This window comes from Mangrovibacter yixingensis (assembly GCF_020523985.1).
Classification (GTDB): domain Bacteria; phylum Pseudomonadota; class Gammaproteobacteria; order Enterobacterales; family Enterobacteriaceae; genus Mangrovibacter; species Mangrovibacter yixingensis.
In genome coordinates, this window is sequence record NZ_JAIVKM010000010.1 from 1 (window position 1) to 57,671 (window position 57,671).

52 protein-coding genes (1 of these 52 running past the window's edge) are annotated in these 57,671 nt (G+C 49.1%); 32 read left to right on the plus strand and 20 right to left on the minus strand.

What is annotated here, in order from left to right; genetic code table 11:
• Positions 1-328 precede the first annotated feature (328 nt).
• From LC084_RS20970 to yieE, 6 genes are all read right to left on the minus strand, one after another.
• Positions 329-1,798, minus strand: a complete 1,470-nt coding sequence (locus LC084_RS20970) for an amino acid permease (RefSeq protein WP_226573726.1) — start codon at positions 1,796-1,798, stop codon at positions 329-331.
• Between the two features lie 172 nt (positions 1,799-1,970).
• Entirely contained in the window at positions 1,971-2,708 is a 738-nt protein-coding gene (locus LC084_RS20975) for an amino acid ABC transporter ATP-binding protein (RefSeq protein ID WP_226573727.1), read from the minus strand.
• Positions 2,689-3,345 (minus strand): amino acid ABC transporter permease, encoded by a 657-nt coding sequence (locus LC084_RS20980; protein ID WP_226573729.1) that lies wholly within the window; start codon positions 3,343-3,345, stop codon positions 2,689-2,691. The genes LC084_RS20975 and LC084_RS20980 overlap by 20 nt, the downstream gene beginning before the upstream one ends.
• Positions 3,342-4,010 (minus strand): amino acid ABC transporter permease, encoded by a 669-nt coding sequence (locus LC084_RS20985; RefSeq protein WP_226573731.1) that lies wholly within the window; start codon positions 4,008-4,010, stop codon positions 3,342-3,344. Before LC084_RS20985 ends, LC084_RS20980 begins: the two co-directional genes overlap by 4 nt.
• 11 nt (positions 4,011-4,021) lie before the next feature.
• Complete coding sequence (locus LC084_RS20990; RefSeq protein WP_226573733.1) at positions 4,022-4,813, minus strand: transporter substrate-binding domain-containing protein; 792 nt, start codon at positions 4,811-4,813, stop codon at positions 4,022-4,024.
• 200 nt (positions 4,814-5,013) lie between these two features.
• Positions 5,014-5,880, minus strand: coding sequence for a DNA-binding transcriptional regulator YeiE (yieE, locus tag LC084_RS20995; RefSeq protein WP_226573735.1), 867 nt, complete (start codon positions 5,878-5,880; stop codon positions 5,014-5,016).
• 117 nt (positions 5,881-5,997) lie between these two features.
• On the opposite strand from yieE, the gene LC084_RS21000 reads away from it, so the two are divergent.
• Both LC084_RS21000 and nfo read left to right on the plus strand, forming a co-directional pair.
• Positions 5,998-7,044: a YeiH family putative sulfate export transporter gene (locus LC084_RS21000; protein ID WP_226573738.1), complete on the plus strand. Its 1,047-nt coding sequence runs from the start codon at positions 5,998-6,000 to the stop codon at positions 7,042-7,044.
• Positions 7,045-7,119: 75 nt separating this feature from the next.
• On the plus strand, positions 7,120-7,977 hold the full coding sequence (nfo, locus tag LC084_RS21005; protein WP_226573740.1) for a deoxyribonuclease IV: 858 nt from the start codon (positions 7,120-7,122) through the stop codon (positions 7,975-7,977).
• A gap of 225 nt (positions 7,978-8,202) precedes the next feature.
• Here the strand turns inward: nfo and fruA are convergent, their stop codons facing one another.
• From fruA to fruB, 3 genes are read right to left on the minus strand one after another with little or no spacing between them, the layout of a single operon-like run.
• Positions 8,203-9,894, minus strand: coding sequence for a PTS fructose transporter subunit IIBC (gene fruA, locus LC084_RS21010; protein ID WP_226573743.1), 1,692 nt, complete (start codon positions 9,892-9,894; stop codon positions 8,203-8,205).
• 18 nt (positions 9,895-9,912) lie between these two features.
• On the minus strand, positions 9,913-10,851 hold the full coding sequence (gene fruK / locus LC084_RS21015; protein WP_226573745.1) for a 1-phosphofructokinase: 939 nt from the start codon (positions 10,849-10,851) through the stop codon (positions 9,913-9,915).
• Positions 10,848-11,981: a fused PTS fructose transporter subunit IIA/HPr protein gene (gene fruB / locus LC084_RS21020; protein ID WP_226573748.1), complete on the minus strand. Its 1,134-nt coding sequence runs from the start codon at positions 11,979-11,981 to the stop codon at positions 10,848-10,850. The genes fruK and fruB overlap by 4 nt, the downstream gene beginning before the upstream one ends.
• Before the next feature lie 402 nt (positions 11,982-12,383).
• Here fruB and setB point away from each other — a divergent pair, with 402 nt between their 5' ends.
• The gene (setB, locus tag LC084_RS21025) at positions 12,384-13,571 is read left to right on the plus strand and encodes a sugar efflux transporter SetB (RefSeq protein WP_226573751.1); all 1,188 of its coding nucleotides are present in this window, start codon (positions 12,384-12,386) and stop codon (positions 13,569-13,571) included.
• A gap of 45 nt (positions 13,572-13,616) precedes the next feature.
• Here setB and LC084_RS21030 read toward each other — a convergent pair whose 3' ends face one another.
• From LC084_RS21030 to LC084_RS21040, 3 genes are all read right to left on the minus strand, one after another.
• A complete protein-coding gene (locus LC084_RS21030) occupies positions 13,617-14,366 on the minus strand; it encodes an aspartyl/asparaginyl beta-hydroxylase domain-containing protein (RefSeq protein WP_226573754.1) in 750 nt (249 codons plus the stop codon).
• 139 nt (positions 14,367-14,505) lie between these two features.
• Positions 14,506-14,865 (minus strand): diacylglycerol kinase, encoded by a 360-nt coding sequence (locus LC084_RS21035; RefSeq protein ID WP_226573757.1) that lies wholly within the window; start codon positions 14,863-14,865, stop codon positions 14,506-14,508.
• Between the two features lie 177 nt (positions 14,866-15,042).
• Positions 15,043-16,176, minus strand: a complete 1,134-nt coding sequence (locus LC084_RS21040; protein ID WP_226573761.1) for an N-acetyltransferase — start codon at positions 16,174-16,176, stop codon at positions 15,043-15,045.
• A gap of 956 nt (positions 16,177-17,132) precedes the next feature.
• On the opposite strand from LC084_RS21040, the gene LC084_RS21045 reads away from it, so the two are divergent.
• From LC084_RS21045 to spt, 4 genes are read left to right on the plus strand one after another with little or no spacing between them, the layout of a single operon-like run.
• On the plus strand, positions 17,133-18,869 hold the full coding sequence (locus LC084_RS21045; RefSeq protein ID WP_226573764.1) for a fatty acyl-AMP ligase: 1,737 nt from the start codon (positions 17,133-17,135) through the stop codon (positions 18,867-18,869).
• Complete coding sequence (locus tag LC084_RS21050) at positions 18,866-19,783, plus strand: NAD-dependent epimerase/dehydratase family protein (RefSeq protein ID WP_226573767.1); 918 nt, start codon at positions 18,866-18,868, stop codon at positions 19,781-19,783. The genes LC084_RS21045 and LC084_RS21050 overlap by 4 nt, the downstream gene beginning before the upstream one ends.
• Before the next feature lie 31 nt (positions 19,784-19,814).
• Positions 19,815-20,075, plus strand: a complete 261-nt coding sequence (locus LC084_RS21055) for an acyl carrier protein (protein ID WP_226573769.1) — start codon at positions 19,815-19,817, stop codon at positions 20,073-20,075.
• The gene (gene spt / locus LC084_RS21060; RefSeq protein ID WP_226573772.1) at positions 20,062-21,234 is read left to right on the plus strand and encodes a serine palmitoyltransferase; all 1,173 of its coding nucleotides are present in this window, start codon (positions 20,062-20,064) and stop codon (positions 21,232-21,234) included. Before LC084_RS21055 ends, spt begins: the two co-directional genes overlap by 14 nt.
• 259 nt (positions 21,235-21,493) lie before the next feature.
• Here the strand turns inward: spt and LC084_RS21065 are convergent, their stop codons facing one another.
• Positions 21,494-22,225, minus strand: coding sequence for a dTMP kinase (locus LC084_RS21065; protein ID WP_226573775.1), 732 nt, complete (start codon positions 22,223-22,225; stop codon positions 21,494-21,496).
• Positions 22,226-22,490: 265 nt separating this feature from the next.
• Here LC084_RS21065 and LC084_RS21070 point away from each other — a divergent pair, with 265 nt between their 5' ends.
• The 7 genes from LC084_RS21070 (at position 22,491) to lptG (ending at position 29,450) form a co-directional block, all read left to right on the plus strand.
• The gene (locus LC084_RS21070) at positions 22,491-23,216 is read left to right on the plus strand and encodes a nucleoside/nucleotide kinase family protein (protein WP_226573777.1); all 726 of its coding nucleotides are present in this window, start codon (positions 22,491-22,493) and stop codon (positions 23,214-23,216) included.
• A 29-nt stretch (positions 23,217-23,245) separates the two neighbouring features.
• On the plus strand, positions 23,246-23,998 hold the full coding sequence (locus LC084_RS21075; protein ID WP_226573780.1) for a nucleoside/nucleotide kinase family protein: 753 nt from the start codon (positions 23,246-23,248) through the stop codon (positions 23,996-23,998).
• Positions 23,999-24,321: 323 nt separating this feature from the next.
• The gene (locus LC084_RS21080) at positions 24,322-25,659 is read left to right on the plus strand and encodes a lipopolysaccharide biosynthesis protein (RefSeq protein WP_226573783.1); all 1,338 of its coding nucleotides are present in this window, start codon (positions 24,322-24,324) and stop codon (positions 25,657-25,659) included.
• Complete coding sequence (locus LC084_RS21085; protein ID WP_226573785.1) at positions 25,656-26,489, plus strand: hypothetical protein; 834 nt, start codon at positions 25,656-25,658, stop codon at positions 26,487-26,489. Before LC084_RS21080 ends, LC084_RS21085 begins: the two co-directional genes overlap by 4 nt.
• A gap of 173 nt (positions 26,490-26,662) precedes the next feature.
• Positions 26,663-27,235, plus strand: a complete 573-nt coding sequence (locus LC084_RS21090; protein ID WP_226573788.1) for a YtfJ family protein — start codon at positions 26,663-26,665, stop codon at positions 27,233-27,235.
• 68 nt (positions 27,236-27,303) lie between these two features.
• Complete coding sequence (gene lptF, locus LC084_RS21095) at positions 27,304-28,374, plus strand: LPS export ABC transporter permease LptF (protein WP_226573791.1); 1,071 nt, start codon at positions 27,304-27,306, stop codon at positions 28,372-28,374.
• A complete protein-coding gene (lptG, locus tag LC084_RS21100) occupies positions 28,371-29,450 on the plus strand; it encodes an LPS export ABC transporter permease LptG (protein ID WP_226573794.1) in 1,080 nt (359 codons plus the stop codon). Before lptF ends, lptG begins: the two co-directional genes overlap by 4 nt.
• A 50-nt stretch (positions 29,451-29,500) precedes the next feature.
• On the opposite strand, the gene LC084_RS21105 is transcribed toward lptG, so the two are convergent.
• On the minus strand, positions 29,501-29,755 hold the full coding sequence (locus LC084_RS21105; RefSeq protein WP_226573898.1) for a YkgJ family cysteine cluster protein: 255 nt from the start codon (positions 29,753-29,755) through the stop codon (positions 29,501-29,503).
• A gap of 183 nt (positions 29,756-29,938) precedes the next feature.
• Here LC084_RS21105 and yeiP point away from each other — a divergent pair, with 183 nt between their 5' ends.
• Positions 29,939-30,511, plus strand: a complete 573-nt coding sequence (yeiP, locus tag LC084_RS21110; protein ID WP_226573795.1) for an elongation factor P-like protein YeiP — start codon at positions 29,939-29,941, stop codon at positions 30,509-30,511.
• A 317-nt stretch (positions 30,512-30,828) separates the two neighbouring features.
• Here yeiP and uxuA read toward each other — a convergent pair whose 3' ends face one another.
• Positions 30,829-32,019: a mannonate dehydratase gene (gene uxuA / locus LC084_RS21115; protein WP_226573797.1), complete on the minus strand. Its 1,191-nt coding sequence runs from the start codon at positions 32,017-32,019 to the stop codon at positions 30,829-30,831.
• 201 nt (positions 32,020-32,220) lie between these two features.
• On the opposite strand from uxuA, the gene LC084_RS21120 reads away from it, so the two are divergent.
• The 9 genes from LC084_RS21120 (at position 32,221) to yejF (ending at position 44,002) form a co-directional block, all read left to right on the plus strand.
• A complete protein-coding gene (locus LC084_RS21120; RefSeq protein ID WP_226573798.1) occupies positions 32,221-33,690 on the plus strand; it encodes a mannitol dehydrogenase family protein in 1,470 nt (489 codons plus the stop codon).
• Positions 33,691-33,879: 189 nt separating this feature from the next.
• Positions 33,880-34,866, plus strand: coding sequence for a CobW family GTP-binding protein (locus LC084_RS21125; RefSeq protein WP_226573800.1), 987 nt, complete (start codon positions 33,880-33,882; stop codon positions 34,864-34,866).
• Positions 34,867-34,907: 41 nt separating this feature from the next.
• A complete protein-coding gene (locus LC084_RS21130; RefSeq protein ID WP_226573802.1) occupies positions 34,908-35,624 on the plus strand; it encodes a phosphatase PAP2 family protein in 717 nt (238 codons plus the stop codon).
• 421 nt (positions 35,625-36,045) lie between these two features.
• Positions 36,046-36,615 (plus strand): bifunctional murein DD-endopeptidase/murein LD-carboxypeptidase, encoded by a 570-nt coding sequence (gene mepS, locus LC084_RS21135; protein ID WP_226573804.1) that lies wholly within the window; start codon positions 36,046-36,048, stop codon positions 36,613-36,615.
• Between the two features lie 152 nt (positions 36,616-36,767).
• Positions 36,768-38,345, plus strand: a complete 1,578-nt coding sequence (locus LC084_RS21140; protein WP_449826310.1) for a cyclic di-GMP phosphodiesterase — start codon at positions 36,768-36,770, stop codon at positions 38,343-38,345.
• Between the two features lie 116 nt (positions 38,346-38,461).
• Positions 38,462-40,270, plus strand: coding sequence for an extracellular solute-binding protein (locus tag LC084_RS21145; protein WP_226573806.1), 1,809 nt, complete (start codon positions 38,462-38,464; stop codon positions 40,268-40,270).
• 12 nt (positions 40,271-40,282) lie between these two features.
• Positions 40,283-41,380: a microcin C ABC transporter permease YejB gene (locus LC084_RS21150; RefSeq protein WP_226573808.1), complete on the plus strand. Its 1,098-nt coding sequence runs from the start codon at positions 40,283-40,285 to the stop codon at positions 41,378-41,380.
• Positions 41,380-42,402, plus strand: coding sequence for a microcin C ABC transporter permease (locus LC084_RS21155; RefSeq protein ID WP_264193597.1), 1,023 nt, complete (start codon positions 41,380-41,382; stop codon positions 42,400-42,402). The genes LC084_RS21150 and LC084_RS21155 overlap by 1 nt, the downstream gene beginning before the upstream one ends.
• A gap of 1 nt (position 42,403) precedes the next feature.
• Positions 42,404-44,002: a microcin C ABC transporter ATP-binding protein YejF gene (gene yejF / locus LC084_RS21160; RefSeq protein WP_226573809.1), complete on the plus strand. Its 1,599-nt coding sequence runs from the start codon at positions 42,404-42,406 to the stop codon at positions 44,000-44,002.
• Here yejF and LC084_RS21165 read toward each other — a convergent pair whose 3' ends face one another.
• The 3 genes from LC084_RS21165 to rsuA form a co-directional block, all read right to left on the minus strand.
• Positions 44,003-44,344: a YejG family protein gene (locus LC084_RS21165; protein ID WP_226573811.1), complete on the minus strand. Its 342-nt coding sequence runs from the start codon at positions 44,342-44,344 to the stop codon at positions 44,003-44,005.
• Between the two features lie 379 nt (positions 44,345-44,723).
• Positions 44,724-45,920, minus strand: a complete 1,197-nt coding sequence (locus tag LC084_RS21170) for a Bcr/CflA family multidrug efflux MFS transporter (RefSeq protein WP_226573813.1) — start codon at positions 45,918-45,920, stop codon at positions 44,724-44,726.
• 16 nt (positions 45,921-45,936) lie between these two features.
• A complete protein-coding gene (gene rsuA / locus LC084_RS21175) occupies positions 45,937-46,644 on the minus strand; it encodes a 16S rRNA pseudouridine(516) synthase RsuA (protein WP_226573815.1) in 708 nt (235 codons plus the stop codon).
• Positions 46,645-46,845: 201 nt separating this feature from the next.
• On the opposite strand from rsuA, the gene LC084_RS21180 reads away from it, so the two are divergent.
• From LC084_RS21180 to hpaI, 8 genes are all read left to right on the plus strand, one after another.
• Positions 46,846-48,606, plus strand: a complete 1,761-nt coding sequence (locus LC084_RS21180; protein ID WP_226573818.1) for a DEAD/DEAH box helicase — start codon at positions 46,846-46,848, stop codon at positions 48,604-48,606.
• A gap of 349 nt (positions 48,607-48,955) precedes the next feature.
• A complete protein-coding gene (gene hpaD, locus LC084_RS21185; protein ID WP_226573820.1) occupies positions 48,956-49,972 on the plus strand; it encodes a 3,4-dihydroxyphenylacetate 2,3-dioxygenase in 1,017 nt (338 codons plus the stop codon).
• 71 nt (positions 49,973-50,043) lie between these two features.
• Positions 50,044-51,282, plus strand: a complete 1,239-nt coding sequence (locus tag LC084_RS21190) for an MFS transporter (RefSeq protein WP_226573822.1) — start codon at positions 50,044-50,046, stop codon at positions 51,280-51,282.
• A gap of 50 nt (positions 51,283-51,332) precedes the next feature.
• Complete coding sequence (locus LC084_RS21195) at positions 51,333-52,622, plus strand: FAD-dependent monooxygenase (protein WP_226573824.1); 1,290 nt, start codon at positions 51,333-51,335, stop codon at positions 52,620-52,622.
• 69 nt (positions 52,623-52,691) lie between these two features.
• Positions 52,692-53,738: an amidohydrolase family protein gene (locus LC084_RS21200; RefSeq protein WP_226573826.1), complete on the plus strand. Its 1,047-nt coding sequence runs from the start codon at positions 52,692-52,694 to the stop codon at positions 53,736-53,738.
• Between the two features lie 75 nt (positions 53,739-53,813).
• Positions 53,814-54,704 (plus strand): fumarylacetoacetate hydrolase family protein, encoded by an 891-nt coding sequence (locus LC084_RS21205; RefSeq protein WP_226573828.1) that lies wholly within the window; start codon positions 53,814-53,816, stop codon positions 54,702-54,704.
• Positions 54,692-55,507 carry a 2-oxo-hept-4-ene-1,7-dioate hydratase gene (gene hpaH, locus LC084_RS21210; RefSeq protein ID WP_226573830.1) on the plus strand — a complete coding sequence of 272 codons (816 nt, stop codon included), beginning with the start codon at positions 54,692-54,694 and terminating at the stop codon, positions 55,505-55,507. Before LC084_RS21205 ends, hpaH begins: the two co-directional genes overlap by 13 nt.
• Before the next feature lie 9 nt (positions 55,508-55,516).
• The gene (hpaI, locus tag LC084_RS21215; RefSeq protein WP_226573832.1) at positions 55,517-56,296 is read left to right on the plus strand and encodes a 4-hydroxy-2-oxoheptanedioate aldolase; all 780 of its coding nucleotides are present in this window, start codon (positions 55,517-55,519) and stop codon (positions 56,294-56,296) included.
• A gap of 47 nt (positions 56,297-56,343) precedes the next feature.
• Here hpaI and LC084_RS21220 read toward each other — a convergent pair whose 3' ends face one another.
• A complete protein-coding gene (locus LC084_RS21220; protein WP_226573835.1) occupies positions 56,344-57,177 on the minus strand; it encodes a DUF2218 domain-containing protein in 834 nt (277 codons plus the stop codon).
• Positions 57,178-57,291: 114 nt separating this feature from the next.
• Positions 57,292-57,671, minus strand: the 3' portion of a protein-coding gene (locus LC084_RS21225; protein ID WP_226573838.1) for a RidA family protein. 1 nt of this gene lie beyond the right edge of the window; the window shows 380 of its 381 coding nt (coding positions 2-381); the start codon is cut by the window's right edge — 2 of its three bases fall inside, at positions 57,670-57,671; it ends in the stop codon at positions 57,292-57,294.

A 57,671-nucleotide genomic window follows, 5' to 3' on the forward strand; every position in this document is an offset into this window, starting at 1 on the left:
AGACAAGGTTATTCCGCCTGGACGGCGGAATAAGGCGAAACGAGGCAGGACGCCGAGTCGAGCCGGCCGCAGGCTGACTGCCCGGAGGTGAACGCAGTGCGCAGCACCGGTTGCCCGCGGAAAACGGGGATTGCAAAGGGGGCGAGCCCCCTTTAGCCCGTTCACCGTCAGTGAAGCAACATTGACCACACACTTCAAGTGAACGGAACAGTCACCATACTGACATCAGTGCAAAGTGAACGGAATGTTCACCAAACTGACATCAGTGCAAAGTGAACAGAACTTTCACCAAACCGGCATCAGCCCAGGTGAACAAAACAATTCCCCATCACTTCTTAACCCTATCCGGAAACTCCATCTCCCCATACTTCACAAACCGCGTCCCCTTCACCAACTTGTAACCCAACCAAATCACCAGGAACAACGGAATGCCAATATAGGTTGCCGCCACACTAACCCAGTCAATTTTATCTTCCAGGAAAGCCTGGTAGTTCTGGCCGAGCGTAATAATCAGGCACAAAACAAATGCAAAAATTGGCCCCAACGGGAAGAAACCAGAACGGTATGGCAAATCATTCAGATTATGGCCCTGATGCACATAGCCACGGCGGAAACGGTAGTGGCTGATGGCAATCCCCAGCCAGGCAATAAAGCCCGTCATCCCGGAGGTGTTCAGCAACCAGAGGTACACGGTTTGGTTACCAAACTTAGAAGTCAGGAAACACAACCCGGCAACCACAGTGGTTGCTACCAGCGCATAGCGAGGAACACCACCTTTAGACAAACGCGCAAAAATGCGAGGTGCTTTACCGTCACAGGCCAGGGTGTAAAGCATACGCGTGGAAGCGTACATCCCGGAGTTACCCGCAGATAACACGGCTGTCAGAATCACCGCATTCATTACTGCTGCCGCAGACAACAAACCAGCATGCTGGAAGACCAGTGTGAACGGACTCACGCTAATGTCAGTTACATCATTACGCAGCAGGCTCGGGTCGGTATAAGGAATTATCAGGCTGATAATCAGAATAGCCAGAATATAGAACAACAAGATACGCCAAAACACCTGGCGCACAGCACGTGGGATATTTTTCGCCGGGTCTTGAGATTCCCCGGCAGCAATACCGATAAGTTCAGTACCCTGGAAGGAGAAGCCCACAATCATGGCCACACCAATCATGGCAGAGAACCCCCCCGCAAAAGGCGCATCGCCAACAGACCAGTTAGCCCAGCCCACAGGCGTAGAACCTTTAAAAATACCGATAATCATCAAAACACCGACAACGATAAACACAATTACCGTTGCGACTTTAATTAACGAGAACCAGTATTCCGCTTCACCAAAACCTTTTACCGAAATGAAGTTGAGCAGGAACATAATGCCCAGGAATAATGCACTCCAGATCCAGCCCGGCGTTCCCGGAAACCAGTAACTCATAACTAACTGAGAGGCCACCAGGTCAACGGCGATAGTCACCGCCCAGTTGTACCAATAGTTCCACCCCAGGGCAAAACCAAAACCTTCTTCTACATAGTTTTGGCCGTAGGTTGCAAACGAACCAGAAACCGGCATGTAGGCAGCCAGTTCCCCAAGGCTGGTCATCAGGAAGTAGACCATCAAACCGATAAGTGCGTAGGAAAGTAATGCTCCACCAGGGCCTGCCTGAGAAATTGTTGCGCCAGAAGCAACAAATAACCCAGTACCAATAGAACCGCCAATTGCGATCATCGTCAGGTGGCGCGCCTTTAATTCGCGTCGTAGTTCAGGCGCTTGTGTTGTGTTTACTTCGGAAACCATAAAAAAATGTTGCCTGTCTTAAAAATGAGGCGCGATTGTAGCAGACCAACATAATAAGAAACGGGACAAAATAGCGGTTATAAGAGACCTTCATAATCCACGCCAGATTATTAGCAAAGGCGAAGATGAAAAGGTCTCTGGTGTGACTAATATGTAAACACGCAGTGTAAAATTAGTTCAATCCACGTACCGAAGCGATAAACTGCTGTAACTCTGGTGTTTCAGGCTGAGAGAAAAATGTCTTGCTGTCACCCTGCTCCCACACCTTACCCTGGTGCATAAATACCACCCGATCACCCACTTCACGTGCAAAATTCATTTCATGAGTGACCAGAATCAGCGTCATTCCTTCGGCCGCCAGTTGCTCCAGCACTTTAAGCACTTCACCAACCAGTTCCGGGTCAAGTGCGGAAGTAATTTCATCACACAGTAATACTTTCGGGTTCATTGCCAGTGCACGGGCAATTGCCACACGCTGTTGCTGACCACCAGACAAATTCGCGGGCAGGTAATCAATACGTTCGCCGAGCCCAACTTTATTGAGCATTTCGATACCCAGCTCACGGCATTCTGCAGCAGATTTTTTCAGCACCCGGCGCGGAGCCAGCATCACATTTTCCAGTGCTGTCATGTGAGGGAACAGATTAAAACTCTGGAACACCATCCCCACCGAACGGCTGATTTCTCGCGCCTGGGATTCACGGTCGGTAATAGTCATACCGCCCAGCTTAATACTGCCATCCTGGTAGCCTTCCAGTCCGTTCATACAACGTAGCAAAGTGCTTTTCCCCGACCCACTGCGGCCGATAATGGAGACAACCTCGCCCATTTCAATATCCAGGCTAACGCCTTTGAGCACGTGGTTATCGCCATAATATTTCTGAACATCATTAATGGTGATGAGCGGCATGGAATTTTTTCTCCAGATAACGGCTATAACGCGACAGCGGATAACACAGCAGGAAATATCCCAGTGCCACCAGCCCGAAGACTTTAAAAGGCGCAAACGTCGCATTATTAAGAATAGTGCCAGCTTTCGTCAGTTCAACGAAGCCGATAATTGAAGCCAGCGCAGTACCTTTAATAACCTGCACCGAGAACCCAACAGTAGGCGCAATGGCGATACGCACAGCCTGAGGGGTGACAACTCGCCATAATGTTTGCCCGAAACTAAGCCCCAGGCAACGGCTTGCCTCCCACTGGCCTTTGGGCAATGAGCGAATACTCCCAAACCAAATATCCAGCAAATAAGCACTGGTAAACAGGGTTAACGCCAATGTTGCTGCTGTCCAGGCACTGACATCAATACCAAACAGCCCCAGCCCGAAGAAAGCCAGAAACAACTGCATTAACAACGGTGTGCCCTGAAACAACGCAACATAGCCAGTTACCAGGCGCTTTGGCCACACCCAGCGGCCCATACGTACCAGCAACAAAGGTAACGTCACCAGCGTGCCACATACAAACGCTATCAATGAAAGCATGATGGTCCAGCGCGCTGCCAACAGCAGGTTGCGGACAATATCCCAGTCAGTGAAATTTGTCACAGGCCGTCACTCCCCAACCATTTACGCCCGGCGACCAACAATACCTGGCGCATTGCCAGTGACAACAGCAGGTAGAGGATCGTGGTTACCACATAAACTTCAAAACTTAAAAATGTACGCGACTGAATCAGGTTTGCCTGGAAAGTCAGCTCTTCATAAGACACTTGCGATACCACGGAAGAACCGAGCATCACAATGACACACTGGCTGACCAGTGCCGGGAACACACGCTTGAGCGAAGGTGGCAAAATCACCCGCAAGAATGTTTGCCCGCGGCTCAGTCCCAGAACCCGCGCAGCTTCCCACTGCCCCTTTGGGGTTACCTGGATACCAGCACGAATAATTTCCGTACTGTAGGCACCAAGGTTAACTATCATGGCTATCAACGCCGCCTGCCCTGCATTCAAACGTAGCCCTAAGCTCGGCAAACCAAATACAATGAAAAACAACTGCACCACAAAAGGCGTATTGCGGATCAACTCAACATATGCGCCCCAAATATGGCTCAGTACACCCGACTTTCCACTGCGCAACGCCGCGCCGGTAACCCCGACAGCAATCCCGCCAAGTGTTGCCCAAAACGTCAGAACGATGGTGGTCCACAGGCCAGCCAATAAGGCTGGCCAGAATGGCAACAAGGCGGCAAAATCGAGCTGCGTTGTCATTCGTTAACTCCTCAGGCACCCAGGTTCGCTGGTAGCGGTGCTTTCATCCATTTTTCTGAAAACTTATTCAGCGTGCCATCTTTGCGTGCCTGGTCAATCAGGCTATTAACTTTATCTTTCAGTGCTGGCTCTTCTTTTTTCATGCCGATATAACAAGGTGAATCTTTCAGCATAAACTTCGCCACTGGCGCATGGCCTGGGTCTTTACGCGCGATGGCTGCCACAACAACGTTTCCAGTTGCCAGGTACTGAACCTGCCCAGATAACCATGCTGAAATAGTGGTGTTGTTGTCTTCGTAACGTTTCACTTGGGCATCTTTCGGAGCAACGTCACTGAGTACCATATCTTCAACAGCACCGCGGGTTACCCCCACGCTTTTACCACTTAGCGCAGCAGCATCTGGCAGTTTGGTATCTTTCGGGCCAAATACACCCAGGAAAAAAGGTGCATAAGCCTTGCTGAAATCGATAACTTTTTCGCGCTCTGCATTTTTACCCAGGCTGGAAATAACCAAATCCACCTTGTCGGTTTGCAGATAAGGCACACGGTTGGCACTACTCACCGGTACCAGTTTCAGCTTCAGTTTCATTGCTGTAGCCAAATAGTGGGCCATATCAATATCGTAGCCCTCAGGTTGCAGGTCCGTACCCACGGAACCAAAAGGAGGAAAATCCTGGGGAACAGCAACACGTAACACACCGCGTTTTTCGATGTCCTGTAATTGATCCGCCATTGCCTGACCAGCCTGCACCACTAACAATACCGCCCCAGCGAGGGACAACAGCCACTTTTTCCGCAACATCACTCACCTCATTCAAAGGATATGAAACAAAAGATTCTTGATATTGTGATTTGCAACTAATGTGCCAACGCAGCGTAAATAAAAAAAGGCCGCTTTTATGCGGCCTGTACTACAGTAAATAAGGGATTATGGTACTTAACAAAGTTTCACTGCATCACAATCACTCACCACAATAGAGCTTGCGCACTATATAGGTGCAATTACTTTCCGCAATATTCCAGAAAACGATTTAATGCACTGGATAAGTGCTTTTGCCGGTGATGGATACGCCACAGTGTTCTTATAAGAGGAGGTAACGGAACGGCAACTCGCGCCAGAGTGCGGTTTTCCAGTTGTTCAGCAATCACCCGCCGGGACAGACAGCTAATCCCCAGCCCATGGCGTACCGCGTGTTTTATTGCTTCAGAATTCCCTAACTCCATTTCAAGGTTGAATTGCGGTAAATGTGCCAGTAGCAAATAATCAACGATTTCCCGGGTACCGGACCCTTTTTCCCGCAGGATCCACGGCGCGGCGGCCAGCATCTCCAGAGTAACCGGCCCCTGGCATAAAGGTGACTGAGGAGCAGAAAAGACAACCAGTTCATCATCAATCCAGGGTTCCGCCACAATATCCGGGCTGTGGCAAGGCCCTTCAATCAGGCCGATATCCACACGGAAATCAGCAATAGCATTAATCACGTCCTGGCTGTTACCCACGCTCATTTCTAGCGGCAGGTTTGGGTGATCTTTGCGGTAACGGGCAATCACTTGAGGCAAAATATAATTACCGATGGTGCTACTGGCATAAACGCGGATGGCACCTTTATCTTCCTGAAACAATTGTTCCACATCGTGCGCCTGGTCTAATAATGACACCACGCGCGGGAACAACAGGCGGCCATGTTCGTTGACCACCAGGCGCTTACCTACGCGGTCAAACAGTTTTACCCCCAACTGCCCTTCCAGATCTGTCAACGCGGCACTTACGGCTGATTGCGATAACGCCAGCATTTGTGATGCCTGTGTTGTGGAACCGCTCTTCAATACTTCCGCAAACACTTCCAGCTGCCGCAATGTGATATGCATGTAGTTTCTCGCCCGCCATCATCTACCAGTTATTTCGATTGGTTATAAATATATAATCAATTTTATTTTTAAGCCAGCCGCCCGTAGGATTCTCCCTATAGAAACTAAGGGGGTGACATGAGCACACTAACTATCAGCCAGCGTAAAAAGCACGGTTTAATGCACTTCATTCCCGGCCTGTTACTGACCGGGGTTATTACAGGATTTGCTCTGTGGGCAGGCAGTTTTCCGCGTGTTGCTGGTGCAGGCCTGAGCGCACTCACGCTGGCTATTCTGGTAGGCATGGTAATTGGTAACACACTCTACCCCACACTGAGTAAACCTTGTGACAGCGGCGTGCTGTTTGCCAAGCAACATCTGCTACGGCTGGGAATAATTTTGTATGGTTTCCGCCTGACATTTACCCAAATTGCCGATGTCGGTGCCAGCGGTATCATTATTGATATTCTGACACTTAGCAGTACCTTTACTATTGCTTGCTGGCTGGGGCAACGTGTGTTTGGCCTGGATAAACACACCTCCTGGTTAATCGGTGCCGGGAGCAGTATTTGTGGCGCAGCCGCGGTATTAGCGACTGAACCGGTAGTTAAAGCAGAAGCCAGCAAAGTCACCGTGGCTGTGGCAACCGTGGTTATCTTTGGTACCCTGGCGATTTTTATCTACCCAATGCTCTACCCACTGCTTCAGCATGTGTTTAACCAAAGCACTTTTGGGATCTACATTGGTTCCACTGTGCATGAAGTTGCCCAGGTTGTTGCCGCGGGCCATGGTGTCAGCCCGGTAACTGAAAATGCGGCAGTCATAACGAAAATGATCCGCGTAATGCTACTGGCACCCTTCCTGTTACTGCTGGCCGCACGGGTTAAGCAACTGGCTCCGGCTGGTGAAGCTCATGGCAAAATCACCATCCCGTGGTTTGCGATTATTTTCATCCTGGTGGCTATTTTTAATAGTTTCCACCTGCTGCCCACTGTGGTAGTTAAATCACTGATAACACTCGATACAATCCTGTTAGCTATGGCAATGGCGGCCCTGGGGCTGACCACCCATGTCAGTGCACTGAAAAAAGCTGGCGTACGCCCACTGTTAATGGCACTGGTATTGTTCTGCTGGCTGATTGTTGGTGGTGGCCTGATTAACGTAGCTGTTCACCACCTGCTCTGAGACAACACCTGCAATCCCTGCGTTAACCCGCTATGATAGAACGCTTGTTAATAGTGGGTTAACCAGGAAAGTAAGATGAAATATGTGGGAGCGCATGTCAGCGCGTCAGGTGGTGTGGAAAATGCGGTTATCAGAGCCAGCGAACTCGATGCCACCGCCTTTGCCTTATTTACCAAGAACCAGCGCCAGTGGCGTGCCGCACCATTAAGCACGGAAACCATCGACAACTTCAAAGCAGCCTGTGAGAAATACCACTTTACTCCGGGGCAAATTTTACCTCACGACAGCTACCTGATTAACCTGGGCCACCCGGTTGAAGAAGCACTGGAAAAATCCCGCAACGCCTTTGTTGATGAGCTGCAACGCTGTGAACAACTGGGCCTGTCATTACTTAACTTCCACCCCGGCAGCCACTTGCTGCAAATTCCTGAAGACAAGTGCCTCACGCGTATTGCGGAATCTATCAATCTGGCGCTAGACGTAACCACAGGTGTGACAGCCGTAATAGAAAATACCGCAGGTCAAGGGAGTAACCTTGGGTTTCGTTTCGAGCACCTGGCCGCCATTATTGATGGCGTAGAAGATAAATCCCGTGTGGGTGTCTGTATTGATACCTGCCATGCTTTTGCGGCGGGCTATGACTTGCGCAGTGAAGAAGCCTGCCAAAAAACCTTTGAAGACTTTGAGCGCATTGTTGGCTTCCAGTATTTACGTGGTATGCATTTGAATGATGCAAAAAGTGAATTTGGCAGCCGGGTAGACCGCCACCACAGCCTGGGTGAAGGTAACATCGGGCATACTGCTTTTAGCTGGATTATGCGTGACCCGCGTTTCGATAATATCCCGTTGATTCTTGAAACCGTGAACCCGGATATCTGGGCAGAGGAAATTGCCTGGCTTAAAGCCCAACAGTATTCTGCAGATGCTGCGTAAAGCGAAGGTAACTGTGCTGGTGTAGCTGTAAATTTGTGTGTTGAGTCTTTTTTGTAGTCTGCTCTGAGCACACAGGTGAAGCCTCTTTATCGTTAAGTTGACCACCTAGCTGAATAAGTTCTGATAAAAAAGCCCCGGCAACATCTGTTGACGGGGCTTTTATTCTTACATCCAAACTGACCGAATTACCCTGGTGTGGCGCCGGTCAACTTGCATTAGCTGTTATCAGGCAGCTTTTTTTACTAACTCATTTTCAGGGCGTTTGATTGCTGCGTAAACCAGGCCAGTCAGCAGGGTACCGGCGATAATCGCCATCAGGTAACCCAGAACTGGGGTAATCGCACCTGGAATAAGCAGTACGAACAAACCACCATGCGGAGCCATCAGCTGTGCACCAATTGCCATAGAGATAGCGCCAGTCAGCGCGCCACCTGCGATACAGCAAGGGATAACACGGAGGGGATCACGGGCCGCAAACGGGATAGCACCTTCACTGATAAAGCACAGGCCAAGTACCAGCGCCGCTTTACCACCTTCCTGCTGCGCTTTATCGAATTTATTGCGCGCAACCAGAGTAGCCAGGCCCATCGCCAGCGGTGGAACCATGCCCGCAGCCATAATTGCCGCCATTGGGCCATAGGTTTGCGTACTGAGCAGACCCACACCGAATGCATAAGCCGCTTTGTTAACCGGCCCACCCATATCGGTACACATCATGCCGCCCAGAATGGCACCCAACAGAATCGCGTTTGCGGTACCCATGGTTTTCAGCCAGTGAGTCAAACCTTCCAGCAGATGAGCTACCGGCGTACCGATGATGTAAATCATCGCCAGGCCAACAATCAGGCTGGAAAACAGCGGAATGATCAGGATTGGCTTCAGGGCTTCCATGCTCGGTGGCAATTTTACTTTCGTGCTGATTGCTCTTGCCACATAACCGGCCAGGAAGCCTGCGATGATCCCGCCAATAAAGCCAGAACCCCCACTGACAGCCAGCATACCGCCGATAAGACCAGGAGTCAGACCCGGACGGTCAGCAATAGAGAACGCAATGTACCCAGCCAGCACTGGCACCATCAACTTGAAGGCTGAATCACCACCAATGTGCATCAAGGCAGCGGCTAAAGTGCCTTCTTGTTTAAACGCCTGGATACCAAACACGAAGGACAGTGCAATCAGCAACCCGCCCGCTACCACCATCGGCAGCATGTAAGATACGCCAGTCAGCAAGTGGCGATATGGCCCGGCAGACTCTTTCTTCGCACTGGATTGAGACGCAGCCTGGGAGCCCGAAGGCTGGTAAGGCGTCGCTTCATTAACTGCTTTATCCAGTTCTGAGGCTGTTTTCTTCAGCGCCAGGCCAGTAGAAGTCCGGTACATCGGTTTGCCAGCAAACTTCGCCAGGTCCACTTCGATATCGGCAGCCACAATCACCAAATCAGCCTGAGCCACTTCTTCTGGTGTAATGGCATTACCGGCACCAACGGAACCGCGGGTTTCAACTTTAACCCACCAGCCACGTTTTTTCGCTTCGGTTTCAATGGCTTCAGCCGCCATAAACGTGTGTGCCACGCCAGTTGGGCAGGCGGTTACCGCCACAACGCGTTTAACACCACCGGCTGCCGGTGCGGCCACAGCCACTGCAGGCGCTGTGTAAACCACAGCTTTTTCCTTTGCTTCGCTCAGGAATAACTCAGGATGCTGTACTGCACGGTCTATGTTGCCTAAAAAGACTTTCTTGCCGTTCAGTGCTGTGTCGGGCTTAACCTCGGTACCAACTACCACAGCCATTTCCGCATCATCGGGATTATCAATAATCTCCAAATTTGCTTTTTTTGCTGCGGCAGCCACCAGGGTTTTCGCAAGGTAGCAACGCGCCTGGCCTAAGCCTGGGTCGATAATCAGCAGCGTTTTCATTATGTGCCTCTCCTGCTGTTAATTTACGGGTTTAAGGTCGACACGCGCCATCATCGCGGCCAACTGGGTACGGTCGGTAATGCCCACATTACTCTGGCTGACAGCCAGTGCAGCCACCGCTGTCGCAAGGCGTAATGTGTGTTCACTGGACTCACGCATCAGCAGGCCATAAATCAACCCACCAACCATTGAATCCCCCGCGCCAACTGTGCTGACAACTTCACAGGCAGGCGGTTTGGCGATCCATTCGCCGGATGCGTTAACCCACAATGCGCCTTCAGCGCCCAGAGAAATCACCACATGGGCAATCCCCTGTTCACGCAACGCATGTGCAGCTTCAATCACATCCTGGAGGGTCGGTAGTGAACGGCCCGCCCAAATTTCCAGCTCACGGCGGTTAGGTTTAACCAACCATGGTGCTGCTTTCAGCCCGGCATTTAATGCTTCACGGCTACTGTCGAAAATAATGCACGGGCATTCACTGCGCAGGCGGGTCATCCAGTCCGTAAAGGCTTCCGGGCTGACGCCAGCAGGCAGGCTGCCACTAACACACACCATATCGAACTGCCCAAGCCAGGTCAGAGAGTCGCTCACGAAGCGTTCCCAGTCAGCCGGAGTCACATCAAAACCGGAGAAGTTCAAATCAGTGACTTCACCGTCTTTCTCTGTCAATTTGACGTTAATTCGTGTACGGCCATTCACTACCTGAAAGCGGTTAGCGATACCGAGTTCACTGAATAATTGTTGAAATCCATCCTGGTTTTCTTTGCCGAGGAACCCCCCGACAGTTACATCAATCCCAAGGTCTTTGAGCACTTTCGCGACGTTGATACCTTTACCCGCAGCGTGCAAACCAGTCGTACGCACGAGGTTAACTTCGCCGCGCTCAATATCTGCGCAGTAACCTACCAGGTCATAAGCCGGGTTGAGAGTAATGGTGGCTACACGTCTGCTCATGCTGCGCCCTCCCCAAGACCTGCGGCAATGGCTTCACCAATGGCTGCCAATGCCTGTTCAGCATCATCCCCTTGAGCGGTGAAACGCAGGCGATGCCCTTGTTTAACCCCCAGTGCAACCACTTTCATCAGGCTACGGCCATTGGCGGGTTTCCCGGAACCATCAAGGTTGGTGACAGTAATGTCGCTGGTAAATTGTTTGATGGTGTTTACCAGCACGGTTCCCGGACGGGCATGCAAACCATGCTCATTACGTACCACAAACTCTGCATTGAGTACGTCTTCAGGTAATGGTGCATCGCTGGTCAGTACCGCCAGTAATGTTGGTGCATCAGCCTTAACCAGGCGGTCTGCTTTTTGGTTGATAAGCAGGTCACTCAGGCGGTTTAACACTTGTAATGGCTGGTCATCAGCAACGGCGACCGTCAGCAATAAACCAACAGGCTGGCCATTTTCTTCAATGCTCTGTGCCGGGCGGGCAACAGCTATGGCACTGGAAAGGTTGCCGTCAGTGCTGTCGTTCAGCCAGATTCCCTGCCCTAAATAAAGCGGTTTGCCAGCAACGGTTTGAGCCACAAAACTGGCATCAGCCGCGCCAACAGCTTTCAGGCGGCCTGCATTCAGTGCCTGTAAAGTTACCAGGTCTGCTGCATTCACATCCAAAGACAGGGTGTCGTTATCCAGTTTCAATACTTCTGCCTGGGTTTCACCCATCAAAATCGCGCGCAACGCTTCGGCGGTTTTGGCATTTTTAAGTTGTTCAGCAACGCTGTCGTCACTTAACACATGAGTCAGTTGGCGTAACAGACCGAGATGTTCATCGGAACTGGCGGCAATACCAATTGCCACATACGCAACCTGATCGTCTCCCCAACGAATCCCTTCCGGAAACTGAAAAACCTGAACACCGGTTTTCAGAACCTGATCACGGGTATCCGTTGTCCCGTGAGGAATAGCGATACCGTTGCCTAAGAACGTGGACGTTTGTTGTTCACGCGCCAGCATACCGTTGAGGTAGCCATCAGCAACATTACCAGCCTGAACCAGTGCTCCAGCCACAAGGCGAATAGCCTCTTCTTTATTTGTGGCTGTCGCACCGGGGTGAATATCGTGGACAGATAGTTGAAACATGAATAATTTCTCCTGCCGAAAGTGAATCGTTTCAGCTATAACTAAAAGAATCGCGCTGCAGGATTTGAATTAAGTCCAAAGTTCAGCGCTGAAACGTTTCAAGGAGTCTGATACTACTGAACGCCTTAAGCAAGTTTTCGGCAAAATCTGATGATTAAAATTAGAGGTTCCGCACATTTCAGCAATTAACATCAGGAAGTTGCTGAACACATCACAATTTTTACCCAAGCCTTCAGCTCAGGTTTCAGCAACAAGGTAAGTATGGGAGCCGCATCCCTGTTTTTGCAGGCGTAAAGCACTTGTTTTTGGGTATTTGTGGCATTCGTCGCAGCCTGTCTGTTTATTATTGCAAAAGGCGCGTAAACTCCGCGGATTTCTTCTCTTCCACCACCAGTGATACCCATGTACAACCAACCCGCAACCACACCACGCCGCGCGTTTGATTTCACTAACAGCGCGTTCTTGATTGTCGCATTCCTTACGGGTATTGCCGGTGCGCTGCAAACACCGACTCTGAGCCTGTTTTTGACCAATGAAGTGCATGCCCGCCCGGCGATGGTAGGTTTCTTTTTCACCGGTAGCGCAGTCATTGGTATTCTGGTCAGCCAGTTTCTGGCAGGCCGTTCAGACAGGCGTGGCGACAGGAAGAATTTAATTATTTTCTGTTGTGTACTGGGTGTGCTGGCATGCCTGTTATTTGCCTGGAATCGTAATTATTTTATTTTGCTGTTTGTCGGGGTGTTTCTTAGCAGCTTTGGCTCTACCGCCAACCCACAAATGTTTGCTCTCGCACGTGAATATGCAGATAAAACGGGCCGGGAAGCAGTGATGTTCAGTTCAGTACTGCGTGCCCAGATTTCACTGGCCTGGGTGATTGGCCCCCCTATCGCTTATGCGTTGTCTGTTGGGTTAGGGTTTGATGTCATGTATTTGTGCGCAGCCGTTGCCTTTGTTGTATGTGGGCTGATGGTGTGGGGTTTTTTACCCTCAATGCACAAACAAACGCCTCATCGTGCCGCCACAGCGCCTTTAGAAGCCCCGCGGCGCAACCGGCGTGATACCCTGCTGTTGTTTATTGCCTGCACCTTAATGTGGGGAACAAACAGCTTGTATATCATTAACATGCCACTGTTTATTGTTGATGAATTGCACCTGCCGGAGAAGATGGCCGGGTTTATGATGGGCACAGCCGCAGGGTTGGAGATCCCTACCATGTTGATTGCTGGTTATTACGCCCGGCGCATGGGAAAGCGTTTTTTGATGCGCATAGCTGTAGTCGCCGGGCTGGTGTTTTATGCAGGCATGCTCACAGTCACTCACCCCTGGGCGTTGCTGGCGCTTCAGTTGCTTAATGCTATTTATATTGGGATCCTGGCGGGTATAGGCATGATCTATTTCCAGGATCTGATGCCCGGCCAGGCAGGTGCAGCCACTACGCTGTACACCAACACCACCCGTGTTGGCTGGATAATTTCAGGCTCTTTTGCCGGGATTATTGCTGAGATTTGGAGTTACCATGCCGGTTTTTGGCTGGCTCTGGCGATGTGTGTGACCACCTGTATTTGCCTTGCCCGAATCAAAGATGTTTAGCCTGCTCGTGTTTTACATCCCGGCTTGTGCTTCATCGGTTACTCGTTAGTGTGTTTTGTTGCGGTTCCAGTTCGCAATATTCTTCAAAGGCTGCTTAATATAAGGGCTGAGTGCGATAAGCCTGAATAGCAGGTTATTCACCAGTGTACCGGTCTTATCCATAGGCCGGTCGACATCCAAAAACAACACAGCCCGCAGCTCATCAGTATCATTGCGTACTTCATGTTCGTAAGAATCATCGAAAATAATAACTTTTCCCTGCTCCCAGTGAAGCTTTTGGTTATCAACACGAATCCACAGATTCTCTCTGTCCTTTGGTACTATCAACCCCAGGTGAACACGAACCACAGCACGGGTTGGCCCCTTATGAGGAACAATGTGGTAGTGCGGTTTTAAAATGGAAAACATGGCCGTACGCATTTTGGGGATAGCGTTGATTGCCTCTGCTGTTCGCGGGCACAGCGCGCAATTGTCATCAATGCGCTTACCATAGACATACAAACCAAAAGTCTTCCAGTTATCCCCTTTGGAAATACGCTGCTGGTCTGGCGATATTTGGTGGAACGACGGGATATCTTCAGGTGACTTCAGCAACTGTTCAAGCTCAGCATGAATTTCAGGCCAGGCAGCCTCCAGCTTATCCACCCAGTCAAATTCACTATTACTGATTTGAGGTGTGGTAGACACCAGGGAGTGGCGTGACTGAAAATTGCCATTCCAGCGCAAAAAACGTTTACCCGCTTTCAGCAACATACGCCGCCAAAAGGGGTACTGCGATGATGAAGACGCAGACATAAAACTATCCATTTACTCCATGAAATCTCTGTTGCCAGTGCCAGTTTATTACCCGGTCTTTGTACAGGCGTTCGTCTGTTTATCACCACAAACCTGGCACACAGAGTTCTTAATACACGAAATTGTGGCTACACCCCGGTTAAAACAACACCACCAGCCAGACGATTACCGTCATCACAACTGTCACCAGTTGCGCGGCACCACCTAAGTCCTTTGCACGTTTTGATAATGGATGAATTTCCAGCGAAATGCGGTCTACTACAGTTTCAATTGCAGTATTAATTAACTCAACTGCAAGCGTAATAAAACAGCATATAATTAATAACAATCGTTCTATTTTTGTTATATTGAGGCAAAATGTAATTATAAGTAACACAATATTAATGACTAGTAATTGCCGGAAAGCATCTTCCGTAAAAACGGCATTAACAATACCGGTCCATGAATTATTAATACTGCTGGTCAGGCGACTGAAACCTGTTTTTTTGGGAATAGGCATTGGTGTTTACTCGGCCAGAACAACGAACAGAGGCAATAGAAATAAAGTTTGCCCCCTGAAACAACTGCAGGCTGCACCTGTATTCAGGCGCGCCCAAGATAACAACAGCAGCAAAAGTATGTTGACCAAAAATATATGCTTAACATTACCGCTCAACAGTATAATGGTCTAATTAGTTTACTCAGACTGGAATTTTTTTTCGTATAATCTGTAACGCTTATACGGCTCAGCACCTATTCGCTCCAGAATAGTGCGCATCCCTGTATTGGATTCCAGAATCCAGGACATTTCCAGCGCATCAATATTTCGTTTTGCAAAAGGGTCACGCAGCGCTTCAATAAGCAACAGCGCAATAATGGGCCCTATTCGGCTGAACTGGTATTCCTGGCGGACCCCCATTAACGGAACCCGTGCTGTACGCACACCACTGACTTTCAGGCGCCATAACAATTTAGCCCAACCAAAGGGTAATAATCGCCCATGTAAGCCAGAGATCGCTTCATTGATATTGGGTAATCCCACAATGAAGGCGCAAGGCACTGAATCCACTTCAGCAATATGAATCATATCGTCAGGCACCAGATATTTAAGCTGGTCGCCCATGGTGGCAAACTCACGTTCCGTAAACGGGACAAATCCCCAATTATTCTGCCAACCCGAGTTGAAGATTTCGCGCAGTACCTGCATTTCTTCCGCGAATTTTTTACGGTTGAGCGGGCGCAAAGTCACTTTTTTACGCACCTGGTCCATTAACCGGGTTAACGAGGGAGAAAAGAAAAGATCAGTACGCTTCATCCAGTACGCAAGTAAATCAATTCCTTGTGAATAACCAAGGCGCTGCAAATGGCTGGCGTAATAAGGCTTACCGTGAGTCATTAATGCTGATGGCGGGGTATCAAACCCATCAATCAGCAAACCACTTTCCTGGTTAATATTCAGGCTGAATGGCCCGGTAATATTGTAAGCACCCTGTGACTTCAGCCACGTTTCAGCAGCACTAAACAGTGCATCAAACACTTCTGTGTCATCAATGGCATCAATCATACCGAAATGGCCGGTATCTGGCCCATACAGCTCACGATGCAGGGAATCTATCTGTGCCGTGATACGCCCAACAACATCTTCACCTTTCTTCGCAATCCATGCCTGCCACATTATATGTTCTGTACCAGGATTTTTCTCTGAGAGATGCTCTTCACGCTCAACAAACAATGGTTCAATCCAATTAGGATCATCACTAAACAGAGTGGAGGGAAACTGTATAAATGCTTTCAGAGCATGCTTGTCCTGAACTTTTTCAACTTGAATCATAAACAACCCTTGCTTTCAGAATCTACTCAAAAAATCACTCTCAAAATGCTTTTATATCAGTTAATTACGGAAATTAACTACTCTGCGTATAACCAACACAGGAAACAGCCAGTCTGTGTTAATTGTTAGTGCCAATAGCAGTAACTCTGGTAAACCGGCAATTTGGTCGTGAACGCGCTACACAGCAAAAGAAAGGCAACACTCTGGCAACAACGCCTGATGCAAAATAGGATTCTTATCCATAAAAATCAACATCTTAAACAAAAATCTGTTGTAAACAGATAAAATGCCAGCAGAAAAATCAGTTACCTCCAGGTAACCCCGCTGCCATTTTCGCTGGAATTATTATTAGGTTAGATTAATCTCAAGCAGCAATTATCTGCGATATCCAGGCAATCCGATCTATATTTCCATAAATTCTCACACTCTCGCTAAACAAATAATGCCATTATTTAAATTTATGGCACTTATTGCAAAAAAATAATTATCCACTTTGGCAAGATTTATCCAAAAACTGCTTTTTTTAGCAGTTAATGCTTTCGGATTCTTCAGGAATAAGATGAATCGTTCATTTTTTTTTAACTTGAGGCATAATGTTTACGGTATGTTAAGTACGAAGGCAATATACCAGATGGCAGGCTATCTGAGTCAGCCTTCATTTTCTCCAGGCTCGTAATATCTGCTTCATCGTTGATGAACTTTTATTGCTGATTGCAAGGCCGCGATCACTTGAGTCTGGTGATTGAAATCACGTGTACAAAATACGTACTCAATCAAGTCAGTTGTAAATCCCACCTTCAGTTAATTCTGGCATGGAGATATTTTGCGGCTGAAGATGCTATTTGTGGAATGAAAATGGTTGAATAAAAATTTTTCAAAAAGTTTTCATAGTAATAATTTCAACTCCTTCACCAGCTGCTGTTATTGGTGATTTTGAATCTATGGCCAATTAGTCTATGTCTGAAACAAGCTCTATTCATTCTCTTCCAATGCGATATGCAGATTTTCCCTCTCTCGTCGAGGCGCTTGATTACGCGGCTCAGGGTGAAACTGGAATGAACTTCTACGACCGCAGGAACCAACTTGTGGCAGTACTGGAGTACCGCACCCTGAAAGAGCGTGCAATGCTGGGAGCCCGCCGCCTGCTGTCACTCAACCTGAAAAGAGGGGATCGTGTCGCACTGATTGCTGAAACCAGCACTGGCTTTGTTGAAGCGTTTTTCGCCTGCCAGTATGCCGGTTTAATTGCAGTGCCGCTGGCTATTCCAATGGGCGTAGGGCAACGCGATTCATACATTGCCAAACTGAAGGGGTTGATCAATAGCTGCAACCCCGCGGCCATTATCAGCAGTGAGGAGTGGATTCCACTGATTAGCGCAGTCACTAGCAATGCACAGCAATTGCATATTCTCAGTGACGATGATTTCCGTGCCTTACCCGCACAAGACCTGGAACTTCACCTCCCACAACCGGATGACATCGCCTATCTGCAATATACATCTGGCAGTACGCGCTTTCCTCGCGGTGTGATTATTACTCACCGGGCAGCGATGTCTAACCTGCATGCGATTAGCCATGATGGTATTAAATTACGTGCGGGTGACCGTTGTGTCTCCTGGCTGCCGTTCTACCATGATATGGGCCTGGTCGGTTTTATGCTGACACCCGTTGCCACTCAGTTATCAGTGGACTATTTGCGCACTCAAGATTTTGCCATGCGCCCACTGCAGTGGTTAAAACTTATCAGTAAAAACCACGGTACAGTCTCTGTTGCACCGCCGTTTGGTTATGACTTGTCTCTGCGCCGTGCCAGTGAAAAAGAACTTGCTGAATTGGATCTCTCCAGCTGGCGTGTAGCCGGGGTGGGTGCAGAACCTATTCCTGCCGAATTACTGAGCCAGTTTGGTGAACACTTCGCCCAGGTTGGCTTCAATAAAAATGCATTTATGCCTTGCTATGGTCTGGCTGAAAATACCCTTGCGGTGAGCTTTTCAGACGCCAATGGCGGTTCACAGGTGAATGAAGTTGACCGCGATATCCTCGAATATGAAGCCAAGGCCGTCGCACCGGGCAAAGATACCCGAGCAGTGTCTGCTTTTGTTAATTGCGGGAAAGCACTTCCCGGCCACGATATCGAAATTCGTAATGAGCTGGGTGTGGTTATGCCAGAACGCCAGGTTGGGCAAATCTATATCTCTGGCCCGAGCCTGATGAACGGCTATTTCCGCGATGCTGCCTCGCAGGAAGAGATTCAGTCTACCGGATGGATGGACACTGGCGATTTAGGCTACATGCTGGATGGCTACCTGTACGTCACCGGGCGGAAAAAAGACCTGATTATTATTCGTGGCCGCAATATTTGGCCGCAGGATATTGAATACGTAGCGGAATCTGAGCCCGAAATCCGTTCTGGTGATTCCATTGCTTTCGTTAATGAAGAGCATGACGAAGGTGCAAAAATTATTTTGCAAGTACAATGCCGCGTCACTTCCGAAGAGCGCCGCGAACAAATTGTGCATTCTTTAACGGCACGTATTCAGAGTGAATTCGGTGTTGCAGTGGATATCGTCTTGCTGCCACCTCACAGCATTCCCAGAACATCTTCCGGGAAACCAGCCCGAGCCGAAGCCAAGAAACGCTACCTGACCGAGGCCATTGAGGCACCGTTACAGTTAGCAGGCTTTGCTCAATGAGCCATACCGTTGCGGTGACAGGGGCGACCGGTTTTATCGGCCGACACATCACCCAAAATTTGCTGGCGCAAGGTTTTACCGTGCGGGCCCTAACCCGGACCGCAGGTAGGCCGCCAGCAACCAGCTTAACCTGGGTTCATGGCGACCTGGACAACCGGGATGCACTGGCGGAATTACTGAATGGCGCAGATTACGTTGTTCACTGTGCAGGCCTGGTTCGCGGGCATAAAGAAGAAACATTTACCCATTGCAACGTGACCGGCAGCCTGCGCCTGATGCAACTGGCCCGGCAAACGAGCAGGTGTAAGCGCTTTCTGTTTTTGTCTTCGCTTGCCGCACGCCACCCAGAGTTATCCTGGTATGCGAATTCAAAATATGTTGCCGAGCAACGTTTAATCGCAATGGCTGCCGCGCATATGTCGCTGGGTATTTTCCGCCCGACAGCCGTCTACGGGCCAGGCGACAAAGAACTGAACCCACTATTTAGCTGGTTATTGCGTGGGCTACTTCCCCGCCTGGGGGGAGCGGAAGCAACACTGTCTTTCCTTCATGTCAGTGATTTAGCTCAGGCGGTGAGCCAGTGGTTACTGGCAGAAAAATCGCAGTCGGATTGTTATGAATTGTGTGATGGGTTAGCTGGGGGTTATACCTGGCAGCGCTTGCAGGAAATTGGAGCCAGGGTGCGTAATGGCCGGGTACGTCTGGTTACCATTCCTTTACCCCTGCTGAAACGCTTTGCGGATATCAGCATTCTTGCCAACCGCCTGGCCCGAAAAGAACCCATGCTGACACACAGCAAATTACGCGAATTAACACATCCAAACTGGTCAGCAAGCAATGAACGCTTATCAGAAGATATTAACTGGTTCCCTAAGATCAGTTTGGAATACGCACTGCGTGAAGGTTTATTTTAATTTTATCGAATAGAGGTATGCCAAGATTTCTATGGTGAATCGCGATGCTGTTATGGAGTACATCCTTTCCTGCTTAAGAGAAACGCTGGAAAACGGACCCGAAGTGAAACCAGATAGCGACCTGGTCAATGATCTTGGTCTGGAGTCTATTCGTGTACTGGATCTGTTAATGAAACTGGAAGATGAATTTGATATTTCCATTCCTATCAACATCTTATTAGACGTCAGAACACCAGAACAGTTATTGAATGCACTCATTCCACATCTGGAGAAAGCACATGGGTCTTTATGATAAGTTTTCTCGCCTGGCTAATGACCGCGAGCAATTCCAGACATCCGGGCTGAACCCGTTTGGCACCTGTATTGATGAAGTTTACTCTGCAACTCAAGGGCGTATTGGCAATCAAAAAATTGTTCTGGCGGGCACTAACAATTACCTTGGGCTGACATTTGACAAGCAAGCTATCGCCGAAGGCCAGGCTGCATTAGCAGCACAAGGTACAGGGACAACCGGTTCCCGGATGGCAAATGGCAGCTATGGCCCCCACCTCACACTGGAACATGAACTGGCAGAATTTTTTGACCGCCCCACTGCCATCGTATTTTCAACCGGGTATACCGCCAACCTTGGTGTCATCAGCACACTGGCGGGCCCTGGTTCAGTGGTATTGATAGATGCCGACAGCCACGCCAGCATTTATGATGCCTGCGCACTTGGCGGAGCGGAGATTATTCGTTTTCGCCATAATGATGCCAAAGACCTGGAACGCCGGATGGTTCGCCTGGGTGACAGAGCCAAAGAGGCATTGATTATTGTTGAAGGCATTTACAGCATGCTGGGTGATGTGGCTCCGTTAGCTGAAATCGCAGATATCAAACGCCGTTATGGCGGTTATCTGCTGGTTGATGAAGCTCACTCTTTTGGGGTGATGGGTGCTACAGGCCGCGGCCTCGCTGAAGAATTGGGCGTGGAAAAAGACGTGGATATCATCATGGGAACGTTCAGCAAAAGTCTGGCATCCATTGGTGGTTTTGCCGTTGGCAATAAAGAAATGGACGTTTTGCGCTATAGCAGCCGCCCTTATATTTTTACCGCCTCACCTTCGCCTTCAAGCATTGCTTCGGTTCGTTCTTCATTACAACGGATTGCACAACACCCAGAACTGCGCGAAAAATTGTGGAGCAACGCCCACCGTCTTTACCATGGCCTGGCTGAATTGGGTTATGAACTTGGGCCAAGAATCAGCCCTGTGGTACCGGTTATGATTGGTTCGAAAGAAGCAGGCCTGCAACTTTGGCGCGACCTGATTACCCATGGTGTTTATGTCAATCTGGTGCTGCCGCCAGCGGCACCGGCAGGTATTACGTTACTGCGTTGTAGTGTGAATGCAGCACACAGCGATGAAGAAATCGATAAGATTATTCAGGCCTTTGCAGAACTGAAAAAATAACCTTAACGTGCTCATATAAATGCTGCCCGCAAATTAATTAAACGGGCAGTATTTATTTTATTACCCCGTACTTATATCAAGCGCCACTGGCAAACCCTGAATAAAAGCACCGGTTAATACAAAACCGGCGTGAGCCACAGATTATTTTAATTTCACCGGAGTTACGCCAGTTTATAATTAGCAAAGTAAAGCACAATGTGCCAGCAAGCTACCGGCACAAAAGCAATGACTTTCATCTTGAGAAAGAAGTAATACCGAATTACTGGGTTACAGCAGGCTCAATATTTTCTGAATAATGGTAGCCATTGCTTTGCATAAATTGTGCTATAGCTGATTCTGCTGCCGCAATCACTTCTTCAATCGGTTTATTAGCATCAATGTTCACGATATCAGCCCCAGAAAAAGTAAGCTGTGGTGTTATCGCAATTTTCTTCGCCAGAGATTCTCTACGGTGATCCGGTTTACGGGCACAGGCCACATCTAAATCCACATTAAGCTTTATTACTAAATCCGGTTTATAGCTTGCCATCCAGTGGAACGCATTACTTTCTTTACCCGCCAACCATTTAACAAAACGGTTACCATTGGTATTCACCGGAAATGACGTACCATCATAGGCGCCGGGGATTTGGTCCTGCGGATAACGGTCTGCCAGGATAATTAACCCCTGACGACGCAGCGCAAGCATGCGCCTGAAACGCCATAACCTGCGCAAAACAAAAGAATAAATCACCAATGCAGGCAATGTATTAACTTCTGATTTCGCTGATTTTATTTTCTTTGTGTTGCTGGCAATTGACTTACCAAAGACCTTACCAATCAGTGGAAGTTGTGAAACAGCGCGCCCTACATTGCCAGCCTGTTTTCCCAGATGGACTCTTACTGACGGGCCATATTTTCTCACATAGACAATAAGGTGTTCGCTAACCGTGGACTTCCCTGAACCATCACTGCCAATTATCGCAATGAGCGGAGAATTTTGTTGATTCATAATAATTCACTCTTTTTAGTCACCAGAGAAATGTACCATTTTGCAGGCAAAAAGTCGCTCAGAGTTGTTATTTCATCAACATTTAATAAATAGAGCGTGCATTACGCAACAAAAAAACAGGAATTAGCACGAATGAATAAGAAAAATAGCAAGAATTGTTAACCAACCTACCTGCAGTATCCATTAGTTGCGGTTATCCTTACATCCTCTTTTCACTCTGTACAAAATCCAATACAATACTGGTTTTATTATTGGATCTATTATTGTGAGTCACAAGATAATCCCTGCCACTCCTCATCCTGCTGTGCGTGTAATAGCAATAACTGGCTGTGATGGCTCAGGGAAATCGACTTTGGCTACCAGCCTTGTCAGCCATCTTTCACAACAAGAACCCGTAGAGTTGATTTATCTTGGCCAATCTTCTGGGCGAATTGGTGAATGGATAAGTGGCCTGCCAATTATTGGTGCTTCCTTCGGGCGTTATTTGCTTAAAAAATCAGATACGGTTCACGAAAAACCTTCCACTCCCCCAGGTAATATCACTTCACTGGTTATTTTTCTGCTTTCTTGCTGGCGGGCGTATAAATTTCGCCGCATGCTGAAAAAAAGCAGGCAAGGAAAACTCCTGGTCACTGACCGTTACCCACAGGCTGAAGTTGCGGGTTTTCGTTTTGATGGTGCTCAGTTAACTAAAACCGTTGGTGGAAACTGCTGGGTGCGTTGGTTGCGCAGCAATGAACAAAAATTATACCAATGGATGGCATCCTACCCACCTTTGCTCCTGATTCGCCTGGATATAGATGAACAAACCGCTTTTTCACGCAAGCCAGATCACAAGCTTTCTGCTTTGCGCGAAAAAATCGCTGTCATTCCAAACCTGGAATTTAATGGTGCCCATATTCTGGAGCTTAATGGCCGTGAACCGGCGAGTAAGATACTGGATGAATCTTTACAGGCTATTCAGATTTCACTTACATCGTCACATCGGTAATTTTTAGCCAACATATTGCGTTAAAACTCATGAAAACAGATAACGAAAATAGCAAACAAACACCGCCTATTACCTGTATCACTGGGCTGGTCGCCGTAGTTGGTAGCGATGGAACAGGAAAATCGACACTCACTAATGATTTAGTGAAAAACCTAAAAAAACACGTTGTTACAGAAAGGCGTTATTTGGGGCTTATTTCTGGCGAAGATGGCGACAAAATAAAACGCCTGCCCGTGATTGGCACCTGGCTTGAGCGACGCCTGGCCGCAAAATCTGATAAAACACAGCGCATGAGCAATAAAGCCCCTGCCCTTTGGGCTGCGCTGATTATGTATGGTTTTTCGTTATGGCGTGCATCTAACCTTAGAAAAGTACAGCAACTGGCGCAAAGTGGTGTACTGGTCATTAGTGACCGCTACCCCCAGGCAGAAATCTCCGGGTTCTATTATGACGGCCCAGGCATTGGCGTAGAACGGGCAACCGGCTGGTTATTAACCCGTTTGGCAGAGCGCGAACGCCGCCTGTACCAGCAAATGGCGTTATTCCGCCCGGAGTTAATCATCCGGCTTGATATTGACGCCGATACTGCTTTTTCACGCAAACCCGACCACAGCTATGAAGAGCTTAAAGATAAAATCGCTAACATGGTAAAACTCGATTACAACGGTTCCCAAATAATCGAGCTTGATGCCCGCGCACCCTACGAAGAAGTGCTTGAAAATGCACTCAATGCGATATATCCCGTGATAGAAAATTCTCATCGACGGGAAATCAATACTTAAGATTTTTACAACAATGAAAGTAGGTTACCCGGCCATTTTTACTTCTGGCTGCACAATAAACAACCTGTAGACAAATAGCATCTATGAATAAAAATGGCTCAGGCATAACAGAGTATTATTGAAAATCTGTATGCCCTGAGACTTACCCGGTAGCACATTTTTACCGGTGCCGAAATGTAACCCTCTTTGTTACAGGCAGTGGCCATATACCTGTGTTCTTCTGGGTATCTGGAATGTCACGCCAGCGGAAAAGTCTGCAAGGCGTGTTTATAGCCTGTACGTTATTACTAACCGGAAGTACCGAGCATGGCTGGTTTTTTATTATGAAGCATTGGTTTTCTGATGGCGCTTTTCGGGCCATTTTGCGTAACGCCGCTTACCTTGGTTCCGGAAGTGTAGTCAGCGCATTACTCGGTTTACTCGCCCTTTCTTGTGCGGGTAAAGGCATGACCCCCGAGCTGTTTGGGGCTTTGGTTGTTATTCAGGCCTACGCAAAAGCTGTCAGTGATTTTATAAAATTTCAGACCTGGCAATTCGTGGTGCAGTTTGGTACCCCGGCACTGGAAAAACAAGATACCCAACGGTTTCGTGACGTTATTTCTTTTTCGTTTGGTCTGGATATTGCCAGCGGTCTTGTCGCTGTTATTGGCGGCATGGCATTGTTGCCTTTCCTTTCTCATGCTTTGGGGCTTGACGGGAAAAACTTTTGGCTCGCAATTTTATATTGCACCTTAATTCCATCAATGACAGCGGCAACACCCACCGGGATTTTACGTGTTTTTGATCGGTTTGATCTGATTGCCATTCAGCAGGCAACAAAACCTTTTTTACAAGCTGCTGGTAGTGTTATCTCCTATTATTACAACTTCGGCTTTACCGGTTTTGTTATTACCTGGTATGCAGCGAATTTGTTTGGTGGCACATTGTTTTGGTGGTTTGCAGCAAAAGAATTACGTTCCAGAAATATTCACAATGCATTAAAACCACAACTTTTCAAGACTGCAAAAAATATAGAAGGTGCCTGGAATTTTGTGTGGACAACCAATTTCGCCCATACAATATGGGCCGCCCGAAATTCGTGCAGTACCGTGTTAGTTGGACTTGTATTGGGGCCTGCACCTGCCGGGCTATTTAAGATTGCCATGACATTCTTTGATGCCACTGGCACACCAGCCAAATTACTGGAAAAAAGTTTCTACCCAGAGATCATGAGGTTAGACCCAAGAACAACCAAACCATGGTTACTGGGCCTGCGTTCAGCATTACTGGCGGGGGGCATTGGCATTGCTGTCGCGCTATTGGTTATTTTGGTTGGCAAACCATTAATTTCATTTGTCTTCGGTTACAAATATTTGGAAGCATATGATTTAATCAAGATTATGCTGGGTGCGATTATTGTTTCTATGGTTGGTTTCCCACAAGAATCCTTGTTATTTATGGCGGGGAAACAACGGGCGTTTCTTATTGCACAAACTATTGCTTCGGGTTCGTATATTGCTCTGTTAGTTGCTATGGCGCATCTATTTGGTGTACAGGGCGCTGCTTTTGCTTATTTTGGTGGGCAATGTCTGGATGTGTTGTTATCACTTATCCCAACATTAAGTGCTTACCGTAATCGTTATTTACTGGGGTTCAATATTCCCAGAGAGAGTAATCAATGACGAATAAAACGTGGGAAAAATTCCCCGAAGACACTGTTGAGTTGTTATTCACAGCAGTAGAAGAAGATGACAACGTTGACGCACACACTCACTTGCCCGGTGTCATTGATTTGCAATGCCCGCACGAAAATATCGCGCAAAACTACGCCTTGTGCCTGCAATTCTGGCGTGATGGCTTTACTCGTGAAGAATTATTAGGGCTGGTAAAAAAATTCATCCAACACCCTGATTTACCTCATGATATACGCATGCGCTACAAATATATCCGCGCACGCTATAAGCATTTACGTTTTGCCCAGCGGCTGTACAGTAAAAAACACCAGTCATTTGGTTTGTTTAATACCACGACGGTAATTCTGGGCCATTTCCAGGATGCATTTCGCAATGGTAACCACAAGAACTTGAGTTACTACGGTGCCATTTTACGCATTCTGCTGAGTAAGCCTGTCTGGTCGCTGGTCAGTTATGCAATGAGCCACTTTCAGTTGGAAACCGAAAGCGGGTTTATCGCCTACCGTCAGTCGCAAATCCGGGCTCTGGGTAAACTTATCAGTAACCAGCACCTCACGGGCGAAGAATTTCACGATGTGCGTAAAATTGTCAGCCAGCAAGTTTCTTTTTATGACACCCTGCGCTCCATTGACCCAGGTAACCAACAAGCCTATGAGATGTCCCGCTTCCTGGCTGCAATAAACGGCATCATGGGCGACCTGCATGATGTAATGGTTGCAGACAAACTCTCGGGTGGTTCACTCTACGATGAAGCGACACCGCTGGACCCGGACTTACGCCTGCGCCTGGAACAACTTCTTGCCCGCTACCCCTTGTAAGACCTCTGGCCGTAAACACGTTTTACGGCCCATGTTCTTCCTTTGCGCAAACGTATGTCAGCCCGGGTAAAATTTCAGCATTTTATTTACAGGATTTGCGTAAAGCAGAGCATGAAAATTTTTATTATCAGTTAGTTACCAGTTACTAACTGACTCATCCAAAGGAGCCATCTATGATTTTTGGTAAATTAATGGCGGTGCCACTTCTCATCTTGCTCCCGGTTATCGCCTTTGCGCACAACTTTGTCATTGGTAAGCCAGTTACCCCAGTTATGATCAGTGAACGGGGAGAGTTACACCTCAACAAAGATGGCGATTTTTTCTATACAAAATGGGATACCGCCAAACTCGCCGGGAAAGTACGGGTAATGCAGTATATTGCTGGCCGCAAATCGGCAAAAAAGAAAAACTCGTTACTGATTAATGCAGTTAAAGATGCCGATTTCCCTGAAGACCGTTTCCAGCCCACCACTATCGTGAATACCGATGACGCCATACCTGGATCGGGTTTTTTTGTTCGTGGAAAAATAGAAAAAAATAAAAAAAATTACCCCTGGGCGCAGTTCATTGTAGACAGTGACGGCCTGGCCCGTAAGGCCTGGCAACTGAAAGAAGAAAGCTCCACCATTGTAGTGCTGGATAATCGTGGACGTGTCCGTTGGGCTAAAGATGGCTCGCTAACGCCTGATGAAGTGGCACATGTTATCGCCCTGGTGCGCCAACTTATTGCGTCGGAAAACCCATGATAGCCAGGCCCTGCCCGTTGCCGTTGTTGGCTGGCAAACACATTAGTCAATAAGGATGCACAGAAGCTATGTTTTTGATTGAACGTTATATTCTGGCTGAAGTTCGCCGATTAACAATCGTAATTATATGCTTTCTGGTATTTATGTTTGCCTGTTTTTCCGCACAACGTTACCTGACCGATGCGGCCAACGGCACCCTCGCGCTGGAAGTGGTTTTCTACGTTGTCTGTTATAAGGTGCTCATTGCACTGGAAATGTTGTTACCTGTTGGGCTGTATGTTGCGGTTTCGGTAGCACTTGGGCAGTTGTATACCGATTCAGAAATCACCGCAATTTTAGCTGCAGGCTCCAGCCCTGCCCGCATTTACCGGGCCATTCTGGTTCTGGCTGTCCCTATGGGGATCATAGTCACTTTTATCTCGTTATATGGCCGCCCCTGGGCATACGGGCAAATTTATCAGCTTGAGCAGCAATCCCAGTCTGAGCTGAATGTTAGCCATTTACAGGCGAATAAGTTCAATACCAACAGTGATGGCAGAATGGTGCTGGCTAGCAAAATTGACGCGGCAACAAATCATCTGGCCGATGCATTGATTTATACCTCTTCTGCCAACAAAACCAGTATCTATAAAGCCGGGACTGTTGATGTTATTGACCCATCCCCACAAAGCCCGACAGTCATGCTTCATAATGGTACCGGTTATGTTCTGGACAGAAGCGGGCAAAATGACCGGAAAATGGAGTATCACAACCTGCGCATGGATCTGAAACCTGTCGTTCAGAGCCTGGATGTCAGACGAAAAGCCGCCTCGGTGGCACAACTTGCTCGCTCATCCGACCCGGCAGATTATGCAGAGCTGCAATGGCGCGAAAGCCGCGGGCTAAGTACCTTACTGATGGTATTGCTGGCCATTCCTTTAAGCAGAACCCGGCCTCGCCAGGGGCGTTTTGCCACCCTGTTACCGCTGACTATTATGTTTGCCGCTATTTTCTATGGCAGCAATATTTGCCGCACGCTCATTGCTAATGGTTCGATTCCCACCCTACCCGGCATGTGGTCGGTACCATTAATTATGTTATTCGGGCTGTTGGCACTGCTTGCACCTGAATTCTCTCTGCTGAAGAAAAAATCCCGATGAACATTTTCAGCCGCTTTTTAATACGTAATATCTTTATCGGCTTTGCCGCTGCTGCCGGGTTGTTAATTCCGCTGTTTACCACATTCAACCTGATTAACGAGCTGGAAGACGTCACTCCCAGTGGCTACCACTGGACACAAGCGCTGGGGGTCACATTAATGACACTCCCACGCACACTGATTGATTTGGGGCCTTTCGTCGCGCTGTTTGGCGGTATTATTGGCCTTGGGCAGCTATCGAAAAGCCTGGAGTTAACCGCCATACGTGTAGCAGGCGTATCAATTATGCGCATCTCTGGTGTTATTCTGTGTGCAGGCCTGATGCTGACTGTAACTTTCGCTGCACTTGATGAGTGGGTGGCATCCCCGTTACAGCAATACGCGTTACGGTTGAAAGATGCCGCACTGGCTCACTCGGGCAAAACCGATAACGCAGGTAATGAGCTATGGGCCAGGCACAACAATGAGTTTGTGACGGTGAAATCACTGGACGAGCATAATAACCCGCAAGGTATTGAGATTTTTTATTACCAACCCGATCTCTCTTTGCAAACCTATATTTATGCCAAAACCGCAACGATTGACGACAAACATACATGGACACTGCATCAGGTTTACCAAAAAACCTGGGGCGACAATAAAGAGCGCATAACCACCACAGATTCATTGCAATGGCACTCTATCTTCACCGGTATGAGCCTTGCTGAACTGACCATGCCCAGTGACAGCTTCTCTATTGTTCAGCTAAACCGCTACATTAAGTATTTACAAAATAGTGGGCAACCGAGCATGGAATTCAGAATTGCTCTGTGGCAAAAGCTGGGCCGCCCAATATTAATCCTCGCCATGATTTTACTGGCGGTTCCCTTTACCTTTGGTAATGCGCGTGAGCCCGGCTTAGGCAGCCGCCTTGCTTTAGGCGTAGTTGTGGGCTTGTTGACTTATATTGCCTACCAAATTGCCGTTAATTTGGGACTATTGTTGTCACTTAATGTTCAGTTCACCACGCTTTCTCTTCCTGTGGTGCTATTGCTTGCAGCGGTGGGGCTGGTTTGGCGGTTTGATAAGCGCCATTAGCTGGCCTGCATCACAAGCTCACGCTATTCAGGGATCAGGGGATTCAAAGCTCAGGGGGCCGTTGCCTGCTCAAGGTTTATCAGCCAGGTCATTGCCGCTTCACGGTTGGTCGAACACATTTCCAGGGAGGGTTGCAGGCTGGCGCAAACTGCCGGGCGCAAATCCGAACCAAAGATGTTACACCGGTTGTCGTCCGATAATTGAACACACCTTACATTCGCCGGTTTGCCTTCCGGCATACCAGGAATAGGGCTACTGATAGAAGGTGCCGTACAACAGGCTCCACAGTCTGGGCGGCAATGCATAGTCATTCTCTTTTCATATTGGCCCGCTACTCTACCAGCCTGTGGCAATAAGAGAAATCCCTCCTGCTGCCATTCCGGCGCATATATAGCGAATTCCACTTGCCTGAAACCCAGGGCACGAGTAACGTGTCGCGATATTTTAATCAACCCTGGCGCGCCAGGATGACCAGACAGGATAGCCCCATGGCAAGAGCGAATGAAATTAAACGCGGTATGGCTGTGAATTACAACGGCAAGCTGCTGTTAGTGAAAGATATTGATATCCAGGCACCCAGTGCTCGCGGTGCTGCAACACTGTATAAAATGCGTTTTTCTGATGTGCGTACTGGCCTGAAAGTTGAAGAGCGTTTTAAAGGCGATGACCTGCTGGATACCATTACACTGAGCCGCCGTGCCGTTAACTTTTCCTATATTGATGGCAACGAATATGTGTTTATGGATGACGAAGACTACACGCCGTATATCTTCAATAAAGAACAAATTGAAGAAGAACTGCTGTTTATTCCAGAAGGTGGGATCCCTGGTATTCAGGTTCTGACCTGGGATGGCCAGGTGCTGGCACTTGAACTGCCACAAACTGTTGATATGGAAATTGTTGAAACCACTCCGGGTATCAAAGGTGCTTCTGCCAGCGCGCGGACCAAACCAGCGAAAATGGTTACCGGCCTGACCATTCAGGTGCCCGAATACCTGGGGAACGGCGATAAAATCCGTATCCATATTGCTGAACGCCGCTATATGGGCCGGGCAGACTAACGCCACGCATTCTAACTAAAGAGAAGGAAAAACCACGTTTTTTCCTTCTCTTTCACCGATCTGAGCACTACCCTGCGGCAGTGCTTTTTTTATGTATTACCCGGTGTTGGTGGCTGTTATCCGGGAAGTGCGCTGTTGCCTGCACTTCCCGTTTTCACCGCCTGTTATCAGAAATAGCGGGTCAGGTTTAACAGGAAGCCTTTGTCCTGCGCGCAGTGTGTGAAAAGCATAAAAAAACGCGCCTGAGCAAACAGCTCAACACGCGTTTTTTACCTGGAAGACAACTGGCGAGCTTTCACAAAACCCGCCTGTTATTATCAGAGCAAATCTGGGAACAACGTTTTTTTCAGTGCCAGTTCAACACCACGCACTTCTGCCAGACCTTTTAAGCGGCCAATGGCCGAGTAACCAGGGTTAGTTTTCTTACGCAGGTCATCCAGCATCTGGTGGCCGTGATCCGGGCGCATTGGAATAGCGCGCTTATCACCGGCAGCCGCACGGCGCTGCTCTTCTTTCAGAATCGCATGCACCACACCAACCATATCGACATCCCCCTGCAAGTGAGCACCTTCATGGAAGGTTTTCGGGTTGTCTTCACGGCAAGTGGCACGCAGGTGAGTAAAGTGAATACGGTCGGCAAAGGTTTCAACCATGGTCACTAAGTCATTATCCGCACGAACACCATAAGAACCGGTACACATGGTGAAACCGTTGTTAATGCTGTCTACGGTTTCTTTCATCCACTGCATATCTTCGATAGTTGAAACAATCCGCGGCAGACCAAGGATTGGGCGCGGCGGATCATCCGGGTGTACCGCCAGGCGAACACCACTGGCTTCCGCTACCGGCACAATCGCTTTCAGGAAATACGCCATATGTTCGCGCAAACGTGCTTTATCAATCCCATCGTATTCGGCAAGGCGAGCACGGAACTGGTCCAGCGTGTAACCCTCTTCCGCCCCTGGCAAGCCAGCAATAATATTGCGGGTTAGCAGGTTGATATCGTCCTGGGACATCGCCGCGTAATAATCCTGAGCCTGGGTTTGCTCCTCTGCAGTGTAATCTGCTTGCGCGCCAGGGCGTTTGAGGATGCACAGTTCAAATGCCGCAAAAGCGATTTGGTCAAAACGTAAGGCTTTAGAGCCATCTGGCAGGGTATAAGCCAGATCGGTGCGGGTCCAGTCCAGAATCGGCATGAAGTTGTAGCACACAGTGTCAATCCCACACTCACCCAGATTACGAATACTCTGTTGATAGTTCGCAATCCAGGTGTCGTACTGCCCGGTGTGGGTTTTAATATCTTCGTGCACCGGGATACTTTCCACAACAGACCATGTCAGGCCTTTTTCCGCCAGCAATGCCTGGCGTGCTTTAATCTCTTCCACCGGCCAGACCTGGCCATTAGGAATGTGGTGCAATGCAGTGACAACGCCTGTTGCGCCAGCCTGACGCACATCATCCAGCGATACAGGATCATTCGGTCCATACCAACGCCAGGTTTGTTCCATGACAGATACCTCTGTTTAAGCTGTTATACCAATCTCATTTTGACTACTACCATACATGTTTGCCAGTCAGAGTCAATTAAGCGCCATGTTAAGAATTGATCCAGTTCACAATCCCCTTGAATTTTTCGGCATGCCAATTTTCTTTGTTGTCATATAACTTTAGACTAAGGTTGTTAATTAATCGTTAAACAGGATTCTGTTATGGCAACTGTCGCATCCGTTTCCCTTCCCGCTTTCGTTAAGGTTCCGCAGTATGACCGTAAGGCGCTGGCATCACGCATTGTGCATTTGGGTTTTGGGGCATTTCACCGCGCGCACCAGGCGTTGTTAACTGACCGGGTGCTGAACCAAAGTGGTGGTGACTGGGGCATTGCGGAAATCAGCCTGTTCAGTGGTGACATAATGATGCAGGCATTGCGCGAGCAGGATCACTTATTCACCGTTCTGGAAAAAGGGCCAGACGGAAACCAGCCTATTGTTATCGGTGCAGTGCATGAATGCCTGAACGCAAAACTCGATGGTATTGAAGCTATTATTGAGAAATTTTGCGAACCTCAGGTTGCCATTGCTTCGCTGACAATTACTGAAAAAGGCTATTGCATTGACCCGGCGACAGGAAAACTGGATACCGGGAACAGCCGGATTATTCACGATTTAGCTCACCCCCATGAACCCCATTCTGCTCCGGGATTGTTGGTTGAAGCACTTCACCGCCGCCATGAACGCGGCCTGCCTCCTTTTACTGTAATGTCGTGCGATAACATTCCCGAAAATGGCCATATTGTTAAACATGCCGTGCTCGGTATGGCAAAGCAGCGTGATAGCGCGCTGGCAAGCTGGATTGAACAGCATGTCACCTTTCCTTCAACCATGGTTGACCGTATTGTGCCCGCAGCCACTGAAGAAAGCCTGCAAGAAATTGAAGCGTTGCTGGGTGTGGCAGACCCTTGTGCGATAAGCTGTGAGCCCTTTATCCAATGGGTGGTTGAAGATAATTTTGTGGCTGGCCGCCCACAATGGGAAAGCGCCGGTGTGCAAATGGTAAGTAATGTTCTGCCTTGGGAAGAGATGAAACTGCGCATGCTCAATGGTAGCCACTCTTTTCTGGCCTGGCTGGGCTATGTTGCCGGATACCACTATGTGAACGTATGTATGGAAGATACGGCGTTCCGCGCAGCTGCATTAAAACTGATGCTGGAAGAACAAGCCCCCACATTGCGTATTACTGGTGTTGATTTAGCCGACTATGCCAGCCAGTTAATTACTCGGTTCAGCAACCCGGCACTGGCGCATCGCACCTGGCAAATTGCGATGGATGGCAGCCAGAAGTTACCCCAACGTATGCTGGACAGTATTCGCTGGCATCTTAACCAGGGCTCGCCATGGCCTTGCCTTGCTCTGGGTGTGGCGGGATGGATGCGTTTTGTCAGTGGTACCGATGATGCAGGGCGTACCATTGAAGTAAAAGACCCCCTGGCCGACGCTATTCAGCAAAAAGTACAACAAAGTACGACAGATAACCGGGTTGCCGCTCTGCTTTCACTGACGACTATCTTTGGTGATGATTTAGCCAATAACGCTGAATTTACCCGTCAGATTGAACATGCCTGGCAGTTACTGGTAAACAAAGGCGCACACGGTGCAGTTGCCACACTTCTGGCGGGCGATTAACCGCACAGATAGATCTTCTCTTCATTCGTTTTTTTCGTCATGATCAGCACGTTTTTCTTTATTCCTGAATGGGGACAGGAAAACGTGTTGCCTGCCTGCAGCACTCATCCCCAGGTACAAACAGAATTTTCGCCGGTCAATTGCATAACTCGTTCATGGTTATGGCTTTTGTTCGTGCAGGGAGGATATGTGACAAAAACCAATCTGATTACCGGCTTCCTTGGAAGCGGTAAAACCACCACCATTCTTCATTTGCTGGCAAACAAACCAGAAAATGAAAAATGGGCGGTGCTGGTAAATGAATTTGGTGAAATTGGTATTGATGGCGCGCTGTTGTCTGACCGGGGTGCACTCTTAAAAGAGATCCCCGGTGGGTGTATGTGTTGTGTGAATGGCCTGCCAATGCAGGTAGGGCTGAATACATTATTGCGCCAGTACAAACCAGACAGATTGCTGATTGAGCCAACCGGATTAGGTCATCCCCGCCAAATTCTGTCTATGCTGACAGCCCCGGTATATGAGCCCTGGATTACCCTACAAGCCAGTTTTTGCCTGCTGGACCCACGCCAACTGACTGATGAAAAAGTACGCCAGAACGAGAACTTTCGCGACCAACTGGCTGCCGCGGATATTATTGTCGCCAATAAGCAAGACCGGGCTGATGCCACAGCACAAGCCGCACTGGATGCATGGTGGGCAGAGCAAGGTAATGGCCGTTTACTGGCACATTGCTCACAGGGCGCGATAGACCCGGCTCTGCTCGATACCCCCCGAACCCGCACTACTCTGCCCCCGGCCAGCGCCGCTCACCACCACCATGCCACAGCACCGGCAGGGCTGGCTGCGCTCTCTTTGCCCGCTCACCAACGTTGGCGCAGGATGCTCAATCAGGGGCAAGGGTACACTGCCTGTGGGTGGATTTTTGATGCCGATACAGTCTTCGATACTACCGGGATCCTTGATTGGGCCCGCCTTGCCCCAGTGGAACGGGTAAAAGGGATTTTTCGTATTCAGGAAGGCCTGGTGCGCATTAACCGCCAGGGCATGGATTTGGATATTGAAACCCAGCCTGTAGCCCCACCAGACAGCAGAGTGGAGCTGATTACGGCACAGGAAACTGACTGGAATGCCTTGCAAACAACTCTGTTGAGCTTACGTTTAGCTGCACTGGCGTAATCTGGGAAGTTATTGTTAAAAGAAATTGCACCTGAATATTTATGAAACGTACTCATTTATTCCCCATTTTGGTGATGAACCTGCTAGGTTTTGCGCTGTTTTTCTCCTGGTATCTGCCACCTTCACATGGGTTTTGGTTCCCAATTGATAGCGGCCTGTACCACTTTTTCAACCGTCTAATTGTGGAAAGCCATAGTTTTCTGTGGTTTGTTGCCATTACCAACAACCGCGCATTTGATGCCTGCTCACTGTTTTGCATGGGGCTGGTCATGCTGCACTACTGGCGGGCCGAATCTGCATATGGCCGCCGCCGTATTGTGATTATTGGCCTTGTCATGCTGTTGACAGCTGTTGTACTTAACCAGTTAGGGCAAAATATACTCCATTTACAACGCCGTAGCCCTTCGCTGTTCTTTACGGATACTGTTCGGGTTAGTGAACTACTGCCTTTCCCGACCAAAGATGCCTCAAAGGATAGTTTTCCTGGCGACCACGGTATGATGCTGCTTATTTTCTGTGGCTTTATGCTGCGTTATTTCAGCGTACGAGCGTTCGCTATTTCCCTGCTTATCTTCGTGGTGTTCTCACTGCCGCGCATGATGATTGGCGCACACTGGTTCACTGATGTATTTGTTGGTTCATTAACTGTGGTGCTGGTTGGCTTACCCTGGTGCTTATTAACCCCGCTGAGCGATAAACTGGTTAACTGGTTTAATTTGCGCCTGCCTGGAAAAAATAAACAACCAACTAACAATTGAGTGAAAAACACCCAAAAAGTTGCACTGTTAGGTATATTGCTATTTCTAATAGTGCGACTTAATTCAAACTACCCTCGCAGTATATTTATTCCCCAGCCTTTTTCTGCTTTTGATTCATGGCATTGCCATTTCTTTTGCCTTACCTGTTCATTATTCAACCACTTTGGTTTGGCGTGATAAAACATCACAATTTCTTATAAGATTCTTTGCAAAATGACTCGCTATGTTTTTTTTGATCGGGTAATCTCGGGAATATTCTGTACAACGTGTAAGGCAAACGCTTAACACGAATAAAACTGTGCGTTTTGCCACATTTTTATCCAGAAAACATTGTTGTTGTTCGGTTTGCTAATTAGTCTCGTAACGTTTGGCATTTTTCTGGCGACTCTGTCGTTAAGGACATCAAGGGATAATAAACAATATGGTCAAGTCTCAACCGATCTTGAGATATATCTCGCGGGTGTTACCCGCCGTTGCTGTGGCCGTTCTGCTTTCAGCATGTAGCGCAACGAATAGCGCGAAAAATATGCGTACTGAGACGCATGCAGTTGGCGAAAAAGACAGTTATTTACTGCAAGCTTCTCAGGACGAATTTGAAAAGATGGTGCAAAACCTCGACATCAAATCCCGTCTGATGGATCAATACGCAGACTGGAAAGGGGTTCGTTACCGTCTTGGTGGTGATACCAAACGTGGTATTGATTGCTCTGCATTTGTTCAGCGTACTTTCCGGGAACAATTCGGACTTGAACTGCCCCGTTCTACTTACGAACAAGAAACCATGGGTAAGCATGTTGCGAAAACCGCTCTGCGAACCGGTGATTTAGTGCTGTTCAGGGCGGGTTCAACCGGGCGGCATGTCGGTATCTATATTGGTAATAATCAGTTTGTTCACGCCTCCACCTCCAGTGGTGTCATGATTTCCAACCTGGATGAACCCTACTGGAAAAGACGGTACAACGATGCGAGACGTGTACTGAGCCGCAGCTAAACATTTTTAATCCCTTGATAATGCGAAGCTGAAACTGTTAAAAACGCCGCCTGAAGCGGCGTTTTTTCATTTAGTTACTCCCTATTCTTTCCATACTGTTTTATTCTTAGAACAATAGAAATAACTGCACCGGTTGTTAACAATGGAGTTTTGTGACTGTGGTGTCTCCCTCCAATAAAGTCCATTTTTTCCCTCAACAAGGAAAAAACCTCGCCACCAGCTTACTTCTGGGAATAGTGGTAGCCATATGTACCAGTGCATTGGTGGTGGCAATAACGCATTTTCAGCGCATAAACCGGCTCGAGGCATTTGCTAATAATTTCAGCCAGTATATGTACAGCTATACCGTTGATTTACAAAACTCTTCATATAAATTATTGCCACTGGCACAACAACCTTGCGAGCGGGTAATCCCAGAATTAACCAGTTCTGCTGCATTTAAACTCCATGTGCGCGCAGCTTTATTAGTCAAGAACGGTAGCGCTGAGTGTTCTTCTGCCACCGGGCAGATGTCATATGCACTGGCAAAGCTGGTGCCAGATATTGATATCAGCAAACGCCGTGACCTGGCAGTTTTACCAGAAACGCCGTTAATGCCTGGCAAACCCGCACTGGCATTTTGGCTGGCAGACCCACATCACCCTGGCGATGGCATTATTACAACCATTAACCTGAATATTCCCCCTTATTTATTGTTTAGTGCGCAAGAAGAAGGTGTCTCTGGGATTGCGCTTGCTGTGCGCCATGTTGCCATTGGTATTTATACCGGGAAAGTCACCCCGCTTGCGCAATTAGGTAAACCCAGCCTGGAGCGGACTCTGCAAGATTTCCCGATAAAGCTGCTTATTTTCGCTCCGCGCTGGCAACCGCAGTTAATTCAGTTCGCTCTGTTGATTGGGCTGGCCACCGGCATTATCAGTGCACTGCTGTGCGCCTACTATTTAACAGTGCGTATGAGTTCTGGCCGCGAGATCCTGGCCGGTATTAAGCGCCATCAGTTTTCTGTTGTGTACCAGCCTGTAATGGATACACAGCACCAGGACATTAAAGGGGTGGAAGCCCTGATGCGCTGGCATCACCCGGCTGCTGGCCCTATTCCCCCAGATGTGTTTATCCAATATGCTGAGGCTCAGGGGCTTATTGTCCCGCTGACACGGCATTTATTCAGCCTGATAGTCAAAGATCTTCCGGAATTACAAAAATGCCTGCCGGCAGGTTCGAAACTGGGAATAAACCTTGCGCCATCACATCTCAAATCTGCGTCTTTTCAGCGTGATATTACCCAGTTTGTTAGCCAGCTTCCCGGTAACTATTTCAGGTTGTTGTTAGAAATGACTGAGCGCGCCATGTTGGAAGGCGACGAGGTTTTGGAAAGTTTTAACTGGCTACAACAACAAGGCTTTGAAATTGCTGTTGATGATTTTGGCACCGGCCATTCTGCGCTTATCTACCTGCAACGTTTCCCCTTTGATTACCTGAAAATCGACAAAGGTTTTATTAGTGCTATTGGGCAAGAAACGGTGACATCGCCAGTGCTGGATGCTGTACTCAATCTGGCCCAACGCCTGAAAATGGAAACAGTTGCTGAAGGTGTTGAAACCGCAGACCAGGCGGCATGGCTTGCTAAACGCGGCGTCACCTATATGCAGGGCTATTATTTGGGCCGCCCAATGTCTGCGCACCAGTTGAATGAATGGTACTGTAAACTACCCACAAACTCTGCTGAGTGATACAGTCAGCGCTGCCTACCCGCAAATGCCGAAGCAGGGTTGTGGTTGCTGTTTTTATTGCGTGTCTTACCGCCCCGTTACTACGTGACGGCTGTCTGATAAGGATCTCACTGACGATGTTGCTGCGTTGTCTGGCCGCTTGTTTACTGGTTATTTCCAACCTGAGCTATGCCGCCCCTAAAATTGAAGAGAGTTATTCTTTTGCCGTATTGGGGGAACCCAAATACGCAGTGGATTTCACGCATTTTGATTATGTAAACCCCGCAGCCCCCAAAGGGGGAAGCATGACTCTCGCAACCATTGGTACGTATGATAACTTTAACCGTTATGCCTTGCGCGGTAACCCAGGTATCCGTACGGAATCACTGTACGATAGCCTGTTTACCACCTCTGATGATGAGCCCGGTAGTTATTACCCACTGATTGCTGAAAAAGCGCGTTACCCGGATAACTTTGCCTGGGCGGAAATTTCCATTAACCCGGAAGCCCGCTTTCAGGATGGCTCCCCAGTGCGCGCCAGTGATGTCGCCTTCACCTTCCACAAGTTTATGACCGAAGGGGTTCCCCAATTCCGGCTTTATTATAAAGGGGTAAAGGTCAAGGCCATTTCGCCACTGACAGTGCGCATTGAACTGGCCTCTCCGTCGAAAGATATGCTGTTAGGGCTACTGACACTGCCCGTTATGCCGGAGTCATTCTGGAAAGATCACAAACTGAGCGACCCGCTCTCTACTCCACCGCTTTCTGGCGGGCCTTATAAAATCACCGCGTGGAAAATGGGCCAGTACATCGTTTATTCGCGGGTGAAAAACTATTGGGCCGCTAATTTGCCAGTTAACCGTGGGCGGTTTAACTTTGACACACTGCGTTATGATTATTACCTGGATGACAATGTCGCCTTTGAAGCCTTCAAAGCAGGTGCCTACGATTTTCGCAGTGAAAGCAGCCCGAAGAACTGGGCGACACGCTATACCGGCACAAACTTCGATAAACACTACATTCGCAAAGAGTCCTGGCCCAACCAGGGCGCAGTGGATACGCAATGGCTGGCATTTAATATACAAAGGCCAATGTTTACTGACCGCCGGGTACGCGAAGCTATCGGCCTCGCTTTTGATTTCAACTGGTTTAACAAGGCGTTGTTCTACGGCGCTTACCGCAGGCCAGACAGCTATTTTGAAAATACCGAGTATGCAGCCCGGAATTACCCGGATGCCAACGAGTTAACCTTACTGGCACCGATGAAAGCACAACTACCGCCAGATTTATTCACTCATATTTGGCACCCGGCGCAATCCAAAGGTGATGGCTTCGACCGCGCTAATTTGCTTAAGGCAATGAATCTACTTAAAGAGGCGGGCTGGGAGATTCGCAACCAGCAACTGGTGAATACCAAAACCGGTAAACCATTTCAGTTTGAGTTATTGCTGGGTAATGGCGGTAATGACCAGTGGGTTTTGCCATTCCAGCATAATCTCCGCCGCCTGGGCATAACGATGTCCATCCGTCAGGTTGATAACTCACAACTCACTAACCGCCTGCGCAAGCGGGATTTTGATATGTTGCCTTCACGTTACCAGGCAATGCCATGGCCTTCTTCTGACTTGCAAATTTTGTGGGCATCGCAATATATCGACTCAACCTGGAACCGCCCTGGTGTGGCAAACCCGGTAGTAGATAAACTGACGGCAGATATTGTTGCTCACCAGGGAGATAAAGCCGCACTGATAACGCTTGGCCGTGCACTGGACCGTGTGCTGACATGGAATTATTACATGATTCCCATGTGGTATATGCCTACACGCCAGCTAGCCTGGTGGGATAAATTCTCTCATCCTGAAATCCAGCCGGTTTATTCTGTTGGGCTGGATTCATGGTGGTATGACGTCAATAAAGCTGCCGCATTGCCGGCTCAACGGCGCTAAGGAGGAGGCTCTGTGGGTGCGTACCTGATTCGCCGGTTACTGCTGGTTATTCCTACGTTGTGGGCCATTATCACTCTGAATTTTTTTATTGTTCAAATTGCGCCTGGAGGGCCGGTAGACCAGGCCATAGCCGCTATTCAGTTTGGCAACAGCGGTGCTGTGCCAGGGCTGAGTAACAATTCGATGGAAAGTACCCACCGGGCAACCGGGGTCAGTAATGCCGCTGAAGGGCAATACCGTGGTGCTCGCGGGCTGGACCCGGAAATTATTGCGGAAATTACTCACCGCTATGGTTTCGATAAACCCTTGCATGTGCGTTACTTCAACATGCTCAAAGACTACCTGAGCTTCAATTTCGGTAACAGCCTGTTCCGTAGTGCATCCGTTATCAGCCTGATTAAAGACAGCCTGCCGGTTTCGGTTTCTTTAGGGCTGTGGAGCACGCTGATTATTTACCTGGTTTCCATTCCACTTGGCATCCGTAAAGCGGTACATAACGGTAGTGCATTTGATGTGTGGAGCAGTGCGCTGATTATTGTTGGTTATGCGGTTCCGGCATTTTTGTTCGCTATCATGCTGATTGTGGTGTTTGCTGGCGGGAGCTACCTGGACTGGTTCCCCTTGCGCGGGCTGGTTTCCGCACACTTCGATACCCTTCCCTGGTATAAAAAAATTGCTGATTACCTGTGGCATATCACTCTGCCGGTACTGGCGACGGTGATTAGCGGGTTTGCAGCACTCACCATGCTCACCAAGAATGCATTTCTCGATGAGATCCGTAAGCAATATGTCGTCACCGCCCGCGCCAAAGGGCTGGGTGAAAAACAAATCCTTTCACGTCATGTGTTCCGTAATGCCATGCTACTGGTGATAGCTGGCTTCCCAGCCACCTTTATCAGTATGTTCTTTACCGGCTCGTTGCTGATAGAGGTGATGTTCTCACTTAATGGCCTTGGGCTACTGGGTTACGAAGCGACTATTTCGCGGGATTACCCGGTGATGTTCGGCACATTGTATATTTTTACCTTGCTTGGGTTGCTGCTCAATATTCTCAGTGACATTACCTATACCCTGGTAGACCCACGTATTGATTTTGAGGGGCGTAAATAATGGCACTTAGCCCTTTAAACCAGGCGCGCTGGCGCCGTTTTAAACATAACCGCCGTGGTTACTGGTCTTTCTGGGTTTTTATCGTGCTGTTTGCCATCAGCCTGTGTGCTGAGCTTATTGCCAACGATAAACCGCTGGCTGTGCATTACGATAATCACTGGTATTTCCCGGTAGTGAAAAACTACAGTGAGCAGGATTTCGGGGGAGTGTTCCCGACCGCTGCCGATTACCAGGATCCCTGGCTGGCATCTCGCCTGGCGAAACAAGGCTGGGTGTTGTGGGCGCCAATTCGTTTTGGTAACCAGTCGATCAACTTCGCTACGACTCAACCTTTCCCTTCCCCACCTTCTACACAAAACTGGCTGGGCACTGATGCAACAGGCGGTGATGTGCTGGCAAGGGTTATCTACGGTACGCGTATTTCACTGGTCTTCGGCATTATGCTGACCTTGTTTTCCAGTGTTATTGGCGTGGTGGTTGGTGCCGTTCAGGGTTATTACGGTGGGCGTATAGATTTATGGGGCCAGCGGCTGATTGAAGTGTGGTCGGGCATGCCAACCCTGTTTCTGATTATTCTGCTCTCCAGTGTGGTGCAGCCGAATTTCTGGTGGTTACTGGGTATTACCGTCTTATTTGGCTGGATGGCGCTGGTGGGTGTGGTACGTGCGGAGTTTTTGCGTACCCGTAATTTTGATTATATTCGCGCAGCCCAGGCTTTGGGAGTGAGTGATGGCACCATTATGTGGCGCCATATGCTGCCAAATGCCATGGTTGCAACACTTACCTTTGTGCCATTTATTCTCTGCGGCTCTATCACCACACTCACGTCTCTGGATTTTCTGGGTTTTGGCCTGCCGGTTGGTTCGCCTTCGTTAGGGGAGCTGTTACTACAGGGTAAAAACAACCTTCAGGCTCCCTGGCTTGGGATCACCGCATTTGTCGTGCTGGCGCTGTTGCTGTCTCTTCTGGTGTTTACGGGCGAGGCAGTCCGTGACGCGTTCGACCCTAATAAGGCAGGTTGATATGTCCACGCCTTTACTTGATATACAGAATCTCTCCATCGCTTTTCACCGTGATGATGAAGCACAGCGCGTCGTTGAAGGGTTATCGCTGCAACTGGAAGCCGGGCAAACGCTGGCGCTGGTTGGTGAATCAGGTTCTGGGAAAAGTGTTACGGCATTATCGGTGTTGCGCCTGCTGCCATCTCCACCAGTCAGTTACCCCGAAGGCGATATTTTGTTTGCCGGGCAATCTTTACTGCGAGCACCAGAATCGACACTGAGAGGTATTCGCGGCAATAAAATTGCCATGATTTTTCAGGAACCGATGGTGTCGCTTAACCCTCTGCATACCGTGGAAAAGCAATTATATGAAGTGTTATCGCTGCACCGGGGAATGCGCAAAGAAGCGGCACGTGGCGAGATTTTAGATTGCCTGGACCGTGTAGGTATTCGCCAAAGCAAAAAACGGTTGAATGATTACCCACATCAGCTTTCCGGTGGTGAGCGCCAGCGAGTAATGATTGCCATGGCGTTACTCACTCGCCCTGAATTGTTAATTGCTGATGAGCCAACTACGGCACTGGATGTCACGGTACAAGCTCAAATTTTACAACTGCTGCATACTCTGCGCCAGGAACTCAATATGGGGATGTTGTTCATCACCCATGATCTGAGCATTGTGCGCCAGCTCGCTGACCATGTTGCGGTAATGCGCCACGGCCGTTGTGTTGAGCAAAATGCAGCCAGGCCTTTGTTTCAGGCGCCTCTTCACCCTTATACCCAGGAATTATTAAATGCCGGCCCACAAGGCGAACCGGTTCCACTCGATGAAACTGCCGCCCCTCTGCTGAAGGTAAACAATCTGGACGTTTCATTTCCTGTCCGCAAGGGTATTCTGCGCCGGACGGTGGGTTACCATCCGGGTATCTCAGGGCTTTCTTTTGCTTTGCGGCCTGGCGAAAGCCTGGGGCTGGTTGGGGAATCAGGGTCTGGGAAAAGTACCTCAGGGCTGGCTATTTTACGCCTGATTCATTCTCAGGGAGACATAGTGTTTGGCGGCCAGTCATTAGGTGGACTTAGCCGTAAGCAACTGTTACCCATTCGCCGGCGTATTCAGGTTGTGTTTCAGGACCCTAATTCGTCACTGAACCCACGCTTGACTGTGCTGGATATTATTGCCGAAGGGTTAAAAGTTCACCATCCCCACCTGGATACGGCGACTCGTGAAGCGCGGGTTATCACCGCCATGGAAGAAGTAGGGCTCGACCCAGCAACCCGGCACCGCTACCCCGCTGAATTCTCCGGTGGTCAACGCCAGCGTATCGCCATTGCCAGGGCTCTTATTTTGCAACCATCGTTGATTGTACTGGATGAACCCACTTCGTCTCTTGACCGCTCTGTTCAGTCGCAAATTCTGTCTTTGCTAAAAGACCTGCAGGCACGCCATAAACTGGCGTATATCTTTATCAGCCATGATTTACAGGTGGTGCGTTCGCTGTGCCACCAGGTGGTGGTGTTACGGGCGGGAGAAGTGGTTGAGCAAGGTGAGTGTCAGCAAGTGTTTACCAACCCACAACAGGACTACACACGCCAGTTAATGGCGGTGCGCAGCCCTGATTAATCAGCGGGGTAGTTCACAAAAGGGTTCCGCAATTGCCACGCCAAAGTTTTTCAGGCGGCAGGTTGCGGCAAACTCATCCTGTTGATTGACAAACAGGCAGGGCTCGCCTTCACATTCCAGAACACAGCACTCCAGTTCAATGTCATTCAATGCCTGGATTAATTTGTACATTATCGGCCAGGCTTTCTCCCCATCATGGCTGAGCAGTTTGAGGCCAACAAGGTTATCCTCTCCCGCCGGGCCATTTTGCGGAATCGGTTCAACTTTTGAGCCAGCGAAACCAGCAGACCACTGATAGCCCTGCGGTAAACGACTGACGATAGAATGTTGTAACGTATTCACTGTTTGTCCCCGGAAGTCAGAATAAAAATCACATGATTTTTACTTAAAGGTTAATACATTGTTGCCAGATTGCTTCTTATAAGAATAAAAAAGACGTCTGAAAATCACTTGTTATTGTTACCACTTAATTATTCAGTGGTTATTCTTAGCGGCAGATCACATTTTCGGGCTATATGTAACCCTTTCCGCCTGCCATTACAACCATTTTTACTACAATACCGTGACTTTTTACACAATCAATTTTTACATAATGGAAACAATTTTAAGCGATATGGGTAGCCAGGACGTTGACATGGATTAAGAAACAAGGAGATGAAATGGATGTTTCGTGCTAAATCACCACTCGCAGGCCAGAGCCTGCGTGCGTGAAAAAATAAGTTCAGGAGAAGTGCTGGCGTTTGCGCCGTGCGAAAAGATAGAAGAATAGAGATGCGGTGGCACAGGCACTGATTGCTGCCACCATAGGCCAGGCTGTATTCATCGTCGCCAGTGATAACAGCGCACCAACTAACGCACCAATACCAAAACGGAAAGTACCAGCAAGGGAAGACGCTGTTCCGGCCATATGAGGGAAAGCATCGAGAATGGCAGCCATGGCATTCGATGACACCATCGCAACACAACCAATATAAACCGCCACACCCAGAACCAGTGCCCAAAACCCCAAGCCAAACAGGCTGCTGACCACCAGCCAGAGCGCCATGACAAACTGAACACATAACCCAAAACGGAATAGTGCCGTTACGCCAAACCGGCGGACACAACGGCTGTTGATTGCCGTCATCATAAACAGGAACACCACATTCAGCGCAAAGTAATAACCAAAATGCTCCGGGCGAACATGATTGAGTTCAATGTAAACAAACGGGCCGGTGCTCAAAAAAGCAAATAACCCGGCAAAACTGAACCCACTGGCAAGCATGTAACACAACACCTGGCGGTGGCGGAACAGGGCTGCAAAGTTGGTCAGCGTAGTAGCAAGGCGAAAACGCTGGCGGCGCTCTGGTGGCAGGGTTTCTGAAATCAGTAAGAAGATCATGACACTGGCAAGCAAAGCGAGCCCCGCCAGTATCCAGAAAATTGTGTGCCAGCCAAACCACACGAGTACCAGCCCGCCAGCAATAGGTGCGACCAGTGGCGCAATGCTCGTGACCAGCATGACAAAAGACATCATGCGAGAAAATTCTTCCCGCGGGTAAATATCACGCATCAGCGCATTAATCACCACACTGGCAGCAGCAGCTGAAAGCCCATGTAGAAAGCGCATGAAGATCAGTTGCTCAATGGTTTGTGATAATGCACAGGCGATGGCGGCACAGGCAAAAACCAGCGTTCCGCCAAGAATAACTGGCTTACGCCCGAGGCTGTCGGCCATAGGGCCATACAGCAACTGCCCCACAGCAAACCCCAAAATATAGGTACTGAGTGTCATTTGCGTACTGCCAGCAGAAACGCCAAACTGGCTGGTTATCACTGGCAATGCGGGCAAATACATATCAATGGAGAGTGGCATTAACATCGCCAACAAACCAAGAATAAAAACAATACTTAATGAGGATCGTTGCGGGGGTGACACGTAATTCTTTCCTTTATCAGGTTACTGGCAGGCCAATACTGGCCACTTCATCTGCGGTTAATGGGCGGTACTCACCTTCGCCCAGGTTGTTATCCAGCTCAATGCTGCCAATCCGTTCGCGATGCAAGGCTTCTACATGGTTCCCAACGGCGGCAAACATGCGTTTTACCTGGTGATAACGCCCTTCACTTATGGTGAGGCGCACATCTGTTGGCCCTAAAATTTCCAGGACAGCCGGTTTGGTAAGGTCTTTTTCATTGTGCAACTGAATGCCATCAGCAAACACACTAACCAGCGCCTCATCAACAGGTGATTCCAGGGTAACACGGTAAGTTTTGGAGCAATGGTGGCGTGGTGATGTAATGCGGTGTGACCACTGCCCGTCATCGGTGAGTAACACAAGGCCAGTGGTGTCTATGTCAAGCCGCCCGGCAGCATGTAACTTGTGCGCCGCTGGCTCATCGATGAAATACAGGATAGTAGGATGATCCGGATCATCCGTAGAACAGACATAGCCCTGGGGCTTATTCAGCATAAAGTAACGTGGGCCATGTTGCTGTGCCAGTGGAGTGCCATCGTAGGCCACCTGATGCTCTGGCTTCAGTTTAAACGCACTGTCTTTCACAACCTCGCCATCCACCGTGACATTACTACCACGAATTTCACGGCATGCAATCGCCCGGCTAATGCCAAGCTGGTGGGAAAGAAATTTATCAAGTCTCATGGGAATTTCACTGCCTGTCATACCGGGCCCTGGTTACAGTAAGATTGTAGTTACTGTCGCGGATGCCGGTTTCGATAAGAGAACCAGTGCGCAAGTATAACGACACGCGGTCTGGTCACAAGGCAAAAATAGGTTTGTATGAAAATCGTGGCATAATTTACACGTTTTCACTTACAGGCAGGTTATTACCCCCAGAACGTTATGTCTTTTACACTGCGCCCATACCAACAAGAAGCTGTTGATGCCACTGTGCAATATTTCCGTCGCCATACCTCCCCGGCAGTGATTGTGTTACCTACAGGCGCAGGAAAAAGCCTGGTGATTGCGGCATTAGCGCGCCTGGCGAAAGGGCGGGTTTTGGTCCTGGCGCATGTGAAGGAACTGGTGGAGCAAAACCACGCAAAATACGAGGCTCTCGGTTTGAGTGCGGATATTTTTTCCGCCGGGCTGTTGCGCAAGCAGAGCCAGGGCAAAGTGGTTTTTGGCAGTATCCAGTCGGTTGCCCGGCACCCGGAAGCTTTCAATGATGCTTTTTCGCTGGTCATTATTGATGAATGCCACCGAATAAGCGACGCACAAGATAGCCAGTATCAGCAACTGCTGGCGCACCTGCGCAGCCACAACGCTTCATTGCGGCTACTCGGGCTTACAGCCACGCCATTTCGCCTGGGTAAAGGCTGGATTTACCAGTACCATTACCACGGTATGGTGCGCGGCGATGAGCAGGCATTTTTCCGCGACTGCATTTATGAATTGCCACTACGTTACATGATTAAACACGGTTATCTGACGCCCCCAGAACGCATGGACATGCCTGTTGTTAGCTATGATTTCAGTCAGTTGCAGGCACAGAGCAACGGTTTATTTAGTGAGGCGGATATAAATGCTGAGCTGAAAAAGCAAAAACGTGTCACCCCGCAAATTATCCGCCAGATTATCGATTTTGCCGCCAACCGCTGCGCATCCATGATTTTCGCGGCCACCGTTGAACATGCAAAAGAAATCACTGCACTGTTGCCCAAAGGTGAAGCTGCTTTAGTTACCGGTGATACCCCGGCTCGTGAACGCGACCAGTTAATTCAGGATTTCAAACAGCAAAAGCTGCGCTTCCTGGTGAATGTTTCCGTACTGACAACCGGGTTTGATGCCCCGCATGTTGATCTCATCGCTATTTTGCGGCCAACAGAATCAGTCAGTCTTTACCAACAAATTGTTGGCCGAGGTTTGCGCCTGTTCCCTGGGAAAACGTCATGCCTGATTCTGGATTATGCCGGTAATCCCCATGACCTCTATACACCCGAGGTCGGCCAGGTGAAAAAGGCCAGTGATAATGTCCCGGTGCAGGTTTTTTGCCCGTCCTGTGGTTTTGCCAACACTTTCTGGGGAAAAACCACCCAGGATGGCACACTGATTGAGCATTTCGGCAGGTGCTGCCAGGGTTTTCTGGAAGATGATGAAGGTAACAGGGAACAGTGCGACTTTCGTTTTCGCTTTAAAAACTGCCCCAATTGTCACGCTGAAAATGATATTGCGGCCCGCCGCTGCCATGCCTGCGATACCGTGTTGGTAGACCCAGACGATATGTTAAAAGCAGCGCTACGTTTAAAAGACGCACTGGTATTACGCTGTTCCGGCATGGTGTTAACCAGTGGCTCAGATGCCAAAGGGCTATGGCTGAAAATAACCTATTACGATGAAGACGGTGGCGATGTAAGTGAGCGCTTCCGTCTGCACACCCCCGCCCAGCGAACCGCTTTCGAGCACCTGTTCTTGCGCCCGCACCAACGTGCGCCAGGCGTAGCATTTTCATGGTCAACCCCTGAGTCCATCATTGAGCAACAAGGTTTACTGCGCCACCCAGATTTTGTGGTCGCCAGGAAACAAGGGCAGTTCTGGCAAGTTCGCGAAAAGGTTTTTGATTATGCGGGCCGTTTCCGCCGTGCGAATGAATTGCGTGGTTGATTTAAAAGCAAGACCTGCCAGTTAACTGTATTGCACATAACCTACTGTTCCACCAGTATTTTCATCTTCCAGACTGGTTGTCTGAATGACTGAACCTCCACCAATAAAATTTACATTTTTGAAACCAACCCAGAACAAAAGAGCAACAGATCACAAATTAGCACTCTTCTGTTAGCACTTTTTCTTATCTCATCTAGTATCAAATCACATGAGATATATCGCAAATAAAGATGTATCTTTTTAGTTTGTAATTGAGCATTGTCTGATCTCTGTCTGCAAAACAACTACAGGTCTGCGAAAAGCAACCAACCCTACAACGCGAGCAACGACTGAAAGAGAGAACATAAAAATGCAGCAGTTAAACGATGTGATACTTCATCCTCCCTTCAACATAACCCGGGCCAGTCATGTTGTTTTAAATGTTCAGGACCTTGAAGCCAGTAAGCACTTCTATACCGAGCTTATTGGGCTGGTTATCAGTGACGAGAACGCCACTACAGTCTGGCTACGCGGACTGGAAGAGCGTGGGCACCATAGCCTGGTGTTACGCAAGTCATCATCACCGAGTTGCGCCCGCATTGGTATGCGGATGCAAACCGATGACGACATAATGCGGGCTCATGATTATTTTTTGCAGCAAGGGAAAAGTGCACGCCTGGTGGATGTTCCCTGGCAGGGGCTGACATTGCACGTCAATGACGATATTGGTGTTCCACTGGAGTTCTGCGCCACTATGGAACCCTGTGAACGAATGTTGAAGGCTTACCACCATTACCACGGTGCAAGTGCACAACGTTTAGATCACTACCAGTTGCAGGCCAGCGATGTTGAAAAAGCGTGGCGGTTTTACCAGCCACTCGGTTTTAAAGTAAGCGAATACACCTGGTCTGAATTAGCAGGTGAAGGTGAACACCTTTGGGGTGTTTGGCTGGAACGCAAAGGTAACCCACACGATATCGTGTTCACCAACGGTACCGGGCCACGCCTGCACCACTTCGCCTATACATTGCCAGACACTAACGACATGATCCGTGCCTGTGATGTCGCCGGCGCTCTGGGTTATGCCCCAATGCTGGAACGTGGACCAGGCCGCCATGGCATTAGTGGTGCTCTGTTTATCTATTTCCGCGATCCCGACGGGCACCGCATTGAGCTTTTTAATACACATTATCAGCACATCGATCCAGAACCTGCCATTGGTTGGGATCTTGCTGACCCCAAACGGGCCGATCAGTGGGGCCTGCCCGCACAAAATAAATGGTTCACTGAAGCAACTGTTTTTGAAGGAACGCCGCCAACTGCACCTTCACTTAACATCTCCCCACCAACCCTGGAGCGTTTTCTGGCAATGGCAAATGATGCCTGAACTCATAACGCATGCTGTACCACAACCGCCTGCAATAACAGGCACATTTAACAGCAACAGGAGATGGGGTAATGACCACATTAATTCGTCATTCATTGTTCAGAATTTTAGTGGCATATGCACTGGGTGTGATGGCGGCTATGACTGTCAGCGAAGCAGTAACCGAGTTAGGTGCAATAGCTAAAACATTTCAGGTGTTTGAACACGGCAGCATTGGGCTGGTGATGTCAGTTCCTTCACTGATGGTGGCATTAGGCGCATTACTTGCGGGTTATATTGTTGACCGTATTGGTGACCGAACCGTATTGCTTTGCGGAGCAATTGTCATTGTCGTTGGGGATTTATGTGTTGTCAGTGCCAGTTCGTTTACGATGCTGTTGGCCTGCCGTGCATTAACCGGTGTGGGATATGTATTAACAGCTGTGGCTGCTGTCACATTACTGATTCGCATTACCACTGGAAAACAACGCACAATGGCCATGGCACTCTGGTCAACCTTTGTGCCAGCGAGTTTTCTGCTGCCATTTTTATCTGCCGGTCTGGCTGATCACTTTGCTACCTGGCGAGCCGCGTTTATTGCCCACTCGATATTGACTCTGGTACTGGCCGGATTCGCACTGGTCAGCCTGCCCCAGCGAACAGAGGAAGAAAAAGACGCATTTTCCCGCACACGTAACCTGAGCCGGGTTATCAAAAGCCCGCTGCCCTGGCTATTGGGGATTTCCTTCAGTGCTGATGCTTTTTTGCAAACTGGCGTGATCTCCACACTGGCCCCCTGGCTGGCAAAAACTTACGACGTGAGCCTGACAGTTGCTGCCCGCTGGAATGTTGTCGCAATGCTGGCAAACGGTATGGGTTGCCTGTTAGTCGGCGCCCTGCTTAACCGGGGAATCAAAGCACTTACACTGGGGATTGTCGGTATTGTTCTCACTGGTCTGCCCGCTCTGGTTATTTTCAGCCTGCAACCAGGCCTGATGCCTTCTATTTTTGCATCCTGGGTCTTCACGTTTGGCAGCGGTTTATTGGTGGGGATGTGGGCACTGGCTCCGGTTGTTGCACCTTCCCGAGACAGTATGGGTGCCACCAGTGGCCTGATTACCCAGTTAACACTGATTGGTGTATTTCTCGGCCCCCCATTGTTCTTCAATGCCCTGCATACCAGCACCGGTCATGCCCTGTCGGGGCTGGTGCTGGCAGGGCTTGCCGTGTGCTTTACCGGGTTACCTGTCTGGCTTATGGACCCTAACCGCCGCCCTTCTCAGGAACGGGCAGTCACTGATACAACGGCAATAAAAACACAATCCCGATAAATCTGGAGCCCTGTGCATCCGAACTAAGTAAAACCTAAGAGGAAGTCATTATGTTGGATATCGTCATTATTGGCGCAGGCCCGGCTGGGCTTGCTACTGCCCTGCGTTTACATCAGCAGGGGTTCAGACCGCGTATTTTTGAAGCTGTACCGGAAATTAAGCCACTGGGCGTGGGCGTGGATATTAAGCCCTATGCAGTGAAAGAGCTGACGGAATTGGGGTTATACGACGCGTTTTGCGCTATTTCCGTTGAAGCGAAAGAATCCATTTTCTACACCGGATATGGTCAGGAAATTTTCGGTGAACACTGTGGTCGCCATATGGGGTATGAACACGATCAGCGTTTTGTGCACCGCGGCCACCTGCAAATGATGCTCTACCGTGCAGTCGAGGAACGCATGGGGAAAGAGACTATCACCACAGGCTCACGTTGCGTGCAATTTGAACAAGACGACAACGGTGTCACCCTGACATTCGATACCACACATAACCCATCCGCCCCCAAACAAGTTCGGGCTGATGTAGTGATTGGTGTTGACGGTATCCGTTCCGTTATCCGTAGCCAGTTGATGCCGGAATCCCAGCGTACACACTTCTCGGGGCTGACGCTGTACCGCGGCGTCACTGTAATGCCGCCATTCAAAACCGGAGGTTCCATTTTGCATATTGGCGACCCCATTCGCCAAGGCACCATCATTGTTTATCCAATTCAGGACAACGTTGATGGCAAAGGTAGTCAGTTGGTCAACTGGGTGGTTGAACAGGATGAAAAACCCCAAACCGAGGAGGACTGGAACCAGGAAACCGGTGTACGCGACATTGAACACATTTTCGATGACTGCAAACTCGATTTTCTGGATGTCAGCGCAATGATCCGTAATGCCCGCGAATGCTACCTGTTCCCGCTTATAGACCACGATCCTCTTCCCCAGTGGTCCTTTGGCCGGGTAACTCTGCTGGGTGATGCCGCTCATGCTATGTACCCACGCGGGGGTAACAGCGTTTGCCAGGCTTTTGTCGATGCCCGGGTGATCGCTGAAAAACTGGCAAGCATTACCGATCCGGTTGCAGCCCTCGCCGCTTACGAAACTGAACGTCGTGAACAAGTGAACTGGTTGGTGAAGGCCTCCCGTGGCGAAGGCCCGGAAGTTGTACGCCGCATTGTAGAGGAACGCAGTGGTGGCAAACCTTTTGACAACATTGAAGCTATTTTCCCCCATGAAGAAGCGCTGGCTATTTTCAGTGAATACCACGCCAAAGCCGGCATGCGCATTCCCGGCGGAAAAGAGAGCAAAGACCCTGCTAAATACAAATCCGTATTTACAGCAGACGTAAAGTAATCCCTGAATCACAACAAAATATAGAAAACACTGTTAACACAACAAGATGACATAAATAAGGAAAATAAAATGAGCAAAATTATCGATGCTAATATGCACTGGCTGCCAGGCGATCTGTTCTCTGACCAGAAACTGTTAAATGCATTTCTTGATTGCGTACCTAAGCAATATGGCGTGCACACTCGAGTTGAACCCATTGAAGGCAAAGATCTTAAACAGTTGATCATCGAGCAACCTAAAGGCTACGTGAACCTCAACTATGCCGAAGGTCAGTACACACTGGAAAGCCAGTTGGCAGATATGGAAAAGGCCGGAGTTGACCATGCTATTTTCCGTCTGCCCGTCTGGCAGGAATGGCTGGATCTGGATACCTGTAAGATGGTCAATGATCGCATGGCAGAATATGTAAAACACAGTGGCGGAAAAATGTCAGCACTGGCGGTTGTTCCGCCATGGGGTACCGAAGAGTGCCTGCGCGAAGTGGATCGTTGCCTTAATCAACTGGGTTTTCGTGGCGCACAAATCGTTGCTCACTATGGGCAGATCTACCTTGATGATCCGGCATTTCGCCCCTACCTGCGTTACCTCAATTCACTGAATGTGCCAGTTGTGGTCCACCACACACCACTGCCAGTGGATTACCATTCAGTGCTGCCTTATACCAACCAACGGCGCCAGTTTGGCCGCTGCGTAGATCAGGCCACTGCGGTCGGGCGTGAACTGTTCAGTGGCATGTTTGATGAATTGCCCAACCTTAAATTTATTCACTCTATGCTTGGCGGCGCATTTTATGCCTTTGCGGATATGCTGGTTCCGCCACAACACCAGTTTAATGACACGGTGGATCGTTTCCAGGTCGAAAACGGCAAGTTACGCGGCCAGTTAAGCAACAATATCTTCTTCGATACTTCAGGCGCACCGCAATGGGGCAAAGCCCAGTTGGAAGCCTGTGTGAAAGTCATTGGCGGCAAAAACATTCTTTACGGCAGCTCTTACCCAATTCGTAAAGACTGGTTCTTCCGCGGTATTGAAACTATTCAGAGCCTTGATATCACCGCTGAAGACAAAGCTAATATCCTGGGTGGTAACGCAGCCCGGATGTTCCATCTCGATTAATCACCTAACCCGGCGGCCTGGTCGTCGGGTTCATTTCTTGATCCCAAAATACGACAGGCGATGAAGGAGGACCCTTTGGAAACGCCTCAATTTATAACCTTTATTCACCGCCAGACAAGCAAGCGGCACTATGGCTTACTCCGTGAAAATGGCGTTGTCGATTTATCCGCACGTTTTGGAAGCCGCTGGGCAACCCTGGATGCGGTGGTGCAGGATAATGCGCTGCCAGAGTTGGCATTCGAAGCGTCAGGATTGTCTGCCAGTTATTCGGTAAATGACATTATATTTACTCCACCACTCACGGCCCCCGGGAAAATTATCTGTGTGGGTGTCAATTACCCTGACCGGGCCCAGGAATACAAAGACGGGCAATCTGATATTCCCTGGCCTTCACTGTTCGTGCGATTCCCCGATTCTTTTACCGGTCATCAACAACCGCTGGTTCGCCCGGCTGAGAGCGAACAACTGGATTACGAAGGAGAAATCGCGCTGGTTATTGGCACGGGCGGGCGGCGTATTTCTTATGATGATGCTCCGCAACACATCGCCGCGCTGACGTTATGCAACGAAGGAACGGTGCGCGATTGGGTCCGTCACGGTAAGTTTAATGTCACACAAGGTAAGAATTTCTGGCATTCGGGCAGTATCGGACCGGGTCTGGTGCCAGTCACACAGGAATCACAACTGGCCAATATTCAACTTACCACCCGGGTGAATGGTGAACTTCGCCAGCAAGACAATACTGCGCGGATGCACTTCTCCTTCTCACAGCTCATCCACTATATCTCCACGTTTATTCCACTGTCTCCCGGAGACGTCATTATCACGGGTACACCAACAGGTGCCGGCGCCCGCCAGACCCCACCAGTCTGGCTGAAACCAGGAGATGTCATCGAGATCAGTGCAACTGGTCTGGGCACATTACGCAATACAGTGGCAGACGAAGGTGAACTATGCAAAAACTGACTCTCACCCGTGAACAAATTGATGCAGCGGCCTGCACGCTGCATGAAGCAGAAAAAAGCCGTACTCAAACCGGGCTACTTTCCCGCAGCTACCCACAAATGACACTGGATGATGCCTACGCCATTCAGGCTGCCTGGGTTAAACAAAAGAAAGCGTCTGGGAGGAAAGTCATTGGCTGGAAAATCGGCCTGACCTCCAAAGCTATGCAGTATGCGCTGAATATTGATACTCCGGACTCTGGTGTATTACTTGATGACATGGCTTTTGATGATGGTGCATTGATCCCGGCAACACGCTTTATTCAACCACGTATTGAAGCTGAAATCGCCTTTTTGATGAAAGCCCCACTACGTGGGCCAAATGTAACCGTGCAGGATGTCATGCGGGTGACAGAAGCTATCGCTCCGGCACTGGAAATCCTCGACACCCGCATTGTGCGGCGCGACCCACAAACCCAGCAACTGCGCACCATTGTCGATACGGTTTCCGATAACGCAGCCAATGCCGGTATTGTGTTATCCAGCCAATGGTACAGACCAGAAACCCTTGATATGCGCTGGATGGGTGCCATTGTTTCGCGCAATGCCTGCGTGGAAGAGACCGGGCTGGGCGCTGCGGTACTTAATCACCCGGCCCGTGGTATCGCATGGCTCGCCAACCGACTGTCCAATTATGATGAGAGCATTGAAGCCGGGCAAATAGTGCTCTCAGGTTCATTTATTCGCCCCATTGAGGCACCACATGGCAGCACTATTGTGGCGGATTTTGGCACCTATGGCAGCGTTAGCTGCTTCTTTGAGTGAGGTACGAGTATGGCTGCTGCGGTTAACTACTTTAAACAGGCTCTGGCAGAAGGAAAAACACAGTCCGGGCTGTGGCTTGCTCTGGCAAACCCCTATTGTGCTGAAATTTGTGCTCACGCCGGTTTTGACTGGGTTTTACTGGATGGTGAACACGCACCTAATGATGTTCCCTTGCTGATGAACCAATTGCAGGTACTGGCAGCCAGCCCGGTGCATCCTGTCGTACGTGCCCCCACCGGCGCCCCCTGGATTATCAAACAACTGTTAGATATTGGTGCTCAGTCCTTGCTGATACCGATGGTTGAATCGGCCGATGAAGCCAAACAACTGGTCCGTGCGGTACGTTATCCGCCGGAAGGTTGCCGTGGCGTAGGTGCGGCACTGGCAAGAGCATCGGGTTTTAACCGTATCCCGGACTACCTGAAAACAGCAAACGAACAAATCTGTTTACTGGTACAGGTGGAAAGCTGTATCGGGTTGAAAAACCTTGAAGCGATTACACAGACAGAGGGAGTTGATGGCGTATTTATTGGGCCAGCAGACCTTGCTGCCGACATGGGATTTCCGGGTATGCCCGGAGCACCAGAAGTGGTCACTGTGGTAGAAAAAGCGCTGCGTAAAATACGTGAACTCGGCAAACCAGCCGGGATCCTGACTGCCGACTTGCAACTGGCTGAGCGTTACCTGAACGCAGGCGCTGTTTTCCTGGCAACGGGAAGTGATGTGGGGTTGCTGGTTCAGGCGACAAATCACCTGGCACAGCATGTGCGGGAACGGCTTATACCCTAAGCAGATTTTACCGTACTGGATCCCCAGTACGGTCTGCTAAACCCGCTTTATTGCGCATGGCTCCACTGAATATCCAGAGTTTCCCGCACGGCTGTTTCTGCTAAATGACGCACGATAATGTTTTCCATTTCAATCAGTTTGGATTCACTGTCTGATGTCAGGATTACACGCAACGTCTCCGGCAAAGCCTCAAGACGAATTTCCCCAAGACTCAGACGAAACTGCCCGCTTAACTCATCACTGACTACAGGTGTGCGGTGCTGAAAATGGCTGCACAGTCGCCGAACAAACCGTGCCGCATTCGGTGTGGCAATATTGGCGATACTGCACATTGCCCCAGCGGCGGGGGCGGGTGTTGATAACAGTGTTTCAATTCGCTGTGCCGCGCTATGAATGGCATCAGCGATTTGCTGAATAACAGCTTCGTTTTCCGGTTCAACACTGGCACGCAAATTCAGAGCCCGCTTCAGATGGTCCATCGCACCTACCAACTCTGGTGGTGATGTTTTTCCCGTCCGGGGTGGAACGATACGCTTTTGCAGCATTTCCATCACAGCATGGTTGGCAGCCAAAAAAGCCTTGCCTTCAGGGGTAATGCTATAACGCTTACGCCCACCTTTTTCCAGATCGATCACAGCATATCCCCGGTCATATAACCAGGTCAGTGTCGGGTAAATAACACCAGGACTGGGCTTATAAAGACCAGCGAAACGCGCTTTGATTGCATGTATCAACTCATAGCCATGGCTGGACTGATCAGCAAGCATTGACAGTAGCAGAACACGCAACTCGCCATAATCAAAAACGCGCCCTCTACGTTTTTCCTGGCTGGCGGGTTCGTGGTTAACCGTTGTTTTATCCAAGTCTTGTGCCTGTTCCATTGGTTTTCCCTTCATCGCTCACAGCAACATATCTAAACTTTAAATATATCGCAAAAACGGTATTACTCCATGTTTAATGGCAGGTTTTCCTTACTATCGACTTCCCCAGCTGCGCTACAATACGGCAATGAAATCACACTGGATACGAATATTCCCGGTAAATTCTCCGCTTTGAGTGTGCCGGGCTGGCCTGGTCGCTGGGTCCGGGAAATAACTCAGCCAGTGCCGGTTAACAATATCTCGTTCTTGCTTATCCACCATCCATAATGTCATTTTCACAATGTTGTCGAGACTTCCCCCCGCGGCTTCAACAATGGTTCGAACATGCTCAAACATATACTGACATTGCAGATCCATATCCACAGGCACCTGTTGGCTGGCAGGTTCACGGCCATAAATAACGGCAGTAAAAACCATATTACCGACCAGACAAGCAGCAGGTGTTGGATTGGCATGAGGAAAGGTATCCACATAAATACTTTTACGCATGGTCA

Coding starts and splice junctions, on each gene's coding strand:
- LC084_RS21105 (WP_226573898.1), bottom strand. CDS start 29,755: ATGCATTGCCGCCCAGACTGTGGAGCCTGTTGTACGGCACCTTCTATC.
- LC084_RS21120 (WP_226573798.1), top strand. CDS start 32,221: ATGGCAACTGTCGCATCCGTTTCCCTTCCCGCTTTCGTTAAGGTTCCG.
- LC084_RS21195 (WP_226573824.1), top strand. CDS start 51,333: ATGTTGGATATCGTCATTATTGGCGCAGGCCCGGCTGGGCTTGCTACT.
- LC084_RS21000 (WP_226573738.1), top strand. CDS start 5,998: ATGAGCACACTAACTATCAGCCAGCGTAAAAAGCACGGTTTAATGCAC.
- LC084_RS20975 (WP_226573727.1), bottom strand. CDS start 2,708: ATGCCGCTCATCACCATTAATGATGTTCAGAAATATTATGGCGATAAC.
- fruK (WP_226573745.1), bottom strand. CDS start 10,851: ATGAGCAGACGTGTAGCCACCATTACTCTCAACCCGGCTTATGACCTG.
- spt (WP_226573772.1), top strand. CDS start 20,062: ATGGGTCTTTATGATAAGTTTTCTCGCCTGGCTAATGACCGCGAGCAA.
- fruA (WP_226573743.1), bottom strand. CDS start 9,894: ATGAAAACGCTGCTGATTATCGACCCAGGCTTAGGCCAGGCGCGTTGC.
- LC084_RS21145 (WP_226573806.1), top strand. CDS start 38,462: ATGTTGCTGCGTTGTCTGGCCGCTTGTTTACTGGTTATTTCCAACCTG.
- hpaD (WP_226573820.1), top strand. CDS start 48,956: ATGCAGCAGTTAAACGATGTGATACTTCATCCTCCCTTCAACATAACC.
- lptG (WP_226573794.1), top strand. CDS start 28,371: ATGAACATTTTCAGCCGCTTTTTAATACGTAATATCTTTATCGGCTTT.
- LC084_RS21040 (WP_226573761.1), bottom strand. CDS start 16,176: ATGATTCAAGTTGAAAAAGTTCAGGACAAGCATGCTCTGAAAGCATTT.
- uxuA (WP_226573797.1), bottom strand. CDS start 32,019: ATGGAACAAACCTGGCGTTGGTATGGACCGAATGATCCTGTATCGCTG.
- LC084_RS20985 (WP_226573731.1), bottom strand. CDS start 4,010: ATGACAACGCAGCTCGATTTTGCCGCCTTGTTGCCATTCTGGCCAGCC.
- LC084_RS21050 (WP_226573767.1), top strand. CDS start 18,866: ATGAGCCATACCGTTGCGGTGACAGGGGCGACCGGTTTTATCGGCCGA.
- LC084_RS21090 (WP_226573788.1), top strand. CDS start 26,663: ATGATTTTTGGTAAATTAATGGCGGTGCCACTTCTCATCTTGCTCCCG.
- LC084_RS21055 (WP_226573769.1), top strand. CDS start 19,815: ATGGTGAATCGCGATGCTGTTATGGAGTACATCCTTTCCTGCTTAAGA.
- LC084_RS21075 (WP_226573780.1), top strand. CDS start 23,246: ATGAAAACAGATAACGAAAATAGCAAACAAACACCGCCTATTACCTGT.
- LC084_RS21200 (WP_226573826.1), top strand. CDS start 52,692: ATGAGCAAAATTATCGATGCTAATATGCACTGGCTGCCAGGCGATCTG.
- LC084_RS21080 (WP_226573783.1), top strand. CDS start 24,322: ATGAAGCATTGGTTTTCTGATGGCGCTTTTCGGGCCATTTTGCGTAAC.
- yieE (WP_226573735.1), bottom strand. CDS start 5,880: ATGCATATCACATTGCGGCAGCTGGAAGTGTTTGCGGAAGTATTGAAG.
- setB (WP_226573751.1), top strand. CDS start 12,384: ATGTACAACCAACCCGCAACCACACCACGCCGCGCGTTTGATTTCACT.
- LC084_RS21030 (WP_226573754.1), bottom strand. CDS start 14,366: ATGTCTGCGTCTTCATCATCGCAGTACCCCTTTTGGCGGCGTATGTTG.
- LC084_RS21085 (WP_226573785.1), top strand. CDS start 25,656: ATGACGAATAAAACGTGGGAAAAATTCCCCGAAGACACTGTTGAGTTG.
- rsuA (WP_226573815.1), bottom strand. CDS start 46,644: ATGAGACTTGATAAATTTCTTTCCCACCAGCTTGGCATTAGCCGGGCG.
- lptF (WP_226573791.1), top strand. CDS start 27,304: ATGTTTTTGATTGAACGTTATATTCTGGCTGAAGTTCGCCGATTAACA.
- LC084_RS21220 (WP_226573835.1), bottom strand. CDS start 57,177: ATGGAACAGGCACAAGACTTGGATAAAACAACGGTTAACCACGAACCC.
- yeiP (WP_226573795.1), top strand. CDS start 29,939: ATGGCAAGAGCGAATGAAATTAAACGCGGTATGGCTGTGAATTACAAC.
- yejF (WP_226573809.1), top strand. CDS start 42,404: ATGTCCACGCCTTTACTTGATATACAGAATCTCTCCATCGCTTTTCAC.
- hpaI (WP_226573832.1), top strand. CDS start 55,517: ATGGCTGCTGCGGTTAACTACTTTAAACAGGCTCTGGCAGAAGGAAAA.
- mepS (WP_226573804.1), top strand. CDS start 36,046: ATGGTCAAGTCTCAACCGATCTTGAGATATATCTCGCGGGTGTTACCC.
- LC084_RS21190 (WP_226573822.1), top strand. CDS start 50,044: ATGACCACATTAATTCGTCATTCATTGTTCAGAATTTTAGTGGCATAT.
- LC084_RS21130 (WP_226573802.1), top strand. CDS start 34,908: ATGAAACGTACTCATTTATTCCCCATTTTGGTGATGAACCTGCTAGGT.
- LC084_RS21065 (WP_226573775.1), bottom strand. CDS start 22,225: ATGAATCAACAAAATTCTCCGCTCATTGCGATAATTGGCAGTGATGGT.
- hpaH (WP_226573830.1), top strand. CDS start 54,692: ATGCAAAAACTGACTCTCACCCGTGAACAAATTGATGCAGCGGCCTGC.
- fruB (WP_226573748.1), bottom strand. CDS start 11,981: ATGTTTCAACTATCTGTCCACGATATTCACCCCGGTGCGACAGCCACA.
- nfo (WP_226573740.1), top strand. CDS start 7,120: ATGAAATATGTGGGAGCGCATGTCAGCGCGTCAGGTGGTGTGGAAAAT.
- LC084_RS20970 (WP_226573726.1), bottom strand. CDS start 1,798: ATGGTTTCCGAAGTAAACACAACACAAGCGCCTGAACTACGACGCGAA.
- LC084_RS21155 (WP_264193597.1), top strand. CDS start 41,380: ATGGCACTTAGCCCTTTAAACCAGGCGCGCTGGCGCCGTTTTAAACAT.
- LC084_RS21180 (WP_226573818.1), top strand. CDS start 46,846: ATGTCTTTTACACTGCGCCCATACCAACAAGAAGCTGTTGATGCCACT.
- LC084_RS21045 (WP_226573764.1), top strand. CDS start 17,133: ATGTCTGAAACAAGCTCTATTCATTCTCTTCCAATGCGATATGCAGAT.
- LC084_RS20990 (WP_226573733.1), bottom strand. CDS start 4,813: ATGTTGCGGAAAAAGTGGCTGTTGTCCCTCGCTGGGGCGGTATTGTTA.
- LC084_RS21035 (WP_226573757.1), bottom strand. CDS start 14,865: ATGCCTATTCCCAAAAAAACAGGTTTCAGTCGCCTGACCAGCAGTATT.